Genomic DNA, 57,671 nt, shown 5'->3' with positions numbered 1-57,671 from the left:
GAGGTAACTTATCTGCATGAATATGCGGCTGATGATCCTGGTAATTTAATGCATTTAAGTAATATTCCAATCTCTTTTCAAGAAGAATCAGACCTTCAATGTCTTCTTTTATTTCAGACAGTTTTTGCTGCAGTGCTTCCCTGCTAACGCTGGCGGTATGATTGGCCAATCGCTCTTTAATTTCTTTAATATTGTATCCCTGTACCTTAAACTGCTTAATTATATTTACATGCAGCAGCTGGGATTTAGCATAGTAGCGGTAGCCTGTATCCCCATCTTTTTTCGCCGGGATTAACAGGCCGATTTCATCGTAATAATGCAGTGTCCGAACAGGTATATCGCAGAGTTTAGATACTTCACCTACCGTATAATATTCTTTTTCCATATGTTGTTACCGATTACAGCATTTACAGCTGATTTCCTCCACTTCCAGTCTTATTACCTTTACCGCTTTTATCATATTTTCCGAAAAAGTCAGATCGCGATTCGTAGTATACTGTTTCATCAATATGGAAAGTGCCTCTTTTTTCTCTTCATAATCCTCTATAAATGAAAGGGTTCCCACTCCCAGAACGCACTTATAATTCATTCCATATCCACATGCAGTATCACTTTCTATCAGTTCATGCGCCGTATCCATTTCAAAACCGGCAGCACCATTTTGTTCCATCAGGCGAATCTTTTTTCCCTCCGGCGCGCTGTGGAAAAAGAGCGTAATTCTGCCGTTTTCCTCACGAACTCCAAAATTAAGAGGTACAATATACGGAACATTTTCATCCTGTAATCCCAGTCTGCAGGTATCACACTTCTGCATTACATCCATTATTTCCTTTAAGTCTGTAATTTCTCTGTCACTTCTTCTCAATATTAATTATCCTCCCGGCCTATGCCTCATTTACTGCTTTTTTATTCACCCCTGATTCTCTTTTATTGTACTTGGAAATTCAATTTTAATCAATATCGAATAATATGATACGACGACAAAATTATAATCTTACTATAATAAAAAGTTGGGTTTTGTCAAAATATGACGCAATTATTCGCGTTCTGTTGATTGTTTTTATTTTAATACAATTTTATCTTTAAAAGTTTGTATTGTTTCCGTTCGTATCTTCATTTTGTAATTTTTCTACAAACTATTATTCCCCACTATAGTTATATAAAACACCACTCTATAAAAGCATCGATAAATATACCGTTCCTGTCAGTATGCATAATTCAGAAAAATGAATTGGTAATTTTCTGATAAATATACCTGTTTTGTAGTTTTTCTACAATAATTTTCAGTATTTATACTTGTATTTTTACAATTACTTTACAAAAACTTGAATTGGATTTTATTGTTATTCGAAAGCCCCATTGTTATAATGGGCACTGTCCAAATCAAACAATTTAAGTATGTAAAGGAGAAACATTATGAAAAGAAAAGCAGTTGCATTTTTGCTTGCAGTATCCTTAGCTGCCCCCAATACCGGTATGGCGGCATTGGCAGCAGAGACCGATACAACCGTACAGGCTGGTCAGAAAGATTACCAGTCACAACCTGCAATCACAGAAGCATCCATTGAAGAAAATACCGTATCACCGGAATCCGAATCTATTATTCCGGCAGATACACCAACCTCCCCCGAAGCACTCTTCCAGAGTGATGAAACTTCTTCTGCAAAAGGCATTGAATCATCTGTCACTTCGTCCGATCAAACGGAGCTGCCTGCTGCCAATGTGATGAACGTAGATTTTTCGGATCAGATGGCTACCGACCATTCGGAAACAGCCAATTCCTATCGTACCATCGGCAATCCTGTTATTTCAGAAAGTCCGGAATTACATAAACCAATTGCTGACTTTGACGGCAGTTCCGCATATATATATCCTTTTGACTCAGCAAAATATGCAAAAATCACAAATGCAGTTTCTATAGAGTGCATGTTCAAATATAATAGTCTTCCATCCGGTGAACACGACATTTTCTCAAACCAGCAAAGCGGCGGAATCGGTCTTGGACTGGACGGTGGAAAGCTCACTTTCTTTGCTCATGTAGGTGGTTCATACAGACAGCCCACTGCTTCTATCCAGGCGGGTCAATGGGTTCATGCAATTGGTGTGGTTGACGGAGAATCTGTTAAATTATATGTAAATGGAGAACTGGAAGGCGAAATTGCTGCTGCAGGTCCCGTTAAATTTACAGCAAATACAACTGCCTTAAACTTTGTTATCGGGGGTGACAGCAGTCCTAACAACGGTGTCGAGTATTTGTCAAATGCCGCTGTAAGCTTTGCCAGACTGTATGATACCGCTTTGACCGGGGAACAGGTAAAAGCTCTAGATGAAAAAGCTTTTGAAAACGCTGATATCCAGGAGCCAACACCAAAGCAGGTAAACCTGGGAATCATTTCATCCGGCACTGCTGCTGAAGACTCTGAAATGAATGTAAATCTCCATGCAAACACAGATGAGTCCGGTTCCGTAAATAAAATAACCTATGACCTGGTCTACGACCCGGCAGTTTTAACATACGAAGATGTTCAGCATAAAATGAGCGGTGTTACCATAGACAGCAGTAATGCCGGCCGTTTGAAAATCACTTCAACTGCAGCGCTTTCTACAGATGATTTCCGGCAATACGGCACCACTCGTTTAGGAAAGCTGAATTTCAAAACAAATACCGTATCAGACACAACCGACACAACTGTTTCTGTAGAAAACTTCCATGCATATGTAAATGACAAAGATGTAACCGATGCCATGAATCCTCAGGAAGCAGTACAAACGATTACAGTTTACGCTAAAAATGCCCTTGATTTTAACGGTGATGGCGTTATCGGTGCAGGAGATGTTGCACTGGCGCCTTTGGCACAAAAGGAAGCTGTTGCCGATGCTGCTGCTATTTATCCATATAAACATGCAGTTGTACTGACCACAGACGGAGGAGGACAGGTATGGAATCCCGATGCAATCTACTATACCACTTCCAATTCCATACTTCCCACAAAAACAAACGATCCTGCCATTATGGCAAAACGCACCAATGAATACGCAATGGATCTGTTTAATAAAGAATTTGCTACAAGCTACACTGCTCAGGCGGTCACACCTTCCATATCCGGGCAAAATTACAGCTCTATGATTCATGGCATTCCATGGGGTGATGTAATTCCGGAATACCAGCTTACCAACACAAGCGCCGGTCAGGAATACTATGCCGACTTCGGGAAAGAGACTCCGCTCTACCCCTCGATGTTTAAAGCCGTTACAGCCGCCGCACCGGAAAGGCCTATGGCAGCATTTTCCGAATGGAACCCTATTTTAAATGGTATTATTGAAGCAGATGCAGCAGTATTCGGTAAATCCTCCGCTTCTCAGGAAAGCTTCTATGATGTTGCCAGCTATATCAGAAGTGATGCTTATAACAATACTGCATTAGTTTATATGCAAAGCGATTATATGGATCACATCGGCCACAGTACCGGATATTATAACGACCGCTACTGGTCCGAATTAAAGCTCTATGATGATTATTTCAAGGCTGTGACAGATGCTTTAAAAGAAAAAGGCAGTTATGATGATACCTTAATCATTGCTAATTCAGACCACGGCGGAAACAGCACCAATCACGGTTCCTCCGATCCTTCCAACATGGACATTTTCATAGGCCTTGGAGGACAAACCATAGATTCCGGGAAAAAGCTGGATGGTGGAGACAATTCTGATATCGCAGCACTTGCTCTCTACGGACTTCGCATTGATAAGCCCGAAACCATGACCGGGGAAGTATTTGATACCAGTGCCTTCCTGACGCAGGAGGAAATGGCAAAGAAAAACCGCGATATCGAAAAAGTTATCTTTGAACGGGCTGGAACGTCCGGAATATTAAAATTAGAGAATCAGAAGTCTCAGACCCGCGTGATTGACGCCGTGATAGATCTGGATGGTGCAATAGTTGCAAAAATTGATGCAAAAGGCGGTACCATTCTTCGCCAGGATACCGAAAACGGACAGTTGAAATTAACGATATCCTATAACAGCCAGCCCACTGCACTTGCAAAAATAACCTTTGACAGACCAACCACCGAAAATGTAAAAGTAGGTGAAATCATGCTTGGCACACAGGATGGCAGGGAAATCTATGCCGATCTTACGAATACACAGGGTGTTCCTGGTGCGGATATGACAAATCTGAATAATCGGATTACAGCCCTGTCGAAATTACAGTCTTCGGGTTACACAAAAGCCAGCTGGACGGTATTCGAAGCAGCACTAAAAGAAGCAAAATTAACTGCCGCCAATGAAGATGCCGCTCAAAATAGCGTTGACAGCGCCCTGGCAAAATTAAATGCAGCTTTCCAGGGGCTGGTTAGATTAGCTGACAAAACCGTACTGAATCAGAAAATAACATCTGCCGCAGGTATAAAGCAGGGCAATTATACCGATTCCTCCTGGAAATCACTGCAAAACGCCCTGGCAGCTGCCAGATCAGTCTCATCAAAAGAAAATGCTGCGCAGAGTGAAGTTGACAACGCAATGAAAGCTTTGACAAACGCAGTATCCTCTCTGGCCTTGAAAAAGCCGGCAGCGGGCAACACCTTTACTTACGGAAAGCTAAACTATAAAGTAACCTCTTCATCCAAAGTAAAATTAACCGGTGTGAAAAAGGGCGTTTCCCTGAAATCCATAACGATCCCATCCACCGTAAAGTTTCTGAATACTACGCTGAAAGTGACTGCCATTGACAATGCTGCATTTAAGGGAAATAAAAAACTGCAAAAAGTTACCATTGGCAAAAACATAACAGCAATTGGTAATCATGCATTTTACAACTGTACGGCTCTCAAAAAAGTAACTATGGGCACCTCCAGAGTTTCTTCCATAGGTGACAAAGCATTTATGAAGTGTAAATCGCTGACATCTATTACACTGCCGTCTTCCACAAAATCAATTGGCAGATATGCCTTCTACGGAGATAAAAAATTAAAGACAATTACAATAAAATCCAAGAACCTGAGGAAAGCAGGCCTTAAAGTAATATCCGGAATTCCTGCAAATGCCGTAATTAAAGTTCCAAAGTCAAAGACTGCATACTATAAAAAACTTTTTAGCAAAAAGGGCTTGAAAAGCACCATGACCGTAAAATCCTATTAAATCAGATAACAGAAGGAGCATTTCCCCTGCGGATAAAATGCTCCTTCTTCTTTTCTTATTCATCTGAAACAAACGTTAATTCTCTCCCTCTGCATCTTCTTTTATAAACATGACCAGAAAACCGAATGCTAAAAAGACACAGCAGAACCATACAGCTCTGTCTTTAAATATCCGCGTCATTACAACTCCCAGAATAGCTCCCAGAATAAAAACCAGGATAATCCCATAGTATTGCAGACTGCGCTTTCTGAGTTCCGGATTCTTAGTCTGCCTATATGCACAAAACAATTCTGTAGCACTTCTCAGATTGCCGGTACACATTGTTGTAGCATAAGAATTTCCCTTCACCTTTCGAAAGCTTTCTACCTGCATAGCACACACAAAGGAGACGCAGACATTTGCCAGCAGGTTCAGTGACTGAGGCAGAAATCCCACTGCCAGAAGCAATATTATTTCCAATAGTACAATAATTTGCCGCCAGTGGATTTGCGTATTCCGCTGAAACCTCTCTTTAATTTTTTCCACAATATAAATCCCAACTGCAAATGCCAGTATGGGTATGATGTATTGAATTCCTTCCGTCCACTGACCCTGAGACAAATTCTGTCCGAGAAGAACCATGTTTCCGGTCTGTGCATTTGCAAATACATGTCCTCTTGCATTATAAGTATAGGCATCCAGGTAACCTCCCACAACCGCCAGTATAATTCCCACTGGTATGGACTCTGACATTTGTCCATGCCTTTTTTTCTTCATAATTATATGCACTCCTCTGCCTTGCATTACTTTTCAATTTACTATTATATTCTTGTCATTCCATCATATCCAATATATAATAATTATATTTACATAATATAAATATTATATGTTGAAATTTTCCCAACATATAAAGATGAAAATATAAGAGGATAAAATACCATGGAACTTCTACAACTAAAATATTTTTTGGCTGCTGCTAAATACGAACACATTACCCAGGCTGCAAAAGTCCTGCACATTGCACAGCCTGCTCTCTCCCAGTCCATCCACCGGCTGGAATCAGAACTTGGCGTTTTACTGTTTGACCGCAAGAACAGAGGCATCGCCTTAAATGACATGGGTAAACGGCTGGAAGAGCGCCTCCTTCCCATTATGTCCGCTCTGGATCATCTCCCGGCAGAATTACAGGCAGTGAACGAGAATGCCAGCCGGACAATCCGCTTAAACCTCCTTACTGCTACCGCACTGGTTACCAGCTGTATCATTTCTTATAAATCTCTGCATCCGGATATCATATTCCAGCTGTCCCAGGATCAAAATGATACGGTCTATGATCTGAGTATTTCTTCTGCTATTCCCGGAAATGTACTGGACAGCAAAAGCCTGCTCTTGCTCCAGGAAGACTTTTTTCTGGCTGTTCCCGCAAATTCGCCCTACTCCTTACGCCAGTCCATTTCTCTGGAAGAAACCCGGAACGAAGGCTATATCAGCTTCTCCGGTTCCAAACCCATCCGTACAATCTGCGACCAGTTCTGTCTGGCGGCAGGTTTTACCCCGCGCATTGCATTCGAAAGCGACAGTCCCGAGGCTGTCCGTAACCTGATTGCTGCCGGTCTTGGAATTGGCTTCTGGCCTAAATATTCCTGGGGTCCTCTGCCTGATCTCCCCCAGGTAGTCCTCCTTCCCATTGACAGTCCGGTATGCCGCCGGGACATAATCATCACATACGAACAGGTTGTAATGAATAAAAAGCCAATTTCTGATTTTTATCAATATCTGATTCAATATATCAGGGATTTAAATTAGTACTGCATTGCACATATGCCGCGAACAACTCAAGATTTTAGTTAGCATAAACAGAATAGATATATAAGTTGCAAAACATTATATTTGGGTTTAGCTGAGTAAGGGGACGCTTTGTAGATGGAGATGGAGCAACGGAAAGATGGGAGTGGGCAGTGAGCTTTGAAATGCATCAGGATTTCCCAGCGAATGCCCGCGTATCGCCAAACTCTCTAACTCAATCACAAAAAAACGCGCCAGGACCACAGCGCGTTTTTTCTCTTATTTTAATTTTCACCAACTGATTGTTTTCTCCCGGAAATAGAACCTGCTGAATTTTTCCCCTGGCTTATGTGAATAATCATAGACACGATTCGTTCCAGCAACAGAGCCCCAACAGAAGCAAATCCCAGTACCAGTACCGCTTCAAAGCTAAGTCCTTCGATTTTGAGCAATGAATGAAACAATGTAATCGCTGCAATGAATCCAAACGTCATCGTACTGCATACAAAAACTCTCAGTTTTGTAAATGGAGCACTGGATCTGATCACTGCGGCAATACTCACAATACCTACCAGAAGATACGCTGCCGTATTCATTTGCCCTGCACCGATTCCAAGCAGCGGGGCTGCCAGATAGACAGACATGATACCAAATATAATGGCGACGGCATTCGGCACAGCTCTTCGAAACGCTGCCGGAAGAAATTTTTCTCCCACTTTATTTCCATTGGGTTCAAACGCAGTTAAGAATGCCGGATAAGCTTCAATCGCAGCATCTATCAGTGTAATTTGTATCGGAATAAATGGAAACGGCATATTTAACAAGATACAGATCACCGTTAATAACACGGAGTATATGGTTTTTACAAAAAATACCCCTGCTACTCTGGTTACATTATTTACTACTCTCCGGCCCTCCAAAAGCACATCCGGCAGGGAAGAAAAGTCAGAATCCAGCAATACTACCTGAGCAACCTGCTTAGCCGCATCACTTCCTTCGGCAACGGCAATACTGCAGTCCGCTTCTTTCAGTGCCAGCAGATCGTTCACCCCATCCCCTGTCATTGCTACCGAATGCCCCTGTTCTTTCATTGCCTGCAGAAGCTGTTTTTTCTGTAATGGAGTAGTTCGTCCGAATACGGTGTATTTTGAAGTAATCCGGGTGAGATCTGCATCTTCCGCTATGGTGCTCATATCAATATACGCCCGGTAATTAGCCAGCCCTGCCTCTTTACCAATTGAAGATACTGCTGCCGGATTATCACCGGAAATGATCTTAATCTCCACGCCTTCCTTCCTGAAATACCGCAGTGTTTCCGAAGCATTTTCCCGCACCTTATCATTGATAACGACAGCCATTAACGGGCAGACTCTTGTAAGGGTTTCGTCCGGCTGTACCTGGTCCCGGGTGATGCCTGCAATAATAACCCGCTTTCCATTTTCAATCTCTTTTTGAAGAAATCCCGGTATCCTGCCATCTAACAGACGTTCCGGCGCTCCGACAACAAATGTTCCGCCCCCCTCAAAAGAAACTGCACTCCACTTTCTCTGGGAGGAAAATGGTATTTTACCGATAACTGTATAAGAATCTTCCTCCTTGTAGTATTCCTTCAAAGCCTGGAAAGTAGCATTATTGTCATCACTGTAATGTAAAAAACTGCCCATCATTTTATGGAAATCCACCTCGATGCCGCTTTCCTTCGCCAGATCATAAGTCCTGCTCACCTGCATTTTCCCCTCGGTAAGCGTCCCTGTTTTATCCAGGCAAAGGATATCCACATGGGCAAGGGATTCCAGTGAATACAGATCCTGTATCAGAACCTTTTGTTTCGCCAGCTTTATCACACCGCCAGCCAGTGAAATGCTGATTAGAAGAACCAATCCTTTGGGCAGCATTCCAAGTAATCCGGCCGCACTGGATACTACCGCACTGAAAGTCGAATCCCCTCTTAAGAAAAATGCTTCCGCAAAAAGGATCACGCCCAGCGGAATAATCAGAAAACTTGTAACCTTCGTAACTTTTTTCATAGAATTCATCAACTCTGAGTTAACGCTTCTCATTTTCTTTGCTTCTTCTGAAATCTTTGCAGCGTAATTTTCGTTCCCTACATGTTCTACCTGCGCGTAACATTTCCCGCAGATTACACTGCTTCCGGAAAGCAGCCTGTCTCCGGCTCTTTTTATAACAGAATCCGATTCTCCTGTCAGAAGTGACTCATTTACTTCCAGCTCTCCTTCCATCACAATAGAATCGCAGCTGATCTGCCTTCCGCTTTCCAGAAGCATTATATCATCCAATACAATCTCTTCCACTGAAATCGTCTGCTCTTCACTATCCCGGATTACTGTTACTGTGGGCATGGATAATAATGATAATTCTTCCACCAGTTTTTTCGCCTTTAATTCCTGTGCAATCCCAATGATAATATTTAAAAGAATAATACCGGTAAACACCATATTGGACCAGGCCCCCACTACTGCCAGGGCAACTGCGATCAGCGCATTCAGCAGATTAAACAGAGTAAACACATTAGACTTAATAATTTGTCCTTTTGTCTTTGTAATATTGCTCTGTACAATATTCTGCTTCCCCTCTTTTATCCTGTCTGCTATTTCATTTTTATTTAATCCCGACTTACAATCAACCTCTGCTTTCATTTTACCATCCTCTCATCAGCCGGTGAATATCTGTCCGGCCATTTCTGTAAAAGGTCATATTAAGATTTTAGTCTAACCTTTTTATGTAAAGTCTGTGTAAAGTCAGGCTAAACAATTTCTTAATAATTCATGGATAAATTATAATTTTGTTCTTATGTATAAAATCTTAATAAATTTATAAAATTTTCCTAAAAGCGAAAAATCGTCTGATAATATGTTATACTATAAAAATAGTAACTGTACATCAGCAAACATAGAAAGGACGACTTATATGGAACTAGGTGAAGGTTTAAAGAAAATATTTCTGGCAGGCGTTGGCGCAATTGCTACCACAGCGGAATCTACCATGGAGATCATAGATACCCTTGTAAAAAAAGGTGAGATTACCGTTGAACAGGGTAAGGTATTAAATGAAGAGTTAAAGCGGAATGCCAAAGAAAAAATGAACGACCATGTAACTGTCAATATCGTAAGGGAATACAAAGATGTCATGAAAGCAGTAAATCACATGACCGAAGAGGAACTGGAAGCATTAAAAGAAAAAATTGCTGCAATGGAGAAAGAAAAGCCAAACTGCTCCTGTGAAAACGGGGAAGATTGCTGCTGTAACTCTTCTGATGAAAGTGAGAATTGCTGCTGCAGTTCTGACGAAACCGAAGATTGCTGCTGCAAATCGGCGGAAGCACAAAACGATATAAGCGGAGAAGAAAAGGATCATGACCAATGATACTTTGAAACAGGACATCCCCCCACTGAATACCAGGGAGGAAGATTTCCCCGGCGGTCGTCTGAAAGACATCCTGGACGTACTGAAAAAGCATCATATCACCCGTGGCTTATCGCCGGTAAAGCTGCGGGAAATATTAGAAGATCTGGGTCCTACTTATGTAAAGCTGGGACAAATCATGTCTATGCGCTCTGATATGCTGTCGGAAGCATATTGCAAAGAACTTTCAAGACTTCGTACGCAGGTGAAGCCCTTGTCTTTTGATATCATAAAATCTGTTATAGAAGAAGAGCTTGGACGGCCATCGGGTGAGATATTTTTAAAAATTGATCCGCTGCCTCTGGGCTCTGCTTCTATTGCCCAGGTGCATATGGCGTCTTTATCAGATGGTACAAACGTTGTAATAAAAGTACAGCGACCGGCAATTAAAGAAACCATGTCCAATGACATAAAACTTCTTAAGAAAGCAGTCCGTATTTTAAAAATAACAATGGGAACCGGCAATTTAATTGATTTTAAAACGGTTCTGGATGAGCTCTGGAAAACCGCACAGGAAGAGATGAATTTCCTGCTGGAAGCCAGAAACCTGGATTTATTTTATAAAAACCAGGAAGAAATTGTCTACATCACCTGTCCTCAGGTTCTGCACGAATACACCACTTCCCGCATGCTGGTTATGAATTATATCGAAGGAATCCCCATTGATCTTATTACAGATCTGGAAAAACAGGGCTATGACATGACGGAAATCGGAGAAAAGACAGCGGAGAATTATTGTAAACAAATTCTGGAAGACGGTTTCTTCCATGCTGACCCCCATCCCGGCAATATCCGCATCTCAGGCGGACAGATTGCATGGCTGGATCTTGGTATGACCGGTCATTTATCTGAATTTTACAAACAGCTCTTAAGAAGGGCCATACTTTCTATCTTAAAAAACGATATTTATGAGCTAAAAAATGTACTTCTGGCTTTAGGCGAAGCAAAAGAACGAATTAACCATGCCCGGCTGTATACGGATATTGATGACATTGTAAGTAAATATGTCTCCATGGATTTTGGCAATATGAAACTGGGAGAACTGATCGAAAAACTCCTGGATATGGTAAAGGAACACCACATCGCCATTAATATGGATATTACACTGCTGGGGCGAAGTATGATTACAATGGAAGGCACGCTCAGCATCTGCTCACCCAAAGTAAATATACTGCAGATTCTCTCTGCCCACATGTCATCTCTCTTACTAAAGGAATTGGACTGGAAAAAAGAGATTTTGCACAAAGGCCGATCTATCTACACTTCCTTTGATAAGTTCCTGGATATTCCGGCTCAGTTGTCCGATCTTCTGAATATAACGAAAAATGGTCAGGCAAAAATAAATCTAGAGATACCTGATTCCAGGGAATTCCTATATGGAATGCACCGTATGACGGACCGATTGGTTCTGGGAATTCTGGCTGCTGCATTATTTATCGGCTCCAGCCTCATCTGTATGACCGATATAACTCCGGAAATCTTCTATATGCCATGGATTAGTTTTGCCGGGTTTTCTCTTTCCGGGATTCTGATAATCTGCCTGCTGGTTCAAATTATTTTCAGACGAAAAAAATAAGCTTTGATTTCCGTAATGACCGGATATCAAAGCTTATTCTTTTTATTCCTTATCGCCATTAACTGCCCCCAGACGCACAGATGGTTTTGTTTTCCCGTGGAAATCACTCCCCATGGTTTTTATCAGTCCCAATCTGTCTGCCAGTTCACAGTAGTATGCAGTCTGCTCTGGATAATTGGGCGATTCCTATATATGGAATTCCCCGTCTACCTTTCTGTCCTTCGTATAATACTCCTTGTCACGCTCCGTTATCTGACGCATAACCCTGCATGGATTTCCTACCGCCACTACGTCTGCAGGTATATCGTGGGTAACTACACTGCCTGCACCAATAACCGAATTCTTTCCGATTCGGACTCCCGGTAAAATCACTACATTCGAACCGATCCAGACATCATCTTCAATCACAACCGGAATGGAAAACTGCGTACCCCGGCGGCGGAATTCATAATTTACCGGATGACCGGTAGCGGAAATTGTTACATTCGGTGCAATCATGACATGATCTCCGATATACACATCAATATCATCCACAATTGTCAGATTAAAGTTAGCATAGAAATAATCTCCAATATGTACATTACATCCATAAGACATAAATACCGGTGCTTCAATCCAGATGTGTTCTCCCATTTCTCCAAGAAGTTTTCCCAAAATCTCTTTTTTTGCCTTCAGGTCAGAGGGACGGGTTGCATTATAATCAAAAATCAATTCTTTGCAATCCTGTCTCTGTTTCTCAATTAATTTCTCGTATCTCTGATCCGCTTCACTTTCATTTCCTTCTTCGTAGTATAAAAATCCTTTTTCCATGCGTTCTTTTAATGTCATCTCTGCCTCCATATTTAAAAACTTCTGATTTGATCTGCCTCATCTTCCAAGGTCTTTTCAATCGACCGAATCACAATATAATATCCATAATTGTCATTTACCCTGATAAAAATACGGTCATTTACCTTGTGTCCCATAATTGCTTTTCCAATGGGAGATTCCGTACTGATTAATCCTTTCATGGAATTTCCTCTGATGGATGTAACCAGCCTGAATTTTTCAGAAACTTCGTCTTCTTCAAAATAAACTTCTACTGTATTATTTAATCCCACTTCATCTTCCCTGGAATCATCGGTAATAATCTCTGCTGTTTTCAGCATCCTTTCCAGATAACGGATTCTGCTTTCATTTTTGTTCTTGTCCTTTTTAGCCGCATGGTATTCAAAATTTTCACTCAGATCTCCATGTGCTCTGGCTTCCTTCACTGCTTCCAGTGCTTCTTTGCGCACAACCAGTTTTCTGTGCTCGATTTCTTCTTCTATCTTCTTTACATCGCTTTTCGTCAGCTTTTCCCGCATTTTGGCTCCTTTCTTCCAGATTGATTCCTTATTAGTTACTTGTTGGTTTTTGGTTCGTTCCAGTTTTTTCTGTTAATGATGCCAATTATATACTATCCTGCTCTGTTTGTCATTGCATTTTTTTGTGGAACTTCCCGATTTAATTCGGTTTATTTTTCATTATTTACCCTTATCTTTATGGCATAATTTACGATACTCCGCCGGCGAGACACCGTAATGCCTTTTGAACTGAATATAAAAGGTCTGCCTGGAATTCATCCCGATCAGAAGATCAATCTCACCAATGGGAATCCGGGAGTTTTCTAACAGATCTTTTGCAGCTTTCATTCGGCATTCCATTACATACTGCCAAATTGTACATCCGGCTTCCCGTTTGAAAATCCGTTCCATGTATGTGGAATTTAAGTGAACCTGTTCTGCTATTTCCTGTATATTTGAGAGCTTGCAGAAATAATTTCTGATATACTCCTTTATCTGGACTATATATGCCTTAACCGAAGGATTTTTACTGTAATAAGCATCTGCTGTATCCATTAAGAATTTATTCGTCAGCGTAGCAATATATATTTCCCGGTTTTTATCCTGGCATTCACTGTGCAGCCTTCCGAAATCCCCAAGCAGCAGATGTGCATCTTCAATCACGCTGCATCCGTTCAACTGACGCAGAAATTCTCCCAGCTGCCTGTCATGCTCTGCCAGGGCAGCAAAAGAAAGCATGGGTATGTTCATTTCTTTTAACCGGAACTCCCCTCCCATAACTGTGCAGGGTACATTTCGGTCAAAGACTTTTTGATGTGGATATTCTCCTTCTATAATGATCATATTTTTCTTTTTTAATCGGTATTCTTTTTCACCGACGATATAAGTGCAGGCACCTTCTAAGATATAATTTATTTCCAGGCCCCCATGTGAATGCTTTTCCATACTGTAACATTTCCAATTCCCATTCACATAACAATGCTGGGGCCAAATGATCTGATTTTCTACTTTTGGACTTTCCATAATGTTCTCCTTATGTTAAAAATACAAACCTATCATAAAATATCCAGTCCGAAAAGTCCATAGTATAAACTACTTTTCTGATATAAAATGTATAAAAAACCAGAAAGGAAATAATTATGTACACAGCTGATCCTACAAGATACGACAATAAAATGCAATATCATAAATGCGGAAACAGCGGCCTGTATCTCCCGGCATTATCCCTGGGAATGTGGCACAACTTTGGTTCCGTCAATAACTTAGAGGATATGAAAAAAATTCTGTTCACCGCATTTGATAACGGAATTACACATTTTGACCTCGCCAATAATTACGGTCCGGTCTATGGCAGTGCAGAAACCAATATGGGACAAATCCTGAAATCTGACCTGATGCAATACCGGGATGAACTGATCATTTCATCCAAAGCCGGATACGACATGTGGAAGGGACCATATGGTAACGGCGGTTCCCGTAAATACCTCACTGCAAGCCTGGATCAAAGCCTGAAGAAAATGGGACTTGATTATGTAGATATCTTTTACCACCACAGACCCGACCCGGATACCCCCCTGGAAGAAACCATGCTGGCACTTGACCAGATTGTGCGCCAGGGTAAAGCCTTATATGTTGGCATATCCAATTATAAAAAGGAAGAAGCCAGCAAAGCATATGCTATCTTAAAAGAACTGAAAACACCATTTGTCATCCACCAGCCTTCCTATTCCATGTTAAACAGATGGATAGAAGAAGATGGATTAAAAGACTTCTTATTCGACCACGGTATAGGCTGCATCGCATTCAGCCCGCTTCAGCAGGGCATACTAACCGGTAAATATTTAAACGGTATTCCTTCTGATTCCCGTATAGGAGGTCACAAAAGCCCCTATTTACACGAAAAAGACTTGAATGCCGAAATGCTTCATAAGGTTCAGCAATTAAATGAACTTGCTGCAAATAGAGGCCAATCGCTGACCCAGATGGCTCTTGCCTGGATTTTAAGAGATGGAAAGGTAACCTCCGTACTCATCGGTGCAAGTAAGCCGGAGCAGATTCTGGAAAATATAAAGGCACTTGAAAACACCTCTTTTACAGAAGAAGAACTGAAACAAATAGATAGTATCGTCTGCCATTCATAAGTATTGTGAGGGTTTGTCAAGATCCTAACGTAAAAAATCAGGTCAGAAACCTTTATTGGATTTCTGACCTGATTTTGCACTGCTTCCGTGCACTGCAATTTACATATCTACCAGACATTTATATCACGGAATAACAGATGATTTTATTTCATGAAGCATATCATCCAACTCATATAACGAATCCTGTTCCAGCCTTATCTCACAATATTTGCAAATATCCTTAAGCGCAGCTAACACCCATGGATTTCTGGCACGAATTACTTTCATAAGTCCATTTTTTTCCACATATAAAATAAAAAACTGTAATATTTTATCAATTTCATTTGTATCCATTTGCAAATAATCCAATTCTATAATTGTTCCCGAATTCCCGTCCAACGCAATAAACAGTAATGGATTAACCGGTCTGTCATGTCCTATTTCCTGAACTCTGGTATTCATATACGCAATATCAATTACAAGTTCTGTATTGCTCTTTTTCAACCCTTTTAAGCGTTTTTTTACTGTATCATCCCGAAAAGTAACTTTAGGAAAATTTTTTTGAATTTTAGGGTAAGGTATTGCAAAGTTCTGCCACTCATCACGTTCTTTATTATAGACACGTCTCACCATTTCTCCATGTTCAAAATCTACCTTAAGTCCTCTATAGACAACACTTACAAAAGCCATAATAAGCCCTTTAAAGGTCTCAAGTAAAACTTTAACTTCCCGTTCATCCGGAATATAAGGTGCATATCTCTTCTTAAATGATTCGAAATATAGCCATTCCCCTTTGCCTCTGAATTTATACCCAAGTTCCCTGATTAATTTTTTCTGCTCTGGTGGAACATCTTCTCTATCCCCAAAACAGCAGCTTAAACTAGACTGTTCAAACATCACATATTCAAAGGGAAGACCCAATTTTTCCATTGATGTAAGCATTTCAAAATCTTCCAGACCTTCTACCCCCTCATAAACGCCAACACCATAATAATTTCCGCCGGATCCCATGATACTACAAAAAACATCTTCCCCGGATTCTTGCAGTTCTATGGACACAAGATCACAGTCCCAAAAATATTTCCAGGGCTCTAAAGCCTTTAGTTCCAATGCAACCTGATATAATTCTTTCCACAATGTAATCGATGCTTCTTTTCTCAAATTGTATTTTCTCCCTTCTCTTGAGTACGAATTAAATTGTTTTCAATCCATACAGGTAAACATTTGGCATCTGTATATCGCATCCTTGCTGTCCATCCCATGGTTCATAAAATAAGCCGTAATATTTTTTAGCTCTTCCTTGCTTATTCTCTTGTCTTATCCATGTATTTCCAGGAAATCAGTCAGGAATGCGTTTGCCATCCCGCAGAACTTTCTGATTAAAATTAATCCCTAATGCGAAATTCTCTCAGGGATTAACGATAATAATAAGAGTCCCAGCGAGGAAACTATTTTATCTCTTTCTTCCCCAGCCGCACATCCTCCATATAATCAGCCATTTCATCCGACATATGGTTAAACAGGTAATTCCGGCTGTTTTGCCGTTTCGCCAGACATTCATTTCGAATCTCATTATTCACGATTTCAATTTCCTCTTTCAGCCCCCTTGCAGAGAGCAGATTTCCACCTTGTCCCATGATAATTACCTGTTCCAGGCGATCAGAAGTAGCCACTGTCACATGATATTTTCTTCCGATCTCATGCACTACTTTCTCAATGTACTGATCTGCCGTCTCCGCTTCCTTCGTATAAACCACATGAATATTGTTGTACAAAAGCACCTCTCCAATATTCCCTTCCACCTTATAAGCATCAAAAACCAGAATCAGAGTACACTTTTTATATCCCTGATAATTGCATAGTATATCCATCAGTTTATTTCTGGCACTCTCAATATTGACTTCTGCCAGATCTTTGAGTTCATCCCATGAAAAAATGATATTATAGCCATCCACCAACAGATACTCATCCTGCATATCCGGTTTCTGCCTGATCTTTACTTTGGTCTCGTCTTTATTTACAGAGGTACTGCGAAACGAGGAATCACTTCGTTCCCGTTTAATCGGTCCAAATGTCCTGACAAAGATTTCCTCTAATTCTTTTTCACTTTGCCAGCCCCCCGACTCCCCCGGCACAGACGATGAGGATAGCGCTTCTGAAATACCTCTTTTCACCTCCACCTCCGGTAAGGATAATCCGCTTTCCACATGCATATATTCCTGCACCTGATCCCACTTAACCACAAAGCCTGCCCCATGAGAGCAGAAAACAGACCCGGTAGGATTATCCAGATCATGTTCAGAATCATACCCAATTGCTTCTATTACTTCATCTGCATTATGGCAGGGCGCATATCCTTTAAATGTACAGAACAACCTGCCTCTTCCTTTGGTATATGCGATTACCTCCGTCTGATAATCCCTCATAGTCACTACCGGCGCAGTTCCCGAAAGTACAGACATTTCCCCTTCCATCAGAGGCGATCCAAAAGTTCCGTGCATTTTCTGCATATCCGCTAATGCCCTTCCAATCATTTCCGCCGGGACTTCTAAGCGATATTCATAGTACGGTTCCAGCAATATACTTTTTGCTTTCTTTAACCCCTGTCTGACAGCCCGATAAGTCGCCTGTCTGAAATCTCCGCCTTCCGTATGCTTTTGGTGCGCCCGTCCTGTAACTACCGTAAGCTTCATATCTGTAATGGGTGATCCTGTCAGTACTCCTAAATGCTCCTTTTCCTCCAGATGTGTCAAAATCAATCTCTGCCAGTTCCGATCCAATATATCTTCACTGCAGGCAGACGAAAACTGTAAACCGCTTCCCGCCTCCAAAGGCTCCATCAGTAAATGAACTTCCGCATAGTGGCGAAGGGGTTCAAAATGCCCCACCCCTTCTATCGCTTCCTGTATGGTCTCTTTATATAAAATATTTCCGGTACCAAATTCAACCGCAACGCCAAACCGTTCCAAAATCAGTCTTTTTAAAATCTCGATCTGCACTTCCCCCATCAGCTGGGCATGAATCTCATTTAGCTGTTCATTCCATACAATATGCAGCAGCGGATCTTCTTCTTCCATCTGTCGCAGCTGCAAAAGCATACGGTGTACGTCACACTCCGAAGGAAGCTGAATCTGATAGGTCAGAACCGGTTCTAAAACCGGGATCTCAGATGCTGCTTCTATCCCCAATCCTTCGCCGGGATAAGTTTTACTAAGGCCTGTAACTGCACACACACTTCCTGCCTTAGCCTCATTTACCATCTCATATCTGCTCCCGGAATAAATACGGATCTGATCTGCCTTTTCCTCCCAATATTCAGATTCTTCCCCGGTTCCTCTTTCAGCAGTACTCCCCGAACCATTAGACAGAAGAGTTTTCACTTTCAGGCTTCCTCCCGTAATTTTCATATATGTCAGCCGGCTTCCCTGGTCATCTCTCGCAATCTTATAAACTTTTGCCCCAAACTCTTCCGGAAATACCTTAGGTTTCATATATGTTTCAATCCCTTTTAGAAATTCTTCAACACCGGTAAGTTTTAGTGCAGATCCAAAGAAACAGGGGAACACTTTTCTTGCCATTATCAATCTGATAATATCTTCCGTCTCTAGCAATCCCGTTTCCAGATACCGTTCCAGGGATGTCTCGTCGCACATTGCAAGATTTTCCATAAAGCCATCCCGGTTCTGCTCTGTTCCAAAATCGGTACACCCTTCATCCAGCCTTTTTTTCAATTCTGCCATTAGTGCTTCTTTATCCGTTCCATTCTGGTCCATTTTATTTACAAACAAAATCACAGGAATCTGATAGCGTGCCAGCAGCCTCCATAACGTCTGGGTATGCCCCTGAACTCCATCAGCCCCATTTATAACAAGGATTGCATAATCCAGTACCTGAAGCGTACGCTCCATTTCCGCTGAAAAATCCACATGCCCGGGGGTATCCAAAAGAGTCACCTGTGTTTCTCCCAAAGTAAATACTGCCTGTTTGGAAAAAATGGTAATCCCCCTTTCCCGTTCCAGTTCATAGGTATCTAAAAATGCGTTCCCATAGTCTACTCTTCCCAATTTCCTTATACTGCCGCTCAGATACAGCATACTCTCAGACAACGTTGTCTTGCCTGCATCTACATGGGCTAAAATTCCTATTACTAATTTTTTCATTTGCATTCTCACTTATATCATATTACTTTATTTTCATTCGTTATATCCGGAATTAACATGAAACCGAATAAAAATATTATAACATTCCTGTCCGCTGATGACCATTATAAAGTAAAATAAAATGTTGAGAACCGTTTAAAGCCCATCTCTTCTGCAATGAGCATTGAAATTCCTTTGCAGTTACTGCACTTTTACCAAATACCAAATTTTACAAAGTGAAATCGAGAAGTCCATGTGTTTTCTGGTGAACCAAGGTGATCTGCAAAATTTTTCTTACCGCTATATTGAGCCGGGCTTATTAAATGGCGGTCACCATCTATATGATGATGCGGCCCATATGTATTATAGGTACTTGGATATAACTGAACCTCTACATCATGGATTCCAGGGTTTACATTCTCTATTTTCCAATCAGGTCCCCATATAAATCCATAATTTTCTCCATCTATATAAACTTCTGCACAATCAGCATTGACATGTCCAAGCTGTAACACCCCGCTTTTTCCTGCTATTTTCTTTGCCCCTGCCCTAACAGGCATCTTGCAGAACAAAAATCCAGCCTTTAACAAATCTTTCGTGTCTAATTTCTCTTTTTCTTCCTCTTCCACAGGTGCATTAGTAATATAAAAAGCAGGCTCTGTTACCACTTGCAGAGCATCTTTTTCTTGAAAAGGGGAACTGTTTTTTATCAGAAATGAACCTTGCAAAAAAGCAAATGGCTGCTGTTCTCCATTTTCGAAAGGCTGTATTTTAATCCTGCACCGCCCTGTATTCCTCATCTCCTCTGCTAATTCATCCGGTATGTCATATACCATTTCCGTACCTTCCCTATATCCGGCAAGCATCTGTCCCATAGCGGCAACACTTTCAACTTCATCAAGAAGACGGATCTTCAAATCCGTCAGTACTCTATCGGCAATGACAGGGATCTCATATAGGGTTCCGTAACTTTCCAGTAAAATTTGGTTTTGCTGATTGCCCCTATATTTCCATTGAAATAAATCTGCGGATTGTACTATTCGAGACTCTGTCATCTTCCGATAGCACTCATCTCTTTCCCACATACAACCTTCTGCCGCAATTACCAGATCATACACCCCTTTACCAACGAATAGTCTGCCGCCTTCAACCTTGCCATAGGTCTCCAGAATCCGTTCTTCTGTAACGTCATAATCTATTCCAGCCTCATAGCAGCTTTCGACAAAGTCAGAAAATTTCCTGCTAAGAATACCGCTCTTGCTATTCGGTGTACCTTCACCATTATGTTCATTTATTAACATCGCATCTGCAGGATTAAATTCTGACATCACCCCCCTGGTAGGAGCTATCAAAAGAACCCGTTTTTCTTTCAATGGTTCTGCATCCCATTTAGAGCGGAGTTTTTCTAATACCTCTTTCATAGCCCCCTTCCAACTCATTCCGCAAGGAATGTTAGGCGGCCAATCACGCACTGATGCACTATTTCTCACATATTGCCACAGATGGAACGCATATTGATTAATTCCGCTTTCTGCTAGCCAATCCACGTAATCTTCTACACATGCAGGGGATAATCCCCAGCCGCTTCCACCAAGTGCCTCAACAAGACATTGTCCATCTCCAAATTGTCTGCTTAGTGATGATGCAATTCTTGGATAGTAATGATTAGATGGAAATCTCTCAAGAGCATCCACTGCCGGCATATTGACATGCTTTAAATTCCAAAAACAAGACCCACTGAATGGAATCTGAAAAAATAAATTCTCCTCTCCTTTTAAATGAGCGGCATAACGTTTATGATATCTTTCGCACCACGCATTGATATTGCCATAGAATGTTTCTGCCAGGATATCTGTTAGTATCTGCCAATATTGATAACGAAATATCTGATATCCTTCTTCTTCTGCAAATAAAAGATGCCATAATTCTGCTACATCCCTGCCGTACTGCATCTGATATCTGCTGCTAAGTTCTTCACACCATGGAATACCACCCGTACTGACTGATATTCCATGTCCATTTAAAAATCCCACTTCGTCACTAAAGAACCCTTCTACATATGCAAAAGCTTCATCAGCCAATCCCAGGCGGTATCCCTCATAAGTCAGCTCAACGAAATATTTCATTTCATCCCGCTCCAGGGTATTGAAATCATTTAAGCTCTGTATTGTAACATGCCCTTTTTCAAACTGAAGCCATCTGCACTGACTATTTGGAAAATGATTCAATACTTTACCATCACCTTTACCGGAAGGCCATCCATTTTCATCATAAATCCAAAATGTCATGCCGATCTCTTTTGCATACAATATTGTATCTGATAAAATTTTTAAATACTCTTCACCCATATAAACCGGAACATTTGGGTAAAACCTGGGATGAAAAATTGTGCCGTCAAAACCTGATTCTTTCATGGAAAGCAACTGACTCTTTAATCTTTCAATATCCAGCTCTCCATTTATTGCCCAAAATGTCATAAATTTCAACTTATTCTGCATAGATATTTCATTCTTACCTCCTATTATGCTAAAAATCGATCTACAATCTGCTGTCTGTATTCCTTTGAAAGGGAAGAAAAGAAAGCAGAGTATCCGGTCACGCGAATAACCAAATCAGGATCAGAATCAGGATCTTTATGTGCTTTTAGCAGCCTTTCTTTTGTCAGGCAGTTCAAATGAATTAACGTGCCACCCATGTGGTTATGTGTATGGAGCAAAGAAATCAGAGCTTCCATACCTCCCTCTTTATTCAGCATGCTGCTGTCAATATCCAAATGCAGAGGAGATGAATTACCATATCCCGGCTGAAGCTTTGCAACTGTTGTTGCTTTTAATGTTGGTGAAAATGAATAAAGAGCATCTGCAAATCCAGGATCTGGTTCATTCGAATGGGAAATTGGCTCACCACCTTTTCTTCCATTAGGGGTTGCTTTTAATGTATGTCCGTATCTTACAATATCACCGTGAGAAAACATCCCCGGAATAATTGGTAATCCATATTTTTTCGTTGGTGTGTCTCTGCAGCAGCTTACAAAGAAATCCCGTATCCTTTCTGCAAAGGCCATGGATGGTGATTCAGGATTGCCTAGTCTCTTTATATTTTTAAGCATTAATCTAACATCTTCATAGCCTTCATAATCTGCATCAAGTACCTGAAACAACTGATCAAAAGACAGTCTTTGTTCCTTTTCAATTCGCTGTTCTATCGCTCCAAAGGAATCAGCAACGGTGGCAAGCCCAATTCCATCAATATTAAAGTTTAAAATATCAACACCGCCGGATGCGCAGTTAAGTCCTCGTTCTATTGGCCCCCTCATAAATAAATTCAGTACAATTTCAGGTGTATCTTCCGATACATGCTCATAATGCCAATCATATCCATCCTTGATGCAGTCAATCATAACCGACAGGTGCTTGGTGAATAATTCCCATAATATATCCAGCGACCTGTATTGGGACTCTTTCATCTCTGCAAGCGCCATTTCCAGCGCAGTCGCCATATTAATTCTGGTAACATCCTGGAGCGGATATTCCTCACCTGGAATCGCTGTCCAATTGCAGCCTGATTTCACACGCATTCTAGCTAGTTCAACCGGAAATCCATTCTTTACAAATCCTTCCTCGCAGCCAATATTACAGGAATAGCTGGCACCGGTTCCATCCAGCATATTATATTCTAAAGATCTTTCTAGTAAATCTTTATTCAGGTTATCATGAAGCCGAATACTTAAATTAGATGGTATTTTAAGATAATGTGTTGCATCTAATATCAAAAATGACATTCTGCTGGTCATATCTTTTTTCCCATCCGGTGAAAGACCTCCTATTTGAGAATAGTGGGTGTCATTAAAAAGCAAACTTGCCAAATGCCAGATAACCTCCTGATCATTTAACTTTTTTTCCTTTACATCAGTAATGTAAAATGGCCGTAAAAGTTCATCCAACTGCCCGATTGCACCTCCTGCACAATACATCCGGTCAATACACTGGAAATGAGCAAGGAACTGACATGCTTCTCTAAAATCGGCGGGTGCTCTCGTCAGTAGATGTTGATTCACCTCTGCAATCTCCAGATAGTTTTGCTTCTCTTCCTCAGAAGACGCCGTTTCAGCCAATTTCATCGCATACTCCACGTGCCTGTTAATCCATTCCAGTACCCCCATAATTAACAATTCTTCTCCATCATAGAAACTGGTATCCGTTGCCTCGTGAAATTCTCTGTACTTTCTTACATTTGCTAGCAATCCAGACCAGCCTAATTCCAAACCAATCCTTAAATCCGGACAAAGATGATTCATCCCTCCGCACCCATGCTGCCAGATCCCATATTTCTCATGTATGGGATACAAGTGCACTGGTTCATGCTCCGGTCGAAAACCAATATCCATCCATGTAGAAAGATTCCCTGGCCAACACGTAGCAAGAGAGCTGTTTTCATTGATATATACCGGCATTTCATTTAGTATTTTCCGGAAATTTTCTCCTAACAGTTTCATCCCATAAACCTTACCATCCTGATTTGTTATCGGCGTAAAATGAAAATCAGGGAAATAAATGAAACCATGATCATCGATATCCAAATTCCCAAAGTATTTAATTTTATCTCGATTATTATTTATTTTATCGTGATGTAAATGATTAATTTTATCCTGATATTTCTTTGATAATTCTACTTTACCCGTGTCCATATTTTCATTTTCCTCTCCTATTCAACTACCATGACTCCTGATCGCAGAAATTCTTCCTTATACTGATTCATCTCTTTATCACCAGGTTCCGTAAATACTTTTATAATATCCGACTTCCCCGCCATATCCCGTTTTGAAATCCCCATGTTGTGATACGGAAGAAGTTTGACCTCCTCAATTTGTAATTTTTTTAAATACAACGAAATGTCTTTTAGATCATTCACATTTGCCCCAGGAATGACCGGTACGCGAATCTGCACTTCTTTGCCGTCCGACAGTAAATGCTCCAGATTAAATAATATCTTCTGATTAGGCACCCCTGTAAGCTCCCTGTGCAGCCTGTTATCCCAGACTTTTACATCGTATAGATATAAATCCACATAAGAATTTATTTTTTCAAAATATTGATAAGGTACATTTCCTGCTGTATCAATCGCAGTGTGGATGCCCAAATCCTTACATTCTATCAGCACTTCTTTCAAAAACTCAACCTGGAGCATACATTCACCCCCGGAAAATGTAACGCCTCCACCTGTTTCACAATTCTGATAATACATCATATCACTGCTGATTTCCCGAACTAGCTCTTGCTTGGATAATTCTCTTCCAATCGTAGATAGTGCACCTGAATAACATTCATTTATACACCGGCCACAATATGTACAATCTTCTGCATTTAATAATATCCTCCCATCTAATTCAGTTAGCGCCCCATCTTTACACAGGCTTAAACATTTTTTACAACCTATGCAGCGCTCTTTTGTATAGCAGATCTTTTGTCCACCATCTATAGATTCTGGATTATGACACCAACTGCATCTAAGATTACATCCTTTGAAAAAAACAGTTGTACGTAATCCCGGTCCATCATGAGTTGAGAATCGCTGTATATTAAATATTATCCCATTCATAACGCACATTTTCTAAAAGCCTGAGCCAAATCTTCTTTTAATATTTCCGGATTTTCCAGTCCAATATGAAGCCGTACCAAACCTTTTAGCATTGTTTCGCTATCCGTCTCCTCATGGGCACCCACGGTAGAGATCAGACTCTCATATCCCCCCCAGCTGGGCCCCCGATAAAAATAGTGCAATTCTTCTGCGAATTTAATGATCTTATCTCCCGGCAAATCCAGAACAATACTCATTAGACCCGAGGCTCCGCTCATCTGCTTTTTTGCTAAAGTGTATTGTGGATGACTTGGATGGAAAGGATAAATAACCTTTTTCACTTCCTTCCTTTGAGATAAAAATTCTGCAATTTCCATAGTATTTTTCATATGCTCCTTCATTCTCAAAGGAAGCGTTCTTAACCCACGAAGTAAAAGCCAGGAATCAAAGGGACTCATAACTGCCCCAAACAATTCTCTTTCATTTTGAGCGATTTCCTTTATATCAGTCTCTCTGCCTGCGATAACACCGCCTATCATATCACTGTGCCCCCCCAGATATTTTGATGCAGAATGTACCACCATATCTATTCCAAAAGATAACGGATTTTGAAAAATCGGTGTAGAATAGGTATTATCAATGATGGTTGAGATTCCCTTTTTCTTTAATACACAAGACAACTCGCCCAGATTCTGAATTGTAAATAAATAGGTGGAGGGACTTTCCAGATAGACAAGAGTTGTTTTGTCATTTATACATTCTTCTATTTCAGATAAATTATCTCCTTTTACAAACGATGTATGAATATTAAACTTTGCCAAATAATCATTTAACAGACGGTATGCCGGACCATAGATACTGGCCACTGCAACTACATGACAATCCTTTTTTACATAATGCATAATCGCTGCCGAAATCGCTCCCATACCCGAGGAAAAACATATGGCTGACTCCGCTTTTTCCATTTCCGCGATCTTTCGCTCTGCAATTTCTGTTGTGGGATTAGAGACTCTTGTATATACATATCGTCCTTCCATTCCTCCTTCATTTCCACTGCATTCTGTGAACAGGGACGTCTGAAAAATAGGTGGTGTCACCGCTCCCATATATCTGCTTGGATCGTCTCTAAAATGTGTGCATATTTCTTCCATTCCAATTGATCTGTCTCTATTTACATTCAATTTCCTCTCTCCTTCCTTTTGGACTTACCTATTCCTTTACCGCACCTGCAATATTTTCTACAAATAACTCTTTCATAAAACTAAATAGCAAAATAGCCGGTATAATGGCAACAAATGTACCTGCTGCAACATTTCCCCAATTAATATCGTACTTACCAATCATAGAATAAATTGCAACATTTAACGTCTTATTGGCATCTGAGTCAAGATATAATACCGATGTATATACATCATTCCAACAAGCAAGAAATACAAAAATAAAAACTGAGAACAAGCCTGCTTTTGCTAAAGGCAAAACTACTTGAAAAAAGGAGCGGATTCTGCTGCATCCGTCTATCATTGCCGCCTCCTCCAAAACTTTTGGTACATTTTTCATAAATCCAATGAGAAGTATTGTGCCAAATGGTATCTGTCCTCCCATAAGAAGCAGAATTACGGTTGGAATCTGATTTACCATTCCAATCCTCGACATTAATACATACATAGGTGCAAATCCCACCGCTGTTGGCAGCATCTGGGTCATCATAAAAATCACAAATACTGCCTGCTTGCTTTTAAATTCATACTTTGCAAGAATATAGGAAGACATTGCACTGATTATTGTAACAAGAAGCGCTGCTGTGATTGCGATAATAAAACTATTAATGATATATCTACCGAAATTACCCATTTTAAAAACTTCTATATAATTACTTATACTTGCCTTGTCCGGAAAATAACGAACAGGGAATTCATATAACTCCTTTTTATCTTTGATGGAAGTAACAAACAACCAGAAAAACGGAAAGATCGTATAAACAAAAAATATAACCAGAAGAGGCCATTTCAAGGCAGCTAATACAAATGCATTTCTTTTCTTTATTTTCTTCTGCTTCACGCCTCATCACTCCCCTTCAATGTTTTCGTTGATGCTACATAGATTCCGGTAATTGTCAAAGTGAACAGCCATAAAATCACTCCTCCTGCTGAGACCAAACCATAATCATTTCCTTTAATTACTTCTGTCATAATAAAACTTGAAACAATATGACTGCTGCCCGCCGGTCCTCCTTGTGTCATACCGAAGATCAGATCAGGTGCATTTATCGTTTGTACTGCCCTCAGTAATATCATAAGCAGCAGCAATACCCTGATACTTGGCAGTGTTATATGTATAAAACACTTTAGTGAACCTGCACCGTCAATTTTGGCCGCCTCATACATATCCTGAGATATGGTTTTCAGTGCTGCCATAATAACAATGGCAAAAAAAGCCATGCCCGTCCAAACCTTTGCCACCATCACACTAGACAAAGCAAAATCCGGATTTGATAAGAAGCCAACCGGTTGTTGGATAACATGCAGCCGCATTAAAATATCATTTAGCACTCCATTACTTCCATTGAACATCCATTTCCACATAATTCCTACCATAAATCCGGAAAGAGCCCACGGAAGAAAAACTACACATTCATAGATTCGTTTTCCCCGAAATGATTTTTGAAGAAGCAGGGCAATTAAGAATCCCAATATGAATTCTGCACCTACACAGATTATCACCCACTTAAACGTATTCTTCCACGTAATCCAAAACTCAGGATCACTTAATAGCTTTTTATAATTTTCAAATTTCACAAAATTTCTCGTAAATAAATCATAGGCTTTTACATTCTGGAACGACATTACAATACCATCTATTGCAGGATAGTATAATACAAACAATATAAAAGCTAATGCCGGAAGCAGGAACAGAGCAATAAATGCTTTCTCTTCTAATCTTTTCTTATTCATTTTTTTATTCCTTTCTTTAGCAATGGCTGTTCTCTTCTTCTAGAGCGTGTTTGATAATTGCCTTCTGACACGCTCTAGCAGAGAACAGCCATTATGAGAAATTACTGATACCTGTTTTTCACCCACTCACTATCTTTTGCCCATGAATAAAATTCAGCGAACTGATCTGACAATTCCTGGGGTGTAGAACGTCCTAACAGCATAGATTGCGTCAGTGAATCTGATGATGCTCCAAAGTCTTTTAAAATTGCAACTTCTTCTTCACTTGCGTATCTTTCCTCTCCGCCATCAACATATCCAATGTATTTATCTGGCTGCTCTGCCATATCTACGTAACACCCATAATATCCATCACTAAAAAATGGATCTTTCTGAGCTTCTGTATGGATAGGAATATTACCATTTTTCTTACAAAAATAAGAATTTCCCTCTACGGAAGATAATGCCTGAATTACTTCCCATGCCGCATCTTTGTTTTCAGACTTAGATGCAATAGCCCATCCTGCAAATCCTGCCGGGAATAATGCTTCTCCTTCTGGCCCCACCGGAAGCGGTGCTACATCCCAGGTTCCTTCTTCCATATACTCTTCACATGTGGCAATTACTTCTGGATCTTGTATTAACATAGAGGTTACTCCAGAATAAAAAGCTTCCACAGTTTCAGGATACCCCCATGATATCGAGTCTGGATGTGATGCATCATTATATAATTTTTTATAAAATTCCATAGCCTCTATTGCTTCGGGCTGTGCATATGCACTCTTTCCATCTCTTGTTAAAAACGGAGTAGTGATATCAATAGCATCTTTTTTCAAAAAGGATAAAACAGTCATCTGTAAAAATCCAGTCGTTCCAGCTCCCCCTCTAAAAGAATATCCATATCGGTTCTGGGATGGATCTGTTAATTCTTTCGCCGTATCATAGAGCTCTTCCCATGTTTCAGGCACTTTTAAATTTTTCTCCTCAAACCAATCTTTTCTGTAAAAGAGAGCTCTCTCATAAACTCCATAGGGAATGGAATATATATTCTCGTCATAAGAAGTTAACTGATCTTTTAATAACCCGCTAACACTCTCCCATTCATTCCATTTCTCCACATATTTATTGAGCGGCTCTATAAACCCATTTTGCACATAGTTTACATTGATTCCGTTGAATTCCAAGATATCAATTGCCTCACCTGATTGGAGCATTGCATCTATTTTCTGATTTGCCTGTTCGGATGGTGGTGTAATAATTTCAAGTTCAATATGGTCTAGTTTCGAAACAATCTCTTGTATCAGGGCATCTCTCTGGGGATTTCCCAGATAAGTTACCATACGGACTTTTACTTTGTCTTTGGATTGGCCTGTATCCCCTTCTTTGCCAACCTGCGTTTCCCCTACATTACTTTCCTCCTTATCATTTGTACCGGCATCCCCACATCCTGTCATCCCAACAGAGACTGTAAAAGTAAAAACCATTAATAAAGCTATCCCTTTTCTAAACCTTCTTTTTTCTCTCATAAATCTCCTTTCGTTTTCACTGTTATAAGCGCAATTATAGCATTCACAATATGTTTACGTAATGTATATTTGTAATTATATGTGTGGAAAATTGTAAGTTTTTAATAATTAAACATTTTTTTCCATCTATTTTACCCACATAATTACCAATTTTTTAATCTAAGGCACGACTATTCACTGGACAAAACCTACAATCACATGTAAAATAAAAATACAATTCCGGAATACTATCCGGAACAATTAGTAAATGCTATATGTTGTATAAAGGGGGCGTAACGCTTAGAATGAAAATAAATTTTTACCATCGCTATATTAATAATACAAAAATTGTTAATAAATTTCTATCCATTATCGTTTTCATATTATTAGTTTCAATTGTTATTGTAAATTTTTATATCAAACAAAATGCATCCTCACTTATCACACAGGAAGCAAAAAATACAACAAAGCAGCTCCTGGAACAATACGTTGATAATATTAACTATAAATTAACTACATTTAATACCACGCTGAGCAGCCTAAGCAGTAACATGAATATCAAAAATATATTAGATAATGAAAATTTGACCGAAACAGATTTAGATCATATAAATCAGGAGTTTCAACAGGTACTGAATAATCAATTTCCCTATGGTTTATATAGTATTTCTTTATACCCCTTAGGATATGCAGAACATCTGGAAAGCAGCTTTATAAAATCCATTAAAACTGCAGATGCAAATTGGCTGCCTTATTTTAAAGATAATTATTATGGTAAATATTTCATTCATAATGAAGGTACATTTGACGTAAAACTACTAACTGTTTTAAAACCTATTTATTCTATTAATGGAGATTACATTACTGCCGTGATAAAACTGAGTCTGTTTCCTGAAAAAGTTTTCCGTAGTATTAAGTCTGTAGAGCACCAATCAATGGACCGACTGTTCATCATAAATAAAAATAGTGATTACATATATGGAAATACATTTACTGATACCAACCAGTATCTTACTTATCTAAAAGAAAATTATCAATATTTATATAGTGGAACAAATGTATTAGATTACCAGACATCGAATGGATGCTATATTACAAGTCTTGCATCCACAAACGGTTACCGGGCAGTTTATTATTTTTCCTATGAAGATACTGCAGAGAGTTTACAATCTTTGAATCATACCATCACGGTCTTTATACTTATATTAATCCTACTTATCTGTATCGCCGCAAGTTTAATTTCTATAAGCATAGGAAAAAGAATGCAAATGGTTATCAATAAAGTAAATGAAGTAAGCAGGGGGAACCTGGAATTGGAAAAAAGTGATCTGGGAAAAGATGAAATTGGAATCTTCGACCGAACCTTTTCTAATATGGTTATTCAATTGAAAAAATTAATTGAAGATAACTATATCAGTGAAATGAAAAAAAAAGATGCCCAATTCATGGCTTTGCAGGCTCAGATTAATCCCCACTTTTTATTCAATTCTCTAGAAGTAGTAAATTCTTTAATTGAAACAGAAAAAAGTGATATCGCTATGATCGTCAATTCTAAATTGTCAGACCTATTACGCTATTGTATTAATCACAGTTCCGCCGGTATCGTATCCGTGCAGGAAGAAATTGATTATATGTGTAATTATGTCTATATACAGCAGATACGTTTTCGTGATAAATTCACATTCCATATTGATATAGACGAAAATTGCCTAAATTACTGTATTATAAAATTAGTATTTCAACCCTTTATCGAAAATTCAATTAACCATGGATTTGCAGGAAAATCAAACAGAAACATCTGGTTTTCTGTGCAAATGAGCTCTTCTCAGAACGATATAGAGATCAGAATAAAAGATGATGGGAATGGTTTGACTATTGATAAATTAAATTATTTAAGGAATGAATTAGAGGTGAAACCTTTATTTGACTTTAAAAGCAAAAATGACAGTATCGGTATCTTAAATATACATCATCGCATGAAATTAAAGTATGGCGATCAGTATCGGATAAGCATAGACAGTGCTCCGGAGAAAGGTATGTGTATCATGCTGACTATCCCAGCACAAACAATATAGACCAGGGGGATTATGAATGTATAAAATACTTATAGTAGATGATGAAGCTCTGATTCGAGAATCTCTGGCAAAACGTTTAACAAAAGGAGATTTTTTCTTTCAGGAAATACTTGAAAGTGCAAGTGGTGAAGAGGCATTGGATATAATTCAAAATGAACATCCTCAGATCATTATTACTGATGTACGCATGGATGGAATGAGCGGCATAGAACTTATAAAAGCCTGTTCTATCATTGATCCATTTCCCTATTTTATTGTTCTTAGCGGATATGCCGAATTTGAATATGTGCAGCAAGCGATTAATAATGGGGCAGAGGGTTACTTGTTGAAGCCCATTACAAATGAAAAATTGTTCGATGCAATTCATAAAGGAATAGACTCTGTTAAAACTACTCATTTTATATCTTCCATGCAGGAAGAACATTCTATATTAACTTTCACCCATCTGTTTCAAAAATGCATGGATGATATTATCAGTGAAGAAGATATCAAAACAATGATCTCACTTCTACATGAAGAAAAAAAACAATATTATCGCCTTGGATTATTTCATGTAAGTAAATTTAATCAAAATGTTTACAGCAATATAGAATCATTGTATAAAAAATTAGAGAGCGTACTTTCCAGCGCTTCTGATTTTTCATTTAGAATAATATCTCTTGGTATGAAAGCAGAACGCTATATCCTATTTTTTTCTTCTTATAAAGATGTACTGGACCACCATGTTTTAAGCATACTTCAGCATTTTACCGGCAAAGAAAACCTTTCAGGAAATACGGTGACCACAGGTCTTAGCAGAATTAAAACAAATATTGATGCAATGCTTAGGAAGGATTGTGAAAAAAGAATTCAGTTACGATATACACTTGGGAATGGAAAAGTGTACTCAGACGAACCCATTGACCTGCCATCTACTCCTATGAATCCGATTTCTAGACTAGATTTCGAGAATTTAGAAAAACAATTACGTTCTCAGAATATGAAAGAAATAAGTAATACGCTTACTACGCTCATCTCCCATTCCAGTCATATTTTTTATAGTATGGAGCTATTCGTTCATCAAATCTATCTATTATTAATACGCCTTGATTTCTGCGTAGATGAACAGCAGTGGAGACAGTTTTTTGAAGCAAAGCAATGGAGATTTTGTGAGGATAAAGAAGAAATTATTACTTTTGTTCTTCAGGAAATACAAAACTCTTTTACTTATTGCTCCAATGAAAATGATAGCCAAAACATTTTGGAGTATGCAAAAATATTTATTAAAGGTAACTTTAGTGATAACCTGACACTAAAAATAATGGCAGACCAATTCCATCTGAATCCAAGATATTTTTCATCTATCTTCAAGAAAAAATTTGGAATGTCTCCAATAGATTATCTATTGCAAACCAGAATGGATGAGGCGAAATATCTGCTGTCACATACCCTTCTTCCTGCATCTGAAATTGCAAGTACAATCGGTTATGATGATCCAAGACATTTTTACAAAACGTTCAAAAAAAATGTTGGAATCACTCCAAAAGAATTTCGTGAAAAGTGCAAAGAAACAAAATAGCACTACAGACACTTTGCAGACATTTCTCCCTGCAAAATGTCTGTAAACTTTTATTGAGGTCTACCTCATAACCAACAGACGTTCATCAATTCTTCTAGCATAACTATAAGTATAATTTTCAAAATATTTCCCCCAGAACCTTAATGCTGCAGGATTCATTGTTTCACAATCAACGCCAAGATATGTCTTACCTTCACTTTCACATATCTGGCATAGATATTCCAATAACTGTTGTGCCACACCATACTTTCTATAATTTTTTTCCACATAGGCACCACATATATTAGATATGGACGGATGTTCTGATAAAAAAGTTTCCCCCACATCGTCCAGAGCCATATAACCAATAATTTTCCGGTCTTTTTCAGCAGCAAAGATTCTGACATGATCTTCGTAAAACCATTCAGAATTTTCATCTGTACTTTTCCAAAAAAACGTGGGGGCTTTACGAAGATGGTGTATCAGCCCCATTTTCAGTGGCTCTGCTAATCGTTTATCCCTGCCTGTTAGCTCTCTGCATTTTAATTCCCTATCTGCTTTTTCCACAATTTTTCTGTCAGACAGCCTAAGCATTGCATCCGCACATCTTATACCAAACCCATTCATAATAAGACTTCTGCCGGCTTCGTCATCGTGTGCATATCTGCTCAAAGCAAATCCACAGATCCCGCTTTGGACGATCTCTTCTGCTGCCTCTGCAAATAAAAGAGATGCCAGTCTGCCTCTGTCCGTTCCTGAAAACGCACTTCCTCCAATTGGTGAAAATACCCCTCTCACATTTCCAAAAGCTCCTTCTATCGGGCCTGTGAAGGCCAAATAGCCGATTAGAGTATTGTCCAGAATTGCGGCTTTTCCAAGTCTGTTTTGGAATAATACTTCTATGGTATGGCTAAGCTTATCCCTAAAATCATCCTGTATTAATAATCTACAACTCCTGAGCTCCTGCTCATATTCATTTACAGCAAGTGCAACCGCACCTTTCAGATATCTATTCTCTAAATCTTTTAATTCTATCACCTCCGCCACCTCCTATGCTATCTTTGATTTTTATTCTTATTCTTTTTCATTTTACCGGATCTTGTACTGCTTTTTCCTCTCCATGAATTATTTTCCTCATTCAGGGTGCAATACAATTCCCACCTGGATTTTGACAGTGTCTGATTCTGAATAGCCCCTATGATAGCACAGCCAGGTTCCGTCATATGTCTGCAATCAGAAAAACGGCATTGGCTGATAAGTTCTGATATATCCGTAAATGTGTTTTCTAACCCTTCATTCACCTCACACATCCCCAGTTCTCTTATCCCTGGAGAATCTATGATTGTCACCCCCGATGGAAGGGTAATTAACTGTCTATGTGTGGTAGTGTGGTGTCCTTTCGAATCTGATTCACGTATTTCACTAACCTTCATAATGTTTTTTCCAGTAATTGCATTTATCAAAGTTGATTTCCCAACCCCGGAAGATCCTGCTAAAACAATCGTTCTGCCTTCTTGCAAGTATGCGTCGAGGCAGTCCATCCCTTCTCCTGTCAGTGCGCTGACTGCGCATACATCTACATTTTCTGAGATGCAGCTCACTTCTCTCACATATTTTTCTTTGTCTTCACAGAGATCTGCTTTAGATAGGATCACAACCGGCCTGGCTCCACCCTGCAAGGTTACCGTAATATATCTTGTGATGCGATTAAGATTGTAATCTTTATTCAATGAAACAACGATGAATACGAAATCAAAATTTGCAGCTAATATTTGTTCTTTCATATTTTTAACAAATCCTGCTGCATGTCCTGACTGGTCTGGCCGCTTCAAAATGCTTTTTCTCTCAAGGACTTCTCTGATCAAAGAAACTCCATAAGGATTATGTTCAAACATAACATAATCACCAATTGCCGGAAGATCCCTATCCTCTTTATAAAACGTGCCCTTTAACTGGGCATTTACAATTCCATCTTTAGATTCGATTGTATAGATTTTACGTTGGACCTCACAGATCCGGCCCTTAATAATACTTTCTTTTTTAACTATTTTCAAATTATTTCCTCCAATTTTGGGTACAAAAAAACTTGCCCATTGGCAAGTCTGTTTTATACAGTATTTACGAAAGGGTTACACGCACACATCAGTCTTAGACTCTGTGTACACAGTATTAAATTAATTACAAATCACCATTTCCAGTTTTTTCATAATACATTCACTCCTTTCGAATATCAAAATCGGGTTATTATTTGCCCCGAATTCAGGTTACGTAGCCCGCTACGCGCCCTTCATCCGGGACAAATCTCCCACAAACTGTGACGCACAGCTGCCAGAAAGCAATTTTAAAACAAGCTCTAGCATTCTAAATTTCCTGTGATTTGAACAGTCTGACAGCACTCCAGATACATACCAAAACAAATACAATCGCTACCAGTATCTGACCAGCTACTCCCTGAACAGTAACAATACCAGATACTGCGCCTGCCGATGCCAAAAGCAATCTCCCTGGCATTAATCCCCCAATGGCTGGAAGATAAGCAGAAGCGATCAGGAGTAAATATCCTCCAAATGCAAAGATTGCAGAGCTCACCGCCGTTTTTGCTATGGAACTTGCCAATATCGTAACCGCAAGCAAAACAATAGCAAACATTAGATATAAGACAGCACTAATGAATACATCCCATAGCCGGCCTGCAATGCCAAACAGGTAATAGGTATACCCCCAGCATAATAGTAATGCCGGTAAAAAAGCTGCCACAACTATTAAGACAGCCGCACAGTATTTTGCAATAATAAAATGTGCAGGGGGGAGATTTTTCGTGAGCGTTAATGCTGCTGTTTTACTGATTTTTTCACCGGAGACAGCACTCATGAATAATAAGAGAATGGATATTCCTCCTATCTGTGCCAGGTTATTATAAAATTGGCCCCAGCTATCCGTCCACACAGGTTCCGTTACGAGTATTGGAGCTTCACTTCCCATGGCAAGGCTGATAATTTCCCGCATATAGCGCGCTAAAATCGGACTTGCCATTCCAAATAACATAAAAATACCCATCAGAATGTAGATCTTTTTAGTACGATGTCCTTCAATCAATTCTTTTCTATAAAAGGTTATAAAACTACTCATTCGATGTCACCTCCATAAAAATATTCTCCAGTGTGGGTGCTGAAACCTGGTATTTCTCTAAAACTGCCTGGGATTCTAACAACATGTGAGGGAGTATTTTTCCTAGCATCTGCATATCAGATGCATAAAGCTTTAACTCAAAATTATTGCATTTTTCATATAGAACATCTTTGCAATTAGAAAAAATCTTCATCATTCGTTCGCAATCCTCCTCCGTGTAGAATTTAATCTGTGCCGACTTTCCCGCATATTTTTTCTTTATTTTTCCCATTGAACCGGCCTCAACAATCTTTCCATGGTCCATAATGATTGCATAATCACAGGTGGACTCCACATCAGCAAGGATATGCGTGGAGAAAAACACGGTCACACTTCCTTGTAAGGAACGAATAATTTCCATCACTTCATATCTGCCAATAGGATCGAGGGCACTGATTGGCTCATCTAAGAAGATAGTTTTCGGAGAATTCATAAGTGCCTGGGCTATTCCAAGGCGTTGCTTCATCCCCCTTGAATATCCGGATATTGCTTTTTTGGTATCTTGTAATCCAACCTTTTCTAATAGGTATTTTGTCCGCATCCCACGCTGTTTCGCACTCATTCCATACAGTCTGCCACAAAAATCCAGATATTCATGTGCCGCAAGATAACTATAAAAGCTGGGTACATCCGGTAAATAGCTGATATCAGAATTGCTATTTTCTCCATAAACCCGTTCTCTGCCGTGAAGGATAATTTTTCCTGAGGTGGGACGTGCCAGCCCAACCAGCATTCTGATGGTAGTTGTTTTTCCGGCTCCGTTTCTTCCCAAAAATCCACAGACCGAACCCTGTGGAATATTTAAACAGAGGTTATCCACTGCATGAAAATCCTTGTACTGCTTGGTTAAACCAATTGTTGTAATGGCGTCCATACAATTACTCCTTTCCATCCGATGCATCTTCATCCAATTGCTTTGCTCCCAATGCAAAATAAATTACCGGTCCAATCAGGCTTACCGCAATAACAACAATCATCCATATAAGCTTTTTATCAAAAGATGCGTTTTTTCGCAGAATACTGATTAGTGACACAATCATTAATACACCTTGCAGTAAAATAATGGGAACAAGTATCGGAATTAAATTCTTGATTTGTTCCATCGTGAGTTGAATCCCCATAAAATCATCTCCTTTATTACTGACAACTTGTCAGTTAGTTATCAAAATAATATCAACGACACCATAAAGTATCGTTGATATTAGAATGTATTTTCTTTGCAGCCTAATACTTTCTCTAGCAGCTGATTGAAAACAGTTAAATACTTTTTGGCAGCCTCCATATCCTCTGCATAAAAATCCCTGCTGTTTAAAGTAAACAGATAAGATGTTATTAAAAAAACGGAGACTTCTTTGGGATGATCTACAGAAAATGCCCCAGAGTTATTACCCTGAACTAAAATGGACTCAAAATACTCCGCCATAGTTTCCGCAGACTTTCGCAAAATCTGATCTATCATATAAGTATTTTCAGGCATCCGGACTGCTTCTTGTAAAGAACGGTTTTCTCTTGTATTAGCTGATTCAGGAATAATCGTCGCACTAAAAAATAGTTTTACTTTTTCTACCGGACTTAACGTATTGTCAAATGTTATTTTACGCAGTGACATATTTACAGCTGCAGCTTCTACTTCAACAATATGCTTTAAAATATCCTCCTTAGACCTAAAGTGATAATAAAGCAATCCACGGGAAATTTTCAGATCATCTACGATATCCTGCGTCGTAACATTTGTAAAACCTTTTATCAAAAACAAATTTTTAGCTGACTGGATAATTTCTGCCCTGCGAACTTCCGGTTCCTTCACCTGTCTCATAATTATCCTCCTTAATTTATTATAGAATAACACGCAACTGACAAACTGTCAATATTGGAGAACTCCGAACCCCAAAAATAGGCGTTTCATGAGCCATTTGTCAGTTACGTGTTAGTTACCCACAGATTCTGATAATATTCTAAACTGTTTAATTACTCAAATTTTTATTGAATTTAATATCATGTTATGTTATATTATAGATAGAAAAGGAACAACCGCCCACAAGGGGTTGACCCATAAGTTTAGTTAAAGAACCGCCCTTACTCGCCAAAGTACAAGGGCGGTTTTGCTATGTAAAACTACTTACAAAACGAAAAAACGAATGTAAGTAATGCCAAAAGGAACAGACCAAAAGTCATTATATCCTATTGACGCTTGTTGATCTACCACCATATAAGTCTTATCTCAAATACCCCTTTTTTGTCTGTTATGTGTCCGCTACTTGTCTGTTACGAACATGTTTTCATAACTTTTTAGGCTTTCACATAATTGCTTTAGACATAGAGAACCCCTTGAAAACACTGAGTTTTCAAGGGTTCTGTTAATTTTCTTATAATATTTCTTATTATCTCTTGGAGAACTGAGGTGCACGACGAGCTGCTTTGAGTCCGTATTTCTTTCTTTCTTTTGCTCTTGGATCTCTTGTTAAGAATCCTGCTTTTTTCAGAACTGGTCTGAAATCGCTGTCTACCTGAAGTAATGCTCTGGAGATACCGTGTCTGATGGCACCAGCCTGTCCTGTTGTTCCACCACCATGTACGTTTACTAAAACGTCATATTTATCGTTGGTCTCTGTAGCTACTAACGGCTGACGTACGATAACTTTTAATGTCTCAAGACCTAAATAGTTGTCGATGTCTCTTTTATTAATAGTAACTTTACCTGTTCCAGGTACTAAATATACTCTTGCGATTGATTTTTTTCTTCTTCCTGTTCCGTAGAATTTTGCATTAGCCAATGTTTTTTACCTCCTTCTTAAAATGTTAATACTTCTGGTTTCTGAGCTGCATGATTATGCTCTGCACCAGTGTACACGTGAAGTTTTGTCATCATGGATCTTCCTAAAGGTCCTTTTGGAAGCATGCCTTTAACTGCAAGCTCGATAACTCTTTCCGGCTTCTTGTTTAACATTTCTCTTAAGGTAGTCTCTTTCATTCCACCAACGTAGTCTGAATGATGATAATAAATCTTCTGATCTAATTTCTTACCTGTTACCTGGATTTTTTCTGCATTTGTGATGATTACGTAATCACCTGTATCGATGTGAGGAGTAAAGATCGGTTTGTTCTTTCCTCTTAATATTTTAGCTACTTCTGATGCTAAACGACCTAATGTATATCCTGTAGCGTCAACTACGTACCATTTTCTTTCAATTGTTGCTGGACTCGCCATAAAACTCTTCATTGGTTTACCTCCTTGGATAATTAACTGTTTCTATAGTAAAACGTCTCACCGGGGCTTTGGTTTTTAACGTCTACGTACTACGTCACATTGAGATATTATATTACACATCACCGTGTGTGTCAATAACTTTTTCACACATTTTTCCACAATTTTTCGAATTTTTGTTTCTGAAACGGGCAGTTTCCTTTTAGCTTCACTGATCTAAAACAAGATCATTTTTGAATCACTCCACAAAACAGTAAAAAATTTATACTTTCTAAAATTTTTACCAAAAAGCTATATTGTTAACCACCAAAATTCCACAAAATATGCTAGACTTTTATTATAAAGCTTATTGAAGGAGAATACAATGAATATATTAGAAAAAATCGAGTATGCAAAAAATGCAGCTTTAAATCAGAAATCCCTTGACCGGCAGCTCATGATTGACCTTCTGTCCATTCCCCTGGACTCTCCGGCATTTGAGGCACTTGGAAATGCAGCTTTTGAGGCTGCTCAAACAATTACGGAAAAACGTGCTTACCTTTGGGGCGCTATGGGAGTTGATTTTAAAGCCTGCCCGATGAACTGCGATTTTTGCTCTCTTGGAAAAAAATGGGGATTGGTTGAAGTGGAACGGGATTTTTCCGAGTCAGAGATTATCGATAATGTGAGATACTATGTTGAAAATACAGTACGCTGGATTGTACTAAGAACAACGGAGTTTTACAGCCTGGATGTTTTGGAAGCACTCATTCAGACGATTCGCCAAGAAGTACCGGGCACCTACGAAATCGGTTTAAACGTCGGTGAATTTGATACTACGAAAGCTCACGAGCTTTCCAGACGCGGTGTGGATTTCATTTATCACTCTTTACGTTTAGGCGAAGGCAAAGATACCCGATTTAAAAAAGAGGAGCGTACTGCAACTCTTAATGCATGCAAAAATTCTCCCCTGAAGCTGGTTTTCCTGGTAGAACCGGTGGGTATTGAACATACAAATGAAGAAATTGCAGACATCTGCCAAATGACTATCGATTACGGCGCTATTGTATCTGGCGCAATGGCAAGAGTTCCGGTCAAGGGTACTCCTCTCGGAGAATTCCCTCAGATCAGTGATAAAAGACTTGCCCAGATTATCGCAGTTACCAGGCTGGCATGCGGCTATAAAGTTCCGGGAATCTGCGTACATCCGGCAAGTGAGCTGGCAATTCAGTTTGGTGCCAATGTAGTTGTAATAGAAACAGGCGCCATTCCCAGAGATGCCTGCTGTTTTCCAAATGAAAAGTGGAAACAGTTCGATGTAAACACAGCAAAACAATGGTTTCAAAATAGTGGGTACACCGTTTATCAGGAAGGAAACGATTAATTTTCAGGTCTGAATATATAATTTATATGAAAGGATACATATCATGAAAAAGCACACCATTAAAGGAAAACTTACATTTTTATTTCTGATCCTGCTACTTACTTTTAGTATGCTATTTGCTGCCGGCTGTCAAAAATTTACAAAATCCACGGATGATGCAAAAGAAGAATTCCCTTCAGCATCCGAAAGTTCATCCGCAAAAGAAAATGCTGCCCCCGCAGATACGGCTGCACCAGATGCCGCGCAATTAAAAGTCGGTACCTGGAAAACCGCCCAGACAATCCAGCCCTTCTTTTATGACCAGTTTATCGATAAAAGCTCCGGTATAGAAGTTCTCCCATTTACAAATCCCGGAGACCAGAAAACTGCCCTTTTATCCGGCGGTCTGGATATGACCGGAACTACCCTGGTAACAGCCATTACCGCTGCGTCCAATAATGAACCGGTCCGCATTGTAACCAGTCTGTGCAACAAGTGTTCTGCTCTGGTAGCCGGGGTAAATTCAGGAATCGAAACCGAGGCTGATCTAAAGGGCAAGACCATTGCATATGTTCCCGGCACCATGCATCATGCTTTATTATTAGATGTTTTGGAACGCAATGGCATCGATCCGGAAAAAGATGTGGAATTGGTTCGGATTGACTTCTTTGATATGGGCCAGGCACTTGCTGACGGTACCATTGATGCATTCTGCAGCGGCGAGCCTTACCCTTCTGAAGCAGTTAAAAATGGTTATGGGAAAATCTTAAGCTATCCATATTTTGATGACAGCATCGGAACCATTAATGCGGCTATGATCGTAACGGAAGACACGATTAAAAATAAGCCTGAGGAAGTTCAGAAAATGGTTGATGCCCACATCAAGGCAACTCAGTATCTAAATGAAAATCAGGACGCCTGGCTGGATAAGGCGGAAGAATTCGGAACAGAAAAGGATCTTCTGAAGATTGCAGCCAACAATATCGAGCTGTGTTGGGATATCGATGATGCCTTTATCCAAAACACCAAAAATCTGGCGCAGAAAATGCTGGATCTCGGTATCATTACAAAGATGCCTGACATTGATTCCTTATTCGATCTTACCTTCCTGGAAAATGCAAAGAAAAATCAATGACAAGAATGAGGCACTATGGACAAAAAACATGCAAGAAATACTCTGACAACATTAACCTCTGGTCTGTGGGGATTATTAATTCCCGGAATTCTCCTTCTGCTCTGGTACCTGGCTACCAGCAGAGGGGCTGTTCCAGAATATGTACTCCCCTCTCCCCAGAAACTATGGAACGTAATTATTGATTTTATTTTGGGTAATTCAAAAGTCACTCCCTACTCCGGTAAACTCTTTGATAATTTGTGGATTAGCTGCTTCCGCGTCTTAAAAGGGTTTCTGACCGCCGCACTGCTTGGCGTAATCCTGGGCTTTCTCACCGGAAGAGTCCGCCTGCTGCAGAAAGTATTTGATCCGTTTGTCCATGCTCTGAGAACAGTTCCGGGTATCGGATGGCTGCCCATAGCAATTGTCTGGTTCAGCGTTGGCGAAAAAAGTACGCATTTTCTCATATCCCTTGCTACCTTTTTCCCAATCTATATGAACACAGCCCAAGGTGCAAAAGAAGTTCCTGATTCCTATCTGCGTGCAGGTCAAATGATGGGTGCAGGTTCTTTTTCCCTTTTTTGGACGGTGACCCTGCCCAGTGCATTCCCTTCCGTTCTGGTAGGTCTTCGCCTGGGTCTTGGAATCTCCTGGGCTTACCTGGTTTTGGGTGAAGTCACCGGTGTTACAAAAGGTATTGGCGCTATCATGACAGATGCCCGTATGCTTGGACATGTGGATATCGTACTTGCCTGCATGGCGGTTATCGCAGTAACCGGCAAAGTATCAGATTTTCTGCTGGTAAAAATCTGCAATCTGTTTTATCCTGTCAAAAAGTGTAATGCTAAATAAATTTAAGCTGCATTAAATTGTATATAAAAAGGAGTTTCTCATGGTCCATAATCTTTTAACCGTTCAAAACGTATCAAAAAGCTACCGCTCCTCTTTTCAGGATTCTATCTGTGTATTTCAGGACCTGAACATATCCGTAAATCCCAATGAAATTGTAGCGCTTCTGGGACCAAGCGGCTGTGGAAAAACCACACTTCTGAATATGATTGCAGGATTTGAGATCCCGGACACCGGAAAAATGCTTTTGGAAAATCAGGCAATCACCGGTCCTGCTTCTAACCGCGGGGTCGTATTCCAGGCACCAGTTCTTTTTCCATGGCTGAATGTCCGGGAAAACATCGCTTATAGCCTAAACCGCAGGCACATTTCCAAAAAAGATCAGGAAGAGACTATCCGTGAATACATCGGTCTGGTTCATTTAAACGGATTTGAAAATTATTATCCAAACGAATTATCCGGCGGTATGCAGCAGCGGACTGCCCTTGCACGCACTTTAATCCTGCATCCCCAGCTTCTTTTAATGGATGAACCTTTTTCAGCCCTGGATCCCATGCTGCGTTTTCAAATGCAGCAGCTGGTGCTTTCCATTTGGGAAAAGTTAAAACAAACCATTATTTTTGTAACCCATGACATTGAAGAAGCTATGATTCTCGCTGACCGCATTTATATATTTGGAAAATGTCCACGGGGTATTTTAAAAGAAATAAAAGTACCGGCTTTTACCATAGATTCACCTTCTTCCTCCTGCCTGGACTCCCCGGAATTTATCCGTACAAAAAAAGAAATCAGGAACATTTTATTCTCATGCTCCTGATTTACCCTATTATTTTAACCACAGCCCATTCAATTTCATTTCTTTTGTAAAGCTTATGGTATACTGTATTGTTCCATTTTCATATTCCGCTGCCATTACCACTACACCGCAGTCTTCTCCTGTTTTCTCATACTTCTTCCCGATAACGGCCTGCTTTCCGTAAGATTGAAAGGCTCCCTTGCTGTTCGCATATGCCACAACCTCATTTTCAAACTTCTCCTGTGAAATACTCTCTGCTACTTCATCTCCTGCATCATTAATAAAACTGTCATAGTCATTCTTATTAACCTGATCCACTACCTGCTCGGAAGCCTTCTTTAATTCCTCCGCATCAAATCCCTCTGCCAGCTTTGTGCTTTTATTCATACACCCTGTGCTTAGTACAAGCAGCAGAATAAAACCTGTTAAAAAAAGCATTTTTGCATTTTTGACTCTGCCTGCCATGCTGCCTCCCCTGGTCTTTATTCCAACTCTATTCAATTTGATTAACAGTATTATATTAAACTTCTTTTATAAATTCAGAAACATATAACAGCGCTCCGCCTACCGCAGATGACCACCAGGAAAAATTACTGGCCTCCACATAGCTGCCATCATTTTCAAAGGTATTCCGCCCGGCTACCTGGATCTGGATATCCTTAATATACTTCTTGATATATCCGCCGACATAACCGCCCAATACTACCTTGCAGTCAAAAAATGTTCTCAGATTATTAATATGTACAGAAAGATAATACACATACTCTTCCCATATTTTCCTGCATTGGTCGTCGCCTGCATCCAGAAGCTTAAAAAATCTTTCCAGACTTCCATCGGTTTGATCCGATAAGATGGAGGAAGCCAGATATGCATCCGCACATCCTTCTTTTCCGCAGTAACATTTCTTACCGCCCGGCACCAGCGTTGTGTGTCCGAATTCCCCGCTCCTCTGGTTATCTCCATAATAAATCTTGTCATCCAGCAAAATGGCACCTCCCACGGTAGGCCCCAGAAACAGATACAGAATATTCTTTCCTTTTTCCCGATACCACATTTCAGCGAATCCGCCTCCGTTTGAATCATTATAAAAAGTATAAGGGTATGGGATATACTCTTTTAATTCCTCATAAAAATCAGGAGGAAGAGAGAATAAATACACCTGTGGGATACTCTTTCGATCCCCACCGATTATCGCCGGCAGTGTCACTGCAACTCCCAGCACCGTTTTGGGGTCAATCTGGTTTTTCTCAACGATCTGCTCTAAAAGCGACCGTATCTCTTCATAATATGCCTTGTCCGCCTCAAAAGTACGTCTGACCCGGATACAGTCCACCATATTTCCTGTCAGATCCACAATTGCCAGGGAGATATGGTTTTTGGTTATATCAAGTCCAATTCCCACCTTCGCACGCCCATTACAGGAGAGGCACTTTGCTTTTCTGCCTCCTGTCGATTCAAAGGTTCCTGTTTCCTCAATTAAATCCATCTCCATTAATTCTGACAGGTTCTGACTTACGGTTGGAAGGCTTAGACGCAGTTTATAGGCAACATCCTGCTTTGATATCTTCTTGTCATTCAGAATCAGCCGATAGATATTGTTACGGTTGATCTTTTTTAATTCCATGCTGGTACTCTTCATACTCACTATCCCTATTTTCCCCTTTCTAGCCACCGGGGTTTCTAAAATTATTTGTTCCATTATACCAAATTCTTCCATATTCGTAAAGTCACATCTTTTCTGTATAAATTTTTCTTCCATAAAAACAGTCGTATATAGCGTCCGCATAGCAGTTTGGAGAATTCACAATTATATTGCGTATTCAAATTTTTTGAACTGCCAGAGCCTTGAACTATCAAAAGCGGAACACAGAGCATGTTCCGCTTTTTCATTTTCATAGCTCTAAGTTATCTGATCCATATCAATAATAAATGCTTTTTTATATTCTTCAACGCCTGATGCTGCCTGCATTATTACATTGGAATAAGGAGCCAGTTCACCGCTTCTTAAAATAAACCTGCATTTTTTTGCCATCCTGGCAAGTAAGTTTTGGGGCATAGATTCCACCGGTTGGTTCACAAACACATTTTTAACAAACCCATAGCCGTCTTGATTATATATCTCCATCTCTTCGGCTATGCAAACCTTTTCAACAACAACCTCATCCAACACGGTTTTTAAACACTGCTTAAGCGTTGGAATCTGAAATGCAAGCGCAAGGTCCACTCTCTCCACGCCTTCCGGAATGGGAAAGCCTGCGTCGCATATCATAAAATAATCCGTATGCCCCAATCCTGCTATTTGTTCACTGAGTTTTTTATTGATTACCCCGCCTCTTTTCATACAAACCCCTCTTCTTTATTCTATTTATAATCGGCTATATTATCTTTGGTTACCAGAACATACGGGATTGATACATCTTTGGGTTCTCCGCCCTTCACAATATCCAGTATCTCATCAATGCCGGCTTCTGCCTGTCCCTTTGCATCCTGGAATACGGTCGCTGACAGCGTTCCTGCTTCAATTGCCGCTTTTGCATCGTCAATGGCATCAATTCCTGTTGCAATGATTTTATCGCCCATATCGTTATCAAGGACTGCCTGCAGTGCTCCCATCGCCATTTCATCATTTTGTGCTACGATTGCCTGAATCTCATCGGCTCCCTGTAAGAGGTTCTCTGTTGTGGACAGAGCCTCTTCTCTGGACCAGTTGCAGGTTGGTTCGCTTAAAACTTTAATATCCGGGTATTTTTTTAATATATTTTCATAGCCTTCTCTTCTCAGTACTTCTGCGGAGATACCATTTGGTCCGTGTAAAATCACAATATTTCCTTTACCATTCAGCTGATCTGCTACATACTGCATTTCCAGTTCTCCTGCAACGATATCATCGGAACCCACATGCGCCAGGACCTCATCGGAATTTACCTGGGCATTTACTGTAATCAACGGAACCTTTGCCTCATTTGCAGCTTCTACTGCCGGGACCAGTGCATCCCCGTCCATCGGACAGATTAAAATTCCATCCACATTCTGTGCAATCAGGTTATCGATCTGGCCCACCTGGGTTGCAGAATCCATATTTCCGTCTAAAACACTGAAATCCACAGTGTCCGCATATTTTTCACTGACATAATCCTGCATGGCTTCCGCAAGCAGTACCTGGAATTGTGCGGTCTGGCTATAGGAAGAAAATACAATCTTATATTTTTCACCGGAAGCCTTACCTGCTGCTTCCGTAATGGCTTCATCCACCGCATCCGCTGCATCCGCTTCCGCTTCTGATTTTGCTGTTTCCGGCTTTGCTGCTTCTGTTGTACCTGCCTCTGTCTTAGCCGATGAGCCGCCCTCTGTTGTCCCTTTTGAATCCGCCGTCCCACAGGCTGCAAGTGAAATTGTTGCGAGTACACAAACCATCGTTAATGCTGCCACTCTTTTCTTCATACCTTGATCTCCTTTTTATTTGTTTTTATTTTTTGTTATGCGGTCTAATAGTACAGCCAGTACAATAATAGACCCCTTGACAATCTTTTGATAATAGGAAGAAATGTTCAGTAGGTCCATACCGTTATTGATAACCCCCACAATCAATACTCCAAGGATTGTCCCTGACACTTTTCCTATTCCTCCGTTTAAACTGGTGCCTCCGATTACGACTGCCGCTATGGCATCCAGTTCATAGCCTTCTCCTGAATTTGGCTGGCCTGCATTGATACGGGATGCCAGTACAGTTCCGGCCAGCCCTGCACAGATTCCGGAAATCATATATACAAATAGTTTAATTCTTGCTACACTTAATCCAGATGCTTTCGCAGCATCTTCATTTCCACCGATAGCATATAAATACCGCCCAAATTTTGTCCAGGATAATATCAGATACCCAATCAGAAATACTGCTGCTAATATGTAGATCAATATAGGGAGCCCCAGTATTGTTCCCCCTCCAATGTAACGGAACTGTTCACTCAGATTACTGATTGGACGTCCTTTGCTTAAAACCAACGCAACTCCCGATGCGACAGACAGCATTCCAAGGGTGGCAATAAATGCCGGAAGGTTTAAAAATGCTACCAGTGTACCGTTTACTACACCACAGGCTGCTCCTGCCAGAACCCCAAGGATAATGGGTACAATCACGGGATATTCTCCCGGATGGGCAAAGGTCGTGGCTACAATACCCGATAGTGCCACGATTGATCCAACGGACAAATCAATGCCTCCTGTCAACAGTACGCACATCATTCCCACAGAAATAATACCGTTAATTGACACCTGCTTTAATACATTGATCAGGTTTCTGGATGTAAAAAAGGTATTGGTAATTAGTGTTAAAAGCACAAATAGAATTAAAAACACCATCAGAATACCATATTTATTAAATAGATCTTTGCCATTTAACCGTTTTGTCATTTGATTTGCGGTTTTCTCTGTCATTCCTGTCCCTCCTTGTGTGGCGTTGCATACTGCATAACCAATTCCTGACTGAATTCCTCTCTCTTTAGCTCTCCGGTAATCCGCCCCTCACTAAATACCAGTATCCGGTCACTGATTCCAAGCACTTCCGGCATCTCTGATGAAATCATGATAACTGCAATTCCTTTTGCCGCCAGTTGGTTGATCAGTTCATAAATTTCCGTTTTTGCTCCAATATCAATCCCTCTCGTTGGTTCATCCAATATCAGCACTTTCGGATTCGTCAGCAGCCATTTTACAAAAACAATCTTCTGCTGGTTTCCTCCTGACAGGTTCAGGGCAAGTGCCTCCCTGTCAGGTGTCTTGATTGACAGCAGCTTAATCTGTTCATCCGCTACTTTATTCAGCTTTCTGGTGTTCAAAAATAAATTCTTATTCAGTCTCTTCAGATCGGATATTACAATATTGTCCTTTACACTGCCAATTAAATTCAGACCTCTGAGCTTCCGGTCTTCCGGCACATATGCAATTCCTTCTTTTACCGCCTGATTGGGATTAACGACCTTGATCTTTTTTCCTTCCAGGTATAGCGTCCCCTGTTTTTTCTTTCGGAGTCCGAATACCATCTCTGCTGTTTCTGTTCTGCCTGCCCCCATTAAACCCGCAAATCCTAAAACTTCACCTGCTTTTACATCAAAGGAAATATCCCGGATTAGTCTTCCATCATCCAGCCCCTCTACTTTAAATACTGTTTCCCCAATTTTCGCAGCCTTTTTCGGATAATAGTCACCAAGCTCGCGTCCAACCATTCCCTGAATCAACAGTCCGTCATCTAACTCTGAAGCCGGCTTTGATAAAACCCATTGTCCATCCCTTAAAATGGTTATGGTATCGGCAATCTGAAATATTTCGTCCATTTTATGTGATATATATACGATAGCTACGCCTTTTTCCGTTAGTGATCGGATAATGCGAAATAGCTGTTCTACCTCTTTTTCCGAAATTGCAGAGGTTGGTTCATCCATGATCATAACATCGGAGTGATAGGAAACTGCTTTTGCAATTTCAATCATCTGCTGTCCGGCAACGGTCAATTCTCCTAAAATCATCTTGGGTGACACGGACATTCCAAGCTCATCCAGCAGTTCCTTTGCTTTCCGATTCATCTCGGATTTATTTATCAGGCATTTTGCCCTGCTGCTTTCCCTTCCAAGAAAGATGTTTTCTGCAATTGTCATTTCAGGAACCAGGTTCAGTTCCTGATAGATCATCGTAATTCCATGATCAATTGCATCTTTTGTGGAATGGAAGCTCACCTCTTTTCCTTTTACAGAGATGTTTCCTTTATCATTAGTATAAGCACCGCACAAAATTTTCATTAAGGTAGATTTTCCTGCACCATTTTCCCCCATCAGTGCATGTACCTCACCTTTTTTCAGTGTCAGCTTTACATTATCAAGTGCTTTCACCCCGGGAAACTCTTTTGTAATATTCTTCATTTCCAGAATAATTTCATTTGCCATGAAGAAGTAATCCCTCCTCTTTTTGCATAATTCAGCCTGATTTCTCCTGCTGGTAGCCACAAGCCGTCAAAATCGCTCTATTCATTTGGATGAATAATAATTTTCATCTGTCCTCTGCCATTTAACATCTGATCCATTGCTTTATCGAAATCATCCAGGGAATAATGATGGCTTGCCAGGTCATCCACTTTAACAATGCCCTCTTCCATAAATTTAACAGCCCGGTCAAAACAATGTGTCTGGGCAAAAGATCCTATTAATTTTAATTCTTTTTCAAATATCTGATAAGGCTTTATTCGGATTGTATCCTCATTTCCGGCAACTCCATAAACCACGATTTTCCCTTTTGCCTTAGGAAAATTCAGGCATTGTTCAAGTACTGCCGGTACCCCGGTTGCATCGATTACCACATCAAATCCTTTCGGAAACATCTGATTCAGCTGCTCTGTGTGAACACTATAGTCATTCCTGTCCATCAAAACTGTTTTGGCATAACCATTTTTCTCAATCAGATCCAGCTTTGCCTTTGAGGATGCACAGACTACCACATTTGCAGCTCCTCCCTGGTGTATCAATTGGGTTAATAATATTCCGGTGGGGCCAGCTCCAAAAATCAGGACATCATCACCGCACTGGACATCAATCACATCCATGCCATGGATGGCGCAGGCGAGTGGTTCAGCGAAACAGGCTTCATCAAAGCTAAGTTTGTCACTGATTGGAAAAACCTTATCATAATTTACCACCACATACTCTGCAAAACCACCGGGTCCATTGCATCCCAGTGAGTAAAAATTTTCACAGAATAACGGCATATTTCTTCTACAATAATAGCATTCTCCGCATAATACGGTATTATCTCCCGTCACCCTGTCCCCCACTGTAAATCCCTTCACGGCACATCCCGTTTCCACAATCTCACCTGCAAATTCATGTCCCGGTGTCAGTGGAAATCTGGCTATAAATTCCCCTTCATGAATATGGGCATCTGTTCTGCATATCCCGCAGGATTTTACTTTAATCAGTACCTGGTTTTCTTTTACCTCCGGTTTTGGAATTTCTGTGACTGAAAATTTTCTTGGTTCACTGTACACTACTGCTTTCATTGGTTTTCCTCCCATTCTGGTTTACACACTTCTATTTGCTGCCTGTTTCTACTGCCGCCTCCTGCACCTCTCTGGATAGCTCTGCTGCTGATATTTATCATTTGTAATATCCAGCGATCCGGCTTTTAAAACAGGTCAGGAAACCTTAATTACCCCTTTTACAACATCCTGTGCATTATCAATCACAGTGTCAAATGCCAATTTAACATTATTAAAATCAAATTCATGCGTTGCAATCTGTCCAACATCAATTTTCCCGTCTGCAATTGCCGCGATTGCTACCGGATACAGATTTCGATAGCGGAATACGGACTTAATATTCAGTTCTTTCGCCATTATTTTTGCAAAATCATATGCTATGACATCCTGGGGCGCCATTCCTACCAGTACAATCGTACCGCCTCTTTTTGCCATTTCCGGTGTCTGCTGTATGGTCTTTACCGCACCTGCCGTTTCTATAACAACATCTGCCCCTTTTCCGTCTAAAAGCCGTTCCAATTCCTTTTCTACGTTCATCTCTTTCGCATTAACCGTATGGTTTGCACCCAGTTTCTTTGCATATTCCAAACGTTTCTGAAGCATATCCACAACAATTACATTTGCTGCACCTCTGGCTTTACATGCAAGTAATGTCACCAGTCCGATGCATCCGCCCCCAAGTATCACCACGCTGTCCCCAAGCTCAACCTCTCCCTGTGCTGCGGCATGAAGCCCTACAGCCAGAGGTTCTACCAATGCTCCTTCTTTTGTGGACACCTTCTCCGGCAGCTTGAAGCACATATCAGAAGGATGTGCCACATATTCTGTCAGTACCCCATGATAAGGCGGGGTTGCAAAGAACTTTACGTCCGGGCACAGATTATATCTTCCTGTCTTACAAAATTCACATTTTCCGCAGGTAATACCTGGCTCCAGTGCCACCCTGTCTCCTTTTTTCAAATCAGTAACTTTACTTCCTGTTTCCACTACTATGCCTGCCGCTTCATGTCCCAGGATAAATGGTCCGTCAACAACAAAATCTCCAATTCTTCCATTTTCGTAAAAATGAACATCTGATCCACAGATTCCTACATATTCAATTCGGACCAAAACTTCATTTTCTTCCGGCTCTGGTTTCTCAATGTCACGGTATATGATCTGAAATGTTCCGTCCATATAAGCTGCCTTCATCCTTTTCTCCATTTGCTCCATTTGCTCCATAATTCCTCCTATCTGTTCATATCATTTTGCTGGCATCATTTCCGCTTTAGACGCGTCTTATTATGACGCATCATTATCCGTTTAGTTTTGAAATATCTTTTGTAAATATATTTTCCAAAAGTTATTTTAAATATATTTTACAAAAGTTTTTGTCATTTGTCAAGCAAAATATCCAAAAAATAAAAAGTCCGCCTTTTTTCTGTGTGGCAGTTTGGTAAATCCACTATTTATCAGGGTAATTCCCAGCACTTAACGGAAGAATTCAACAAAACAAAAGCCGGGCACCACAAAAGTGATTACCCGGCATCCGCCCTTTTATGAAATTGTGAAGAATCCTGCAAACCATTCAAGATTTGCCGCCCTTCTCTCTCTCCATTCCCTATCCATTTCCAGCAGATTTAGTGTCTTATCTCCTTTCCGGTTTTGGCAATGTTATATTTACCTGAAATTCGCAGTCGGAGCTTCCTGTCTGCACTGTTCCGTTATATTTTTCCAGGGTTTTCTTTACATTTTGCAGCCCATATCCCATGTGGCGGCTCCCTTTACGGTTATGGTGGCTCCCTTTAGGAATATGGCGGCTTCTATGCGTCTCACCGCTTTGGGCTGAAATCAATGCTCCCTCAGCCAGAAGTGAATTGCGAATACTAATAACAACAAATTCATTAAAATAATTCATCTTAATTCGTATATACGGGTGTTCACCCACTCTTTTGGCTGCTTCAATTGCATTATCCAGCAGATTAGCAAACACGGTTGTCACATCAATATCCTTCATAAATTCCAGACTGACCTCACCTATTTCAACCGCTGTATCAATTCCATCCCGTTCTGCATTACTCAATTTGTCATTCAAAATAATATTTAACATTTTATGATTGGTATAAAACCGCTCTCCCAGGACATTTAACATATGATGCATATCCTTCACATAAGTATTCCCTGCATCTGACTCCTGCATATGGTACAGCTGCTCCACAGCTATGAGATGGTTCTTCATATCATGCAATACCTTCCGGGAATCCTGATATTTCTTCTCCAGATCCCCATAGTATTTGTATTGCAGTTCATTCTGCTGATGATACAATTGCAGCTCTTTTTCCAATTCATTAGATTTGGAAATATATCCGCCCAGATAAATAAAATAAACATCCAGAATCAAAAGCAGCACGATGTTAACCGCAATGACAGTAATCCCATACAACTGGATATAAACTGCTCCTACCTGAACCAATGAGAGCAGAAATATGACACTCCATACCGGCACCATATACATACTGATCAGTTGCCATTTATTAATTTTATTTATCTTCTTCCTGTTCACAAAAAACACCATGAATTTTGTTAGTAAAAGATACAGCACTATTTTTAGCATCAACGCAATATTCGCCATTAAAAGAGCGCTGTTTATATCCATGGAAGGAATAAACAGTGCAGACAGATTCAAAATAGCCGACTGTCCCAAAACTCCTATCAGTGTAAACATAGCATAATAGACAATATACAGCATATTACTGTTAAATAAAAAGTGCCCCATCACCGCCAGATACAAAATTCCCGAGACCATGCTTAAACTAGTACTTCTAAATATCACACCTAAAATAATAATCATACCATAAACAAAGAATGCTGCTATATACCACCATTTTGCCCTGTAAATATTCCGTTCAATATGGCTCATAAAATAATATGCACAATAAATCATCACGCTCAATTCCATAATTCCCAATACCACATTTAAAGTAGCCATTTTTTATACTGCCCTCCATCAAATACGGTTAGCCATATAATGGCTCAACTTTTCCCTAAACTCCACGGACTTCTTCTGTGAAAGGGGAATCATACTTCCATCCATCATATGAATATCGTAGCCTTTAATCGTCTTGACATAAAACAAATTAACAGAAAAACTTTTATGAGGCATATAAAAACCATACGATTCCATCTTTACTGCCATTGACGTTATACTGCCATGCATCCGTAAAACTCCTGCTTTCGTCCTGATCAGTATTTTCCGGTCAGCATACTCAAAATAATAAATATCCTTCACATTTATCTCATGTACCCCATCTTCCGTCTCAAACCGCAGCATCTGCTCCGGCTCCTCCTCCGCCGTATATGCCACAACCTCTTCCAACTGCCTGTGAATATTTTCCCGGCTTACCGGTTTAATCAGATACGCAAAAGCATGTACTGAGAAAGCATAATTCCGGTAATCATCATATCCTGTTACATAGATAATTTTCACCTTTTTATCGTAGCTTCTTATCTTCTGCGCGGTTTTAATTCCATTGATCCCTTTCATATCGATGTCAAGGAAAATAACATCATATACCTTATGCCCCCTAAGCAATTCTTCCCCGCTCTCATAGGCATCCACCAGACATAACATCCGGAAATTCTTTATATAATCTCTAATCTGCTGAACGATTAATTTCTCATCATCGCAAACAGCTACCTTAAGCATTTTGTATTCCTGCCTTCCATTTTTGTTAATTCCAGTATAATAGCTTCCCTTCAAAGATACAAGAACAAAAGCACAAGATACCGGGACTTTGGATTAACGTATGGCAGAAGAACCTTTCAGGATCACTAAGCTATATTGCAGCTATAGAAAATAATATAATTATTAAAATGCATAATCCTAAGGAAGCTAAGCAGGTAAAAATACTTCCGGAAAATCAGCTGAAATTTTTGATAGAAAATGATTGATTACCTTATGTCTTTTCATGTATAATAAAAACAATATAAATATGTTATTTATCCCATTGCACTCCCGCTCACACATTGCAAAGTTGGTAATATCATATTAATAATTAATATCCACAATTTTATTTAGAATGAACCACGTTATTCGTCTTACATAAGAAAAAGCTTACACAGCTAACTTAATCATATTTGTCTTTTGATCTATTCCTTTTTATTCTTTAGATTTATAAAGGAATTCTTATTAATATTAAAATCCCACAATAAGATAATATATAGCATATACTGAAGATTTTCTATGCCGTAAAGCATTTTAAATTGTTGTCCATAATATAGATTTCGGAAACCGTTCATGGTTTCTGTATGAAGGGAGTAAAATTATGAAAGTCAAGTTATTTACAAAGATCTTAACAATAACTATAACAATCTCATTGGGGATATCCAATATTGCATTTGCTGCTTCTGATCATGTGGAATCAGAAGCGTCCCAAGTGGAGAATCCTATTGAATCAGAAATTCCTGTTAAAATTGACACTGATGAATTTGATGTACCTGTTGAATTTCAAAAACAAATAAACAAGCATCTATCAGAAACAGAAAAAGCATCTTCTGTTTCTGAAATTACCGTTGAAAATGAATTAATTGCAACTGACGAAGCCGAAATTACAGAATCCTTAACCGAGCCGAATAGCAGTGATAGCAGATCTGATCATGTTAAAACATCAGGGGAATCAGAAAATAATATTCAAGCCTCCTCTGATATTATATTCTCACAATCCGAGCAGCCAGCGCAGGTTGGAGATACTTTCAGTACCACTTTTGGCATATATCAGATTTTAACCGTCGGTGAGAAACCAACTGCTATGCTAATAGATAAAGCCCAGAGTGATCCCAACGGTAACTTTATCTATGGGGATACTTCCAAACCTTGGACTGCAAGTTATAAAAACGTGGAATATTCAGTTACTGAAATTGGTAAAAGTAGTAAATTAACAGGCATTTCCGGTACTATTTCCATTCCAGAAGGTGTTACTTATATTCATAATGGGGCATTGTCAAAAGCTGCCGCCAGAAGGATTGATCTTCCGGCTTCATTGGTGCATTTTGATGAAGATCATACACTCCATAAACTTGAACTCATTACCGTAGCAGAAGGAAACCAATATTACAAAGTAGAAGATGGCGCACTTTTATCCAAAGATGGTACCAGACTAATTCTTTACCCGGCAATGTATCAAAATGACTCCTATACTTCACCGGAAAGTGTTCTCAGTGTAGAAGAAGATGCTTTTTATAATAATGCGTTCTTAAAAACCATTACATTAACTAAGGTTACTACTATTAAGGACTATGCCTTTTACGAAATGCATAGTATTGAAACGATTATGTACCCCAAGACTCTTACCAATCTTAGTCCAAAATATGTTACATTTAATTGCTTCACCCTAAAACAAATATTTGTAGAAAAAGGTAATCCTATACTATATGATGAAAATGGAATTCTATTTTTTAAAAATGAAAATGAATATATGTTAGTAGTATACCCTGCTTCATATCCATTAGATGAATACTGCATTCCATATGGAGTGAAATCTATTTCCAGTTTTGCTTTTAATGGAATAACTCATACAAAAATGATTAATATTCCAGCTACTGTAAATAATATTTACTCTTATGCTTTTGAAGAAACTCAAATCCCCATAGAGTTTATATTACAATTTTCATCTCCAATAAAATTATCACAGAGTGCATTTGATCGTCTTGCCCGTGGCAGCAAATTGTATGTGGAAACTGATAAAATAAAAAATGGTTTTCTTAAAGACTTTTTAACCACTAACATAAATGAAAATGGAGGAACCCAAATAGATACGGAGACCCCCGTTATCGTTGACTATGAGAAAGCCGTATCTCGTATTGAAAATTGGTATCTTTGTAATAATAAAAAATATTACTATGATATAAGCGGAAATTTAGTAGTTGGTTTGCAACAGATTAATCAATACAAATACTATTTCGGTGAAGACCATATAATGAAAACTGGATTCCAAGATGCTGATGGAAAGACATATTATTTTTTCACTGACACTGGAAAAATGTTAACTAACTCTGGAATTGAATCTATTGATAATAAACTTTATTTTATCAAAACTGATCATTCTATTTATAAAGAAGCAGAACTAACTTATGATAATAAGATTTACTACTTAAACACTAATACTGGAGAAATTATATGTGACAGCCTAAGTCATTCCTTTGGTCCTTGGCAAGATACGATTGCCGCGACTTGCACGAAAGGAGGTTCACAATCCCATACTTGCTTAAAGTGTAACCATATAGAAACACGGACTTTATCTAAATTACAACATCAGTTTAATGACTGGATCATATTAACCGAACCAAACTGCACATCACAAGGAATAAAAATGCATACATGTCATTTATGTCATACCAGTGAACAGCAGATTATTAATAAATCATCGCATCGTCCTGGTAAATGGATTATAAACCGACAACCAACTTGTCAGTCAAATGGAAAAAAATTATTAACCTGTAACATATGCACACAACTAATACAGTACGAGGACATCCAACGACTCCCTCACAAATATGGTAATTGGAAAATAAAACGTCAGGCTACTTATGTTCGCACAGGTAATAAAACCAGAACCTGCAGTATTTGTGGTAAAACAGATCTGATTATTATTCCTAAACTATTACGTAAGAATATCTCAAAAGCGATAACATCCTCCATCAAGCAGAGAACCTATAATGGAAGATCACAAAAGCCATCAATTAAGCTTATACTAAACAACAAACTGCTCAAAATGAATGCAGATTATAGCATCAATTATAAAAACAATAAAAAGCCAGGCAAAGCATCGATCATTATCAAGGGAAAAAGAAATTATTATGGAACGAAAAATTTGAATTTCTACATTGCACCAAAAGCTCCTACCATACGCAGCTTAAGCTGTTACAAAAAAAAATCATTATCTTTACGAATAAAAAAAGCTTTTTCTTCCAGTGGATATCAATTCACTTATTCACTAAGCAGAACATTTAAAAACAAAAAAACTACTAATTTTAGCGGAACTTCAAAAACGATTAATCATTTATCCTCAAATAAAATTTATTATATTAAAAT

Annotated in this window: 47 protein-coding genes (2 of these 47 running past the window's edge); 13 read left to right on the top strand and 34 right to left on the bottom strand. The window is 39.6% G+C overall.

Annotated elements, in window-relative coordinates:
• Together CD03_RS0127365 and CD03_RS0127360 are read right to left on the bottom strand one after the other, a co-directional pair.
• Positions 1–385, bottom strand: the 5' end (the start) of a protein-coding gene (locus CD03_RS0127365) for a MerR family transcriptional regulator (RefSeq protein ID WP_027296351.1). The gene continues 434 nt to the left of window position 1, outside the view; 385 of the gene's 819 nt are visible here — the first part of the coding sequence; its start codon is at positions 383–385; its stop codon lies off the left edge, out of view.
• A 6-nt stretch (positions 386–391) separates the two neighbouring features.
• A complete protein-coding gene (locus CD03_RS0127360) occupies positions 392–865 on the bottom strand; it encodes a pyridoxamine 5'-phosphate oxidase family protein (RefSeq protein WP_027296350.1) in 474 nt (157 codons plus the stop codon).
• A 551-nt stretch (positions 866–1,416) separates the two neighbouring features.
• Here CD03_RS0127360 and CD03_RS35040 point away from each other — a divergent pair.
• Positions 1,417–5,139, top strand: a complete 3,723-nt coding sequence (locus CD03_RS35040; RefSeq protein WP_052378007.1) for a leucine-rich repeat protein — start codon at positions 1,417–1,419, stop codon at positions 5,137–5,139.
• Positions 5,140–5,214: 75 nt separating this feature from the next.
• Here CD03_RS35040 and CD03_RS0127350 read toward each other — a convergent pair whose 3' ends face one another.
• Complete coding sequence (locus tag CD03_RS0127350; protein WP_027296349.1) at positions 5,215–5,895, bottom strand: YoaK family protein; 681 nt, start codon at positions 5,893–5,895, stop codon at positions 5,215–5,217.
• A gap of 162 nt (positions 5,896–6,057) precedes the next feature.
• Between CD03_RS0127350 and CD03_RS0127345 the strand changes: the two genes are divergently transcribed.
• Complete coding sequence (locus CD03_RS0127345; protein WP_027296348.1) at positions 6,058–6,924, top strand: LysR family transcriptional regulator; 867 nt, start codon at positions 6,058–6,060, stop codon at positions 6,922–6,924.
• 263 nt (positions 6,925–7,187) lie between these two features.
• Here CD03_RS0127345 and CD03_RS35035 read toward each other — a convergent pair whose 3' ends face one another.
• Positions 7,188–9,560: a cation-translocating P-type ATPase gene (locus tag CD03_RS35035; RefSeq protein ID WP_052378006.1), complete on the bottom strand. Its 2,373-nt coding sequence runs from the start codon at positions 9,558–9,560 to the stop codon at positions 7,188–7,190.
• 271 nt (positions 9,561–9,831) lie between these two features.
• Between CD03_RS35035 and CD03_RS35030 the strand changes: the two genes are divergently transcribed.
• Complete coding sequence (locus tag CD03_RS35030) at positions 9,832–10,287, top strand: phasin family protein (RefSeq protein WP_044289706.1); 456 nt, start codon at positions 9,832–9,834, stop codon at positions 10,285–10,287.
• Entirely contained in the window at positions 10,277–11,902 is a 1,626-nt protein-coding gene (locus CD03_RS0127330; RefSeq protein ID WP_081820392.1) for an ABC1 kinase family protein, read from the top strand. Before CD03_RS35030 ends, CD03_RS0127330 begins: the two co-directional genes overlap by 11 nt.
• A 186-nt stretch (positions 11,903–12,088) precedes the next feature.
• On the opposite strand, the gene CD03_RS0127325 is transcribed toward CD03_RS0127330, so the two are convergent.
• The 3 genes from CD03_RS0127325 to CD03_RS0127315 form a co-directional block, all read right to left on the bottom strand.
• Positions 12,089–12,730 (bottom strand): DapH/DapD/GlmU-related protein, encoded by a 642-nt coding sequence (locus tag CD03_RS0127325; protein WP_027296346.1) that lies wholly within the window; start codon positions 12,728–12,730, stop codon positions 12,089–12,091.
• Positions 12,731–12,744: 14 nt separating this feature from the next.
• Positions 12,745–13,248: a GreA/GreB family elongation factor gene (locus tag CD03_RS0127320; protein WP_027296345.1), complete on the bottom strand. Its 504-nt coding sequence runs from the start codon at positions 13,246–13,248 to the stop codon at positions 12,745–12,747.
• Positions 13,249–13,407: 159 nt separating this feature from the next.
• Complete coding sequence (locus CD03_RS0127315; protein WP_027296344.1) at positions 13,408–14,250, bottom strand: AraC family transcriptional regulator; 843 nt, start codon at positions 14,248–14,250, stop codon at positions 13,408–13,410.
• A gap of 116 nt (positions 14,251–14,366) precedes the next feature.
• Between CD03_RS0127315 and mgrA the strand changes: the two genes are divergently transcribed.
• Positions 14,367–15,368, top strand: coding sequence for an L-glyceraldehyde 3-phosphate reductase (mgrA, locus tag CD03_RS0127310; RefSeq protein ID WP_063837262.1), 1,002 nt, complete (start codon positions 14,367–14,369; stop codon positions 15,366–15,368).
• A 123-nt stretch (positions 15,369–15,491) separates the two neighbouring features.
• Here mgrA and CD03_RS0127305 read toward each other — a convergent pair whose 3' ends face one another.
• From CD03_RS0127305 to CD03_RS35025, 9 genes are all read right to left on the bottom strand, one after another.
• On the bottom strand, positions 15,492–16,508 hold the full coding sequence (locus CD03_RS0127305) for a DUF7309 domain-containing protein (protein ID WP_027296342.1): 1,017 nt from the start codon (positions 16,506–16,508) through the stop codon (positions 15,492–15,494).
• Positions 16,509–16,795: 287 nt separating this feature from the next.
• Positions 16,796–19,507 carry a translation factor GTPase family protein gene (locus CD03_RS0127295; protein ID WP_044289705.1) on the bottom strand — a complete coding sequence of 904 codons (2,712 nt, stop codon included), beginning with the start codon at positions 19,505–19,507 and terminating at the stop codon, positions 16,796–16,798.
• A 191-nt stretch (positions 19,508–19,698) separates the two neighbouring features.
• The gene (locus tag CD03_RS0127290) at positions 19,699–21,963 is read right to left on the bottom strand and encodes a hypothetical protein (protein ID WP_197041703.1); all 2,265 of its coding nucleotides are present in this window, start codon (positions 21,961–21,963) and stop codon (positions 19,699–19,701) included.
• Positions 21,964–22,007: 44 nt separating this feature from the next.
• A complete protein-coding gene (locus CD03_RS0127285; protein WP_044289704.1) occupies positions 22,008–24,173 on the bottom strand; it encodes a pyruvate formate lyase family protein in 2,166 nt (721 codons plus the stop codon).
• A 17-nt stretch (positions 24,174–24,190) separates the two neighbouring features.
• Entirely contained in the window at positions 24,191–25,084 is an 894-nt protein-coding gene (locus tag CD03_RS0127280; protein ID WP_027296338.1) for a glycyl-radical enzyme activating protein, read from the bottom strand.
• Positions 25,081–26,244, bottom strand: coding sequence for a trans-sulfuration enzyme family protein (locus tag CD03_RS0127275; protein WP_242849163.1), 1,164 nt, complete (start codon positions 26,242–26,244; stop codon positions 25,081–25,083). Before CD03_RS0127275 ends, CD03_RS0127280 begins: the two co-directional genes overlap by 4 nt.
• Before the next feature lie 28 nt (positions 26,245–26,272).
• Complete coding sequence (locus CD03_RS0127270) at positions 26,273–27,121, bottom strand: carbohydrate ABC transporter permease (protein WP_052378005.1); 849 nt, start codon at positions 27,119–27,121, stop codon at positions 26,273–26,275.
• Positions 27,118–28,014 (bottom strand): carbohydrate ABC transporter permease, encoded by an 897-nt coding sequence (locus CD03_RS0127265; protein WP_027296335.1) that lies wholly within the window; start codon positions 28,012–28,014, stop codon positions 27,118–27,120. The genes CD03_RS0127270 and CD03_RS0127265 overlap by 4 nt, the downstream gene beginning before the upstream one ends.
• Positions 28,015–28,115: 101 nt before the next feature.
• Positions 28,116–29,519 carry an ABC transporter substrate-binding protein gene (locus tag CD03_RS35025; RefSeq protein WP_052378004.1) on the bottom strand — a complete coding sequence of 468 codons (1,404 nt, stop codon included), beginning with the start codon at positions 29,517–29,519 and terminating at the stop codon, positions 28,116–28,118.
• A 284-nt stretch (positions 29,520–29,803) separates the two neighbouring features.
• Here CD03_RS35025 and CD03_RS0127255 point away from each other — a divergent pair, with 284 nt between their 5' ends.
• Entirely contained in the window at positions 29,804–31,573 is a 1,770-nt protein-coding gene (locus CD03_RS0127255; protein WP_027296334.1) for a sensor histidine kinase, read from the top strand.
• A 16-nt stretch (positions 31,574–31,589) separates the two neighbouring features.
• On the top strand, positions 31,590–33,131 hold the full coding sequence (locus CD03_RS0127250; RefSeq protein WP_027296333.1) for a helix-turn-helix domain-containing protein: 1,542 nt from the start codon (positions 31,590–31,592) through the stop codon (positions 33,129–33,131).
• 60 nt (positions 33,132–33,191) lie between these two features.
• Here the strand turns inward: CD03_RS0127250 and CD03_RS0127245 are convergent, their stop codons facing one another.
• Both CD03_RS0127245 and rsgA read right to left on the bottom strand, forming a co-directional pair.
• Positions 33,192–34,148 carry a GNAT family N-acetyltransferase gene (locus CD03_RS0127245; protein ID WP_027296332.1) on the bottom strand — a complete coding sequence of 319 codons (957 nt, stop codon included), beginning with the start codon at positions 34,146–34,148 and terminating at the stop codon, positions 33,192–33,194.
• Positions 34,149–34,165: 17 nt separating this feature from the next.
• Entirely contained in the window at positions 34,166–35,164 is a 999-nt protein-coding gene (gene rsgA, locus CD03_RS35020; RefSeq protein WP_081820389.1) for a ribosome small subunit-dependent GTPase A, read from the bottom strand.
• Positions 35,165–35,294: 130 nt separating this feature from the next.
• Between rsgA and CD03_RS39660 the strand changes: the two genes are divergently transcribed.
• Entirely contained in the window at positions 35,295–35,486 is a 192-nt protein-coding gene (locus CD03_RS39660) for a DUF6783 domain-containing protein (RefSeq protein ID WP_334291703.1), read from the top strand.
• Here CD03_RS39660 and CD03_RS0127235 read toward each other — a convergent pair.
• The 6 genes from CD03_RS0127235 to rplM form a co-directional block, all read right to left on the bottom strand.
• Entirely contained in the window at positions 35,472–36,239 is a 768-nt protein-coding gene (locus tag CD03_RS0127235) for an ABC transporter permease (RefSeq protein WP_027296331.1), read from the bottom strand. The genes CD03_RS39660 and CD03_RS0127235 overlap by 15 nt on opposite strands.
• Entirely contained in the window at positions 36,232–37,152 is a 921-nt protein-coding gene (locus tag CD03_RS0127230) for an ABC transporter ATP-binding protein (RefSeq protein ID WP_027296330.1), read from the bottom strand. Before CD03_RS0127230 ends, CD03_RS0127235 begins: the two co-directional genes overlap by 8 nt.
• A gap of 4 nt (positions 37,153–37,156) precedes the next feature.
• On the bottom strand, positions 37,157–37,399 hold the full coding sequence (locus CD03_RS35015; RefSeq protein ID WP_052378002.1) for a PLD nuclease N-terminal domain-containing protein: 243 nt from the start codon (positions 37,397–37,399) through the stop codon (positions 37,157–37,159).
• 80 nt (positions 37,400–37,479) lie between these two features.
• The gene (locus CD03_RS0127220; RefSeq protein WP_027296329.1) at positions 37,480–38,094 is read right to left on the bottom strand and encodes a TetR/AcrR family transcriptional regulator; all 615 of its coding nucleotides are present in this window, start codon (positions 38,092–38,094) and stop codon (positions 37,480–37,482) included.
• 565 nt (positions 38,095–38,659) lie between these two features.
• The gene (rpsI, locus tag CD03_RS0127215) at positions 38,660–39,052 is read right to left on the bottom strand and encodes a 30S ribosomal protein S9 (protein ID WP_027296328.1); all 393 of its coding nucleotides are present in this window, start codon (positions 39,050–39,052) and stop codon (positions 38,660–38,662) included.
• Between the two features lie 17 nt (positions 39,053–39,069).
• Positions 39,070–39,498 (bottom strand): 50S ribosomal protein L13, encoded by a 429-nt coding sequence (gene rplM, locus CD03_RS0127210; RefSeq protein WP_027296327.1) that lies wholly within the window; start codon positions 39,496–39,498, stop codon positions 39,070–39,072.
• 349 nt (positions 39,499–39,847) lie between these two features.
• Here rplM and CD03_RS0127205 point away from each other — a divergent pair, with 349 nt between their 5' ends.
• The 4 genes from CD03_RS0127205 to CD03_RS0127190 are packed head-to-tail and all read left to right on the top strand — an operon-like array spanning position 39,848 to position 43,605.
• Entirely contained in the window at positions 39,848–40,846 is a 999-nt protein-coding gene (locus CD03_RS0127205) for a radical SAM protein (RefSeq protein WP_027296326.1), read from the top strand.
• Between the two features lie 43 nt (positions 40,847–40,889).
• Positions 40,890–41,960 (top strand): ABC transporter substrate-binding protein, encoded by a 1,071-nt coding sequence (locus tag CD03_RS35010; RefSeq protein ID WP_242849162.1) that lies wholly within the window; start codon positions 40,890–40,892, stop codon positions 41,958–41,960.
• A gap of 15 nt (positions 41,961–41,975) precedes the next feature.
• A complete protein-coding gene (locus tag CD03_RS0127195; protein ID WP_044289702.1) occupies positions 41,976–42,791 on the top strand; it encodes an ABC transporter permease in 816 nt (271 codons plus the stop codon).
• 40 nt (positions 42,792–42,831) lie between these two features.
• Positions 42,832–43,605, top strand: coding sequence for an ABC transporter ATP-binding protein (locus CD03_RS0127190; RefSeq protein ID WP_027296324.1), 774 nt, complete (start codon positions 42,832–42,834; stop codon positions 43,603–43,605).
• Positions 43,606–43,614: 9 nt separating this feature from the next.
• Here CD03_RS0127190 and CD03_RS0127185 read toward each other — a convergent pair whose 3' ends face one another.
• From CD03_RS0127185 to CD03_RS0127135, 10 genes are all read right to left on the bottom strand, one after another.
• Complete coding sequence (locus CD03_RS0127185; protein WP_027296323.1) at positions 43,615–44,049, bottom strand: DUF3887 domain-containing protein; 435 nt, start codon at positions 44,047–44,049, stop codon at positions 43,615–43,617.
• A gap of 55 nt (positions 44,050–44,104) precedes the next feature.
• A complete protein-coding gene (locus tag CD03_RS0127180) occupies positions 44,105–45,343 on the bottom strand; it encodes an ROK family protein (RefSeq protein WP_052378001.1) in 1,239 nt (412 codons plus the stop codon).
• Between the two features lie 141 nt (positions 45,344–45,484).
• The gene (gene rbsD, locus CD03_RS0127175; protein ID WP_027296321.1) at positions 45,485–45,925 is read right to left on the bottom strand and encodes a D-ribose pyranase; all 441 of its coding nucleotides are present in this window, start codon (positions 45,923–45,925) and stop codon (positions 45,485–45,487) included.
• A gap of 20 nt (positions 45,926–45,945) precedes the next feature.
• Positions 45,946–47,025 (bottom strand): substrate-binding domain-containing protein, encoded by a 1,080-nt coding sequence (locus CD03_RS0127170; RefSeq protein WP_027296320.1) that lies wholly within the window; start codon positions 47,023–47,025, stop codon positions 45,946–45,948.
• Between the two features lie 15 nt (positions 47,026–47,040).
• Positions 47,041–48,015, bottom strand: a complete 975-nt coding sequence (locus tag CD03_RS0127165) for an ABC transporter permease (RefSeq protein ID WP_027296319.1) — start codon at positions 48,013–48,015, stop codon at positions 47,041–47,043.
• The gene (locus CD03_RS0127160; protein ID WP_027296318.1) at positions 48,012–49,517 is read right to left on the bottom strand and encodes a sugar ABC transporter ATP-binding protein; all 1,506 of its coding nucleotides are present in this window, start codon (positions 49,515–49,517) and stop codon (positions 48,012–48,014) included. The genes CD03_RS0127165 and CD03_RS0127160 overlap by 4 nt, the downstream gene beginning before the upstream one ends.
• Before the next feature lie 77 nt (positions 49,518–49,594).
• Positions 49,595–50,623 carry a zinc-dependent alcohol dehydrogenase family protein gene (locus CD03_RS0127155; protein ID WP_027296317.1) on the bottom strand — a complete coding sequence of 343 codons (1,029 nt, stop codon included), beginning with the start codon at positions 50,621–50,623 and terminating at the stop codon, positions 49,595–49,597.
• Positions 50,624–50,758: 135 nt separating this feature from the next.
• Complete coding sequence (locus CD03_RS0127145; protein WP_242849161.1) at positions 50,759–51,823, bottom strand: NAD(P)-dependent alcohol dehydrogenase; 1,065 nt, start codon at positions 51,821–51,823, stop codon at positions 50,759–50,761.
• A 406-nt stretch (positions 51,824–52,229) separates the two neighbouring features.
• Complete coding sequence (locus CD03_RS0127140) at positions 52,230–53,570, bottom strand: sensor histidine kinase (RefSeq protein WP_027296315.1); 1,341 nt, start codon at positions 53,568–53,570, stop codon at positions 52,230–52,232.
• 18 nt (positions 53,571–53,588) lie between these two features.
• Positions 53,589–54,287 carry a LytR/AlgR family response regulator transcription factor gene (locus CD03_RS0127135; protein ID WP_027296314.1) on the bottom strand — a complete coding sequence of 233 codons (699 nt, stop codon included), beginning with the start codon at positions 54,285–54,287 and terminating at the stop codon, positions 53,589–53,591.
• 619 nt (positions 54,288–54,906) lie between these two features.
• On the opposite strand from CD03_RS0127135, the gene CD03_RS0127130 reads away from it, so the two are divergent.
• A protein-coding gene (locus tag CD03_RS0127130; RefSeq protein WP_027296313.1) for an N-acetylmuramoyl-L-alanine amidase family protein crosses the window boundary here: on the top strand, positions 54,907–57,671 show its 5' portion. Its footprint extends 76 nt past the window's final position; only the first 2,765 of its 2,841 coding nucleotides appear in the window; the start codon lies at positions 54,907–54,909; its stop codon lies off the right edge, out of view.

It is taken from the genome of Robinsoniella sp. KNHs210 (assembly GCF_000686105.1).
Taxonomy (GTDB): Bacteria; Bacillota; Clostridia; order Lachnospirales; family Lachnospiraceae; genus Robinsoniella; species Robinsoniella peoriensis.
The sequence above is the reverse complement of the archived record's forward strand: the minus strand, read 5'-3'. Positions and strand labels throughout refer to the sequence as shown.

What these genes read in the sequence shown, in the direction of transcription:
- CD03_RS35040 (WP_052378007.1), top strand. Translation starts at nt 1,417, where the DNA reads ATGAAAAGAAAAGCAGTTGCATTTTTGCTTGCAGTATCCTTAGCTGCC.
- CD03_RS0127350 (WP_027296349.1), bottom strand. Translation starts at nt 5,895, where the DNA reads ATGAAGAAAAAAAGGCATGGACAAATGTCAGAGTCCATACCAGTGGGA.
- CD03_RS0127345 (WP_027296348.1), top strand. Translation starts at nt 6,058, where the DNA reads ATGGAACTTCTACAACTAAAATATTTTTTGGCTGCTGCTAAATACGAA.
- CD03_RS35035 (WP_052378006.1), bottom strand. Translation starts at nt 9,560, where the DNA reads ATGAAAGCAGAGGTTGATTGTAAGTCGGGATTAAATAAAAATGAAATA.
- CD03_RS35030 (WP_044289706.1), top strand. Translation starts at nt 9,832, where the DNA reads ATGGAACTAGGTGAAGGTTTAAAGAAAATATTTCTGGCAGGCGTTGGC.
- CD03_RS0127330 (WP_081820392.1), top strand. Translation starts at nt 10,277, where the DNA reads ATGACCAATGATACTTTGAAACAGGACATCCCCCCACTGAATACCAGG.
- CD03_RS0127325 (WP_027296346.1), bottom strand. Translation starts at nt 12,730, where the DNA reads ATGACATTAAAAGAACGCATGGAAAAAGGATTTTTATACTACGAAGAA.
- CD03_RS0127320 (WP_027296345.1), bottom strand. Translation starts at nt 13,248, where the DNA reads ATGCGGGAAAAGCTGACGAAAAGCGATGTAAAGAAGATAGAAGAAGAA.
- CD03_RS0127315 (WP_027296344.1), bottom strand. Translation starts at nt 14,250, where the DNA reads ATGGAAAGTCCAAAAGTAGAAAATCAGATCATTTGGCCCCAGCATTGT.
- mgrA (WP_063837262.1), top strand. Translation starts at nt 14,367, where the DNA reads ATGTACACAGCTGATCCTACAAGATACGACAATAAAATGCAATATCAT.
- CD03_RS0127295 (WP_044289705.1), bottom strand. Translation starts at nt 19,507, where the DNA reads ATGAAAAAATTAGTAATAGGAATTTTAGCCCATGTAGATGCAGGCAAG.
- CD03_RS0127290 (WP_197041703.1), bottom strand. Translation starts at nt 21,963, where the DNA reads ATGACATTTTGGGCAATAAATGGAGAGCTGGATATTGAAAGATTAAAG.
- CD03_RS0127285 (WP_044289704.1), bottom strand. Translation starts at nt 24,173, where the DNA reads ATGGACACGGGTAAAGTAGAATTATCAAAGAAATATCAGGATAAAATT.
- CD03_RS0127280 (WP_027296338.1), bottom strand. Translation starts at nt 25,084, where the DNA reads ATGAATGGGATAATATTTAATATACAGCGATTCTCAACTCATGATGGA.
- CD03_RS0127265 (WP_027296335.1), bottom strand. Translation starts at nt 28,014, where the DNA reads ATGAATAAGAAAAGATTAGAAGAGAAAGCATTTATTGCTCTGTTCCTG.
- CD03_RS35025 (WP_052378004.1), bottom strand. Translation starts at nt 29,519, where the DNA reads ATGAGAGAAAAAAGAAGGTTTAGAAAAGGGATAGCTTTATTAATGGTT.
- CD03_RS0127255 (WP_027296334.1), top strand. Translation starts at nt 29,804, where the DNA reads ATGAAAATAAATTTTTACCATCGCTATATTAATAATACAAAAATTGTT.
- CD03_RS0127250 (WP_027296333.1), top strand. Translation starts at nt 31,590, where the DNA reads ATGTATAAAATACTTATAGTAGATGATGAAGCTCTGATTCGAGAATCT.
- CD03_RS0127235 (WP_027296331.1), bottom strand. Translation starts at nt 36,239, where the DNA reads ATGAGTAGTTTTATAACCTTTTATAGAAAAGAATTGATTGAAGGACAT.
- CD03_RS0127230 (WP_027296330.1), bottom strand. Translation starts at nt 37,152, where the DNA reads ATGGACGCCATTACAACAATTGGTTTAACCAAGCAGTACAAGGATTTT.
- CD03_RS35015 (WP_052378002.1), bottom strand. Translation starts at nt 37,399, where the DNA reads ATGGGGATTCAACTCACGATGGAACAAATCAAGAATTTAATTCCGATA.
- CD03_RS0127220 (WP_027296329.1), bottom strand. Translation starts at nt 38,094, where the DNA reads ATGAGACAGGTGAAGGAACCGGAAGTTCGCAGGGCAGAAATTATCCAG.
- rplM (WP_027296327.1), bottom strand. Translation starts at nt 39,498, where the DNA reads ATGAAGAGTTTTATGGCGAGTCCAGCAACAATTGAAAGAAAATGGTAC.
- CD03_RS0127205 (WP_027296326.1), top strand. Translation starts at nt 39,848, where the DNA reads ATGAATATATTAGAAAAAATCGAGTATGCAAAAAATGCAGCTTTAAAT.
- CD03_RS35010 (WP_242849162.1), top strand. Translation starts at nt 40,890, where the DNA reads ATGAAAAAGCACACCATTAAAGGAAAACTTACATTTTTATTTCTGATC.
- CD03_RS0127195 (WP_044289702.1), top strand. Translation starts at nt 41,976, where the DNA reads ATGGACAAAAAACATGCAAGAAATACTCTGACAACATTAACCTCTGGT.
- CD03_RS0127190 (WP_027296324.1), top strand. Translation starts at nt 42,832, where the DNA reads ATGGTCCATAATCTTTTAACCGTTCAAAACGTATCAAAAAGCTACCGC.
- CD03_RS0127185 (WP_027296323.1), bottom strand. Translation starts at nt 44,049, where the DNA reads ATGGCAGGCAGAGTCAAAAATGCAAAAATGCTTTTTTTAACAGGTTTT.
- CD03_RS0127180 (WP_052378001.1), bottom strand. Translation starts at nt 45,343, where the DNA reads ATGGAAGAAAAATTTATACAGAAAAGATGTGACTTTACGAATATGGAA.
- rbsD (WP_027296321.1), bottom strand. Translation starts at nt 45,925, where the DNA reads ATGAAAAGAGGCGGGGTAATCAATAAAAAACTCAGTGAACAAATAGCA.
- CD03_RS0127170 (WP_027296320.1), bottom strand. Translation starts at nt 47,025, where the DNA reads ATGAAGAAAAGAGTGGCAGCATTAACGATGGTTTGTGTACTCGCAACA.
- CD03_RS0127165 (WP_027296319.1), bottom strand. Translation starts at nt 48,015, where the DNA reads ATGACAGAGAAAACCGCAAATCAAATGACAAAACGGTTAAATGGCAAA.
- CD03_RS0127160 (WP_027296318.1), bottom strand. Translation starts at nt 49,517, where the DNA reads ATGGCAAATGAAATTATTCTGGAAATGAAGAATATTACAAAAGAGTTT.
- CD03_RS0127155 (WP_027296317.1), bottom strand. Translation starts at nt 50,623, where the DNA reads ATGAAAGCAGTAGTGTACAGTGAACCAAGAAAATTTTCAGTCACAGAA.
- CD03_RS0127145 (WP_242849161.1), bottom strand. Translation starts at nt 51,823, where the DNA reads ATGGAGCAAATGGAGCAAATGGAGAAAAGGATGAAGGCAGCTTATATG.
- CD03_RS0127140 (WP_027296315.1), bottom strand. Translation starts at nt 53,570, where the DNA reads ATGGCTACTTTAAATGTGGTATTGGGAATTATGGAATTGAGCGTGATG.
- CD03_RS0127135 (WP_027296314.1), bottom strand. Translation starts at nt 54,287, where the DNA reads ATGCTTAAGGTAGCTGTTTGCGATGATGAGAAATTAATCGTTCAGCAG.